The following is a 56,862-nucleotide window of genomic DNA, read 5'->3' on the forward strand; positions in this document are numbered from 1 at the left end:
TGCTTCAACAAGCTGAAGAACGCCCGCCGCGTCGCCACCCGCTACGACAAAACCGCCGAAAGCTACCTGGCATTCATCGACGTTACCTCCATCCGCCTCTGGCTCCGCCATTTGTCAACATGACCTAGTGTTAAGGACCGCAAGCGCTATTCGCGCCCAGCGGCACCGGGTCGGGATCGGCATGATCGCCATCATCTCGCCTCCATTGCACGACGTGGTCACAGCGTACCACGCCAGGTTGAATCCCGCGCCCCTTGTAGAGAGGGTGAAGTTAGGTAACATAAGTCCGGACATTAGACGAACGGAGTCACAATGTCCGGACTAGACCTACTTCGCGAAGGGGAATTTGACCCCTCAACTAGCGATCTAGTTCATAAGTTTCAGGCTCGCGAGAGGAAGTACCTTCACTTCGACAATCGGTTAACTGAACGTCGAAGAGAGATTAGTTATGACTTCGAGATTGAGGAAACCCCTCACCGGTTTTATCCTTTGCTCGGGTATACCAAGCTTGTTCGCCGGGTAACGTTGAGCGCATCAGGCGAACCGCAGGTCGTTCCTAAGCCTAGGGAAATAAAGTACGCCTCCCATCGAGACTCTGCCTATCTCGAGGCATATTCCTCTTGGCTGTCGCTCGCATATGAAGCTGAGCTAAAGAAATCCAACCTTGATAGGTGCGTGCTTGCGTACCGCAAAGGAAATGCTACCAATATCCATCATGCAAAGGCGTTGTTCGATGAGGTCGCCCATCGCGCCGACTGCGTTGTGACGGCCTTGGACATCAAAGGGTTCTTCGACTCTCTTCTCCATCAGCACCTTAAACACGAGTTACTTGAACTATTGGATGCTGGGCGCTTGGAGGGACATCATTGGACGATATTTAAGAACGTCACTCGCTATTCATGGGTGGAGCAAGAGGCACTAGAAGTTGCCCTTGGACCCAAAAGGAAAAAGAAAGGACGCATTTGCACTGCGGAAGAGTACGTCACAAAGGTCCGCGGAAAAGAAAATAACTTGATAAGAGTAAATAAAAACCCTTGGGGGATTCCACAAGGCACCCCTATATCGGGCCTTTACGCCAACATCTACCTTCTTTCATTTGACCGGCGTATGCTCCGGTATGCCAATTCAATCGGCGGAACCTATCGAAGGTACTCGGATGACATAGCCGTTGTAGCACCACCCCACATCAGACCAGAGGACGTGGTACAAGAAATCGAACGTGCTATTTCCAGCTATGGCCTTCAACTATCAACTCATAAGACTGAGCTTTCAGTGTTTTCCCGAGGCCTATGCCAAAACGAAAACCGGCCACTTCAGTACCTCGGATTCACGTACGATGGCAGAAAATTCTTTATTCGCACCGCGTCAATGCTTCGCTATCAAAAAAAGATGCGGCAGGGCATAAGAGCAAAGCTGATTGCAGCGAAGGCCCAAGGAATACCTTCGAGAAACGTCTACCAGAGACAGCTACTGAGTCGATACACTCACCTTGGAAAAGGCCGAAACTTTGTGAAGTATGCTTATAGAGCAGCAGAGATCATGAACGCCCCCAGCATACGTCATCAGATCAAGAACCATCCCCGGTGGTTTCAGCGAGCTTGGCACAAAGAGGTGATAAGAGCTTACGGCGACTTGGTTACTTCCGCATGAAGTCCTTGCGGTAGTGCCTTTATGCACTGCAACACCGCCCGCTACCTCCCCCTCAGCCACGCCATCGTATCCGCCCGAGCCGAGCGCTTCTCCTCGTCCAGCGGCACCCCCGGCTCCTCGCTCATCAGCCGGGCGGCGTCAGGGCCGAGGTCCTCAAAGTCCTTCTGCGCCTCGCCCCAGCCCGGCTTGCGGCCGTCCAGCCCCTCGCCCTCGCGCCGCGACAGGTAGTCCATCGTCTCGCCCCCGCGCAGCAACCCCGCCAGCCGCGCGTGCATGAAGGCGCGCAGCACCGCGTTCATGCGCGGGCCATAGCCCTCGCCCATGCCGCGGAAGAAGCGGACCACGTCCTCCTCCAGCGCGATCGTCACCCGGATGCGCTTGGCCTCGCCGCGCTCCCGCGCGATCTCGTGCCAGGCCTCGGGGATGCGCCCCTCGGTCAGGACCTTCTGGTGCAGGTCCCATTCCAGCCGCCGCATCGCGTCGGCCATGTAGTGATAGTTGATCCGCCTTGCCGTTTCGGCCTTCGTCTCGCCCATGCGCGCCTCCTGCCCTTTGGCCGCAGTCTGGCGGAACGGGGTTAACGCCCCCTCAACGGGGCGTTCGCACGGGTTGTGCATGGATCGTGCATCCCCCGTGCATCGGATGTGCAGGGCGTTCTCCGGGGAAATCCCGCCCCGGACAGGCAGGGGCCGGAGTTCCGAAAGCGCGCCCCGTTGCGCCCCGCACGCGGCCCCCGTATGCCGTCGCAAAGGGGTTTTCCGCATGAGCGTCAACAGCTTCGGCCGCATCTTCACCGTCACCACCTGGGGCGAAAGCCACGGCCCCGCGCTCGGCGCCACCGTGGACGGCTGCCCCCCCGGCATTCCCCTGAATGAGGCCGCGATCCAGCCCTTCCTCGACCGCCGCCGCCCCGGCCAGTCGAAGATGACCACGCAGCGGCAAGAGCCTGATTCCGTTCGAATTCTTTCGGGCGTTTTCGAGGGCCGCACCACCGGCACCCCCATCCAGCTGACCATCGAGAACACCGACCAGCGCAGCCGCGATTACGGTGAGATTGCCCATGCCTTCCGCCCCGGCCATGCCGACATCACCTATCACCTGAAATACGGCCACCGCGACTATCGCGGCGGCGGCCGCTCCAGCGCCCGCGAAACCGCCGCCCGCGTCGCCGCCGGGGGGGTCGCCCGTGCGGTCCTGCGCGAATTGGCGCAACACCTGACCATTACAGGTTATATGGTGCAGATGGGCGATCTCACGGTCGACCGCGCGCGCCTTGACCTGAACGAAATCGACCGCAATGACTTCTTCCTTCCCGATCCTGCGGCAGTCCCCGAATGGACCGACTACCTGTCCCGCATCCGCAAGGAACAGGACAGCGTCGGCGCGGTCGTCGAAGTGCTGATCCAAGGCTGCCCGCCGGGCCTCGGCGCGCCGGTCTATGGCAAGCTCGACACCGACCTTGCGGCGGCGATGATGTCGATCAACGCGGTGAAGGCGGTCGAGATCGGCGAGGGCATGGGTGCCGCCCGCCTGAAGGGAACCGAAAACGCCGACGAGATCCGCATGGGTCCGAACGGGCCCGAGTTCCTGTCGAACCACGCCGGCGGCATCTTGGGCGGCATTTCCACGGGGCAGGACATCGTGCTGCGCTTTGCGGTCAAGCCCACAAGTTCGATCCTGACCCCGCGCCGGACGATCAACCGGGCGGGCGAGGAGATCGAGCTTGTCACCAAAGGCCGCCACGATCCCTGCGTCGGCATCCGCGCGGTGCCGGTGGCCGAGGCGATGGCGGCCTGCGTGATCCTCGACCACCTGCTGCTGGACCGTGCCCAGACAGGCAGCAAGCGAGGGGTGATCGGCTGAACGCCCGCCGCATGGCGCCGCCTAAGCGGCCTCGCGCAGCGGCTCGACGACAAAGGGCGTGATGGTCACGGCCTCGCCCTCGAAGACGCAGAAGGAGCCGGGCGGCACTTCCAGCCAATCCGCCTCATCCGCCTCCAGCGGTTCGGAGACAATGGCCCGACCCTGCCGCGTATCCGACCATCGATGATACAGGGTCGGCGCGAGGTCATCGGTCGCGTAGCGCACCGCATAAAGCCGCTCGCCATCCGAAAAGGCGCAAGTGAGCCGCACATGAGGAGTCGTGCCCCGCTGGCGCGCAAGATCCTGGAATCGCGCCGTGGCGCGAGCCAGCGCGGCATTCGGATCATGATCGAGCCCCTCGCCCAGGGCGCAGAGAAACAGCGCCTCGCTGTCGGTCGCGCCCTTTCGATGCGGGTAAAGCTCGTCGGGAATCAGCACCTCGGCCGCGCGGCGCCATGTGTTGTAGCCGCCGAACTGGCCGTTGTGCATGAAGGACCAGGGGCCGACCGCAAAGGGGTGGCAGTTGTTGCGGCTGGTCGCGGTGCCGGTCGAGGCGCGGACATGGGCCATGAACAGATGCGAGCGCACCGTGGCGGTCAGGCTGCGCAGGTTCGGGTCGGACCACGCGGGCATCACGTCGCGATAAAGCCCCGGCTCGTCCCGCTCACCATACCAGGCGAGGCCGAAGCCGTCGGCGTTGACCGGATTCTGGCAGCGGATGGCGCCATGGCTTTGCCGGACCAGCGAATGGCCGGGAAGGCTGACGATATCCTCAAGATAGATCGGCCTGCCGAGATAGGCCGCCCAGCGACACATTCTTGTCCCCCGCATTGGTGTTTGCGGGGAAACTAGCAGCAGCCGGGCGGAATATCAGCAGATTCCTTTGGCCTCGCGCGAGGCAGTTGATCACAATCCGCGCCAGGCTGTCGGTTAAGCAGCGTCGGCGATCACCTTCTCAACCGCCGCAATGGCCTGATCGAGCGCATCGAGCGAAGGTGCCCCGCCCTGCGCCCGGTCGGGACGGCCGCCGCCGCCCTTGCCGCCAAGGGCCGCGACCGCCGCCTGCACCAGCGAGACCGCGCTGACCCGCTCCGCCAGATCGGGCGTCACCGTTGCCGCCACCGTGGCCTTGCCGTTGTCCTCGGTCATGACGACCACAGCCCCGGTCGAAAGGCCCGAGCGCATCTGGTCGGCCAGCGCGCCCAGTTCCTTGCCCGAGACGCCCTCGACCCGCCGCGCGATCACCTGCACGCCGCCGATGTCCTTCGGCGCGGCCTCGGACCCGCCGCCCATCGCCAGTTGGCGCTTGAGTTGCGCGATCTCGTTCTGCATCGCCTTGCGGTCGTCAGCCAGCGCCTTGACCCGGCCCACCACGTCGCCCGACTGCGCCTTGAGCAGCCCCGCGATCTCGGACAACTGCCGCTCGGCCTCGCGCAGATGCGCCAGCGCCGCCTGGCCGGTCAGCGCCTCGACCCGCCGCACTCCGGCAGACGACGCGCTGTCCCCCAGCAGAACGAAAGCACCGATGTCGCCGGTGCGGCTGACATGGGTGCCGCCGCAAAGCTCGATCGAGTAGATGTCGCGGCTCAACCCCTTGCCCGAGCCCTCGCGCCGGCCCATCGAGACCACGCGCACCTCGTCGCCGTATTTCTCGCCGAACAGCGCCTGCGCGCCCATGTCGCGCGCGTCGTCGGGCGCCATCACCCGCGTCTCGACAGGCGAGTTCTGGCGGATGACCGCGTTCACCTCGGCCTCGATCCGCGCCAGTTCCTCGGGCGTCAACGCCTTCCCGTGGCTGAAGTCGAAGCGCAGCCGGTCCTCGGCATTCAGGCTGCCCTTTTGCGCGACATGCTCGCCCAAGGCATTCCGCAGCGCCTCGTTCAGCAGGTGCGTGGCCGAGTGGTTGGCCTGGATCGCCCCCCGCCGGTCGATGTCCACCGACAGCGTGGCCCCCTGCCCGCGTGAAATCTGGCCCAGTGTGACTTCCGCGAAGTGGACGAACAGGCTGCCGGATTTCTTCGTGTCCGTCACCTGCGCCGCGCCGGTCTCGGTCTTGATGAGGCCGGTGTCGCCCACCTGACCGCCGCTCTCGGCATAGAAGGGCGACTGGTTGACGACGATCTGGACCTGCTGGCCCTCGCCCGCCGTCTCGACCTCGGAACCGTCCTGCACCAGCGCCAGAAGCGCGCCCTCGGCAGCTTGGGTGTCATAGCCCAGGAACTCGGTCGCGCCGTGACGTTCGGCCAGGTCGAACCAGATCGCGGCGTCCCTGGTCTCGCCCGAGCCAGCCCAGGCGGCGCGGGCCTTGGCCTTCTGCTCGGCCATGGCGGCGTCGAAGCCCGCGACCTCGACGCCCCGGCCCTGCTCGCGCAGCGCGTCCTGCGTCAGGTCCAGCGGGAAGCCGTAGGTGTCGTAAAGCTTGAAGGCCGTCTCGCCCGGAAGGTTCGCCCCTTCGGGCAGGCGGCCGACCTCGTCCGACAGCAGCCGCAACCCTCGGTCGAGCGTCTGCTTGAAGCGCATCTCCTCGCCCCGCAGCGTTTCCTCGATCATCGCCTGACCGCGGCTCAGTTCCGGGTAGGCCGCGCCCATCTGTTGCACCAGCGCGGGCACCAGCCGGTGCATGACCGGATCCTGCGCGCCCAGCATATGCGCATGGCGCATGGCACGGCGCATGATGCGGCGCAGGACATAGCCGCGCCCCTCGTTCGAGGGCATCACGCCATCCGCGATCAGGAAGCTGGTGGACCGCAGGTGGTCGGCGATCACCCGGTGATGCACCTTGCCCGGCCCGTCGGGGTCCGAATTGGTGACATTGGCCGAGGCCTCGATCAGCGCCCGCATCAGGTCGGTGTCGTAGTTGTCGTGCTTGCCCTGCAGCAGCGCGCCGACCCGTTCCAGCCCCATGCCGGTGTCGATCGAGGGGTTCGGCAGCGGCTTCATCGAGCCGTCCTCGAACTGCTCGAACTGCATGAAGACAAGGTTCCAGATCTCGACGAAGCGGTCGCCGTCCTCCTCGGCGGAACCGGGCGGGCCACCCCAGATTTCCGGCCCGTGGTCGTAGAAGATTTCCGTGCAGGGGCCGCAGGGTCCGGTCGGGCCCATGCGCCAGAAGTTGTCGTCGGTCGGAATGCGGATGATGCGGTCGTCGGTCAGGCCCGCCACATTCTTCCAGATCTCCGCCGCCTCGTCGTCGGTGTGATAGACGGTGACCAGCAGCTTGTCCTTGGGCAGGCCGAAGTCCCTGGTCAGCAACTCCCAGGCATAGGGGATCGCGTCTTCCTTGAAATAATCGCCGAAGCTGAAATTCCCCAGCATTTCGAAGAATGTATGATGCCGCGCCGTGTAGCCCACGTTGTCGAGGTCGTTGTGCTTGCCCCCCGCCCGCACGCATTTCTGCGCGGTGGTCGCGCGGGTGTAGTCGCGCGTCTCAAGGCCCGTGAACAGGTTCTTGAACTGGACCATCCCCGAGTTCGTAAACATCAGCGTGGGGTCGTTGCGGGGCACGAGGGGCGAACTGTCCACGCGCCGGTGGCCGTTCCGTTCGAAGAAGTCGAGGAAGGTCGAGCGGATGTCGTTCAGGCTGGCCATGGCGTCTATCCTGGGGAAATGCTGCCGCGCAGAGATAGCGATGCCCCCGCCCGCTGTCCAGAATGACACAAGACGCGCGGCGCGCCCCTGAACAAGCAAACGGCCGCCTTGCGGGGCGGCCGTCCTGTCAATTGACGCTTACTCCTCGGTCAGCGCGTCGTCGCCATCCTCGGTCGCGGTGAACTCCAGCCCATGACTGGCGCGGATTCGGTCCTCGATGGCCAGCGCCACCTGCGGGTTGTCGCGCAGGAACTGCTTGGCGTTCTCGCGCCCCTGCCCGATCCGCTCGTCGCCATGGGAATACCAGGCGCCTGACTTTTCCACCACGCCGGCCTTGACGCCCAGATCGATCAGCTCACCGACCTTGGAAATCCCCTCGCCATACATGATGTCGAACTCGACCTGCTTGAAGGGCGGCGCGACCTTGTTCTTGACGACCTTCACCTTGGTCGAGTTGCCCACTACTTCGTCGCGGTCCTTGATCGAGCCGGTGCGGCGGATGTCCAGGCGCACCGAGGCGTAGAACTTGAGGGCATTGCCGCCCGTCGTCGTCTCGGGGTTCCCGAACATGACCCCGATCTTCATGCGGATCTGGTTGATGAAGATCACCATGCAGTTCGACCGGCCAATCGAGGCGGTCAGCTTCCGCATCGCCTGGCTCATCAGGCGGGCCTGGCTGCCCATCTGCATGTCGCCCATGTCACCCTCGATCTCGGACTTGGGCGTCAGCGCCGCGACCGAGTCGATCACAACCAGGCTGACCGCGCCGGACCGGACCAGCGTGTCCACGATCTCCAGCGCCTGCTCGCCCGTGTCGGGCTGCGAGATCAGCAGCTCGTCCAGGTTCACGCCCAGCTTGCGGGCGTAAAGCGGGTCCAGCGCGTGTTCCGCGTCCACGAAGGCGCAGACGCCGCCCTTCTTCTGTTCCTCGGCCACGACATGCAGCGTCAGCGTGGTCTTCCCCGAGCTTTCCGGCCCGAAGATTTCGATGATGCGGCCCTTGGGCAGGCCGCCAATCCCCAGCGCGATGTCCAGCCCCAGCGAGCCGGTCGAGGTCGACTCGATCTCGGCCACCGGATTGTCCGCGCCGAGCTTCATGATCGAGCCCTTGCCGAACTGGCGTTCGATCTGCGCAAGGGCGCTGTCGAGCGCCTTCTGCCGGTCCGCGCTGCGTTTGTCGTCCATCTTCAGGATGCTCGCCCCAGACATTTTCACCTACTCTATTGCAGCGCGGGACCGTGCACAACGATGCAGCGCAGCCATTCTTTGTTCACCTGATGTTCTGCACGCCATCTGGTGATTTTGGTGCCTGACCACAAGGACATGCCGCCCTCGAATCGCACTCTGCAGAAAGAATCTTAACAAACCGTTGAGTGGCTTCTGCAGGCCCGCTTGTGGCCGGATTTCGGCGCGGTATTCTCGCGCCATGCACCTTCCACCGCCCCTGCCCGCCGGGTTCCGGCGATGACCCCCGCCGCCCGCGCCGCCGCGGCCATCCAGATCCTCGACGCGATCCTGCAGGGAGAGCCTTCCGAGGCGCAACTGACCCGCTGGGCCCGTGCCAGTCGCTTCGCCGGATCGGGCGACCGCGCCGCGGTGCGCGACATCGTCTATGACACGCTGCGGCGCCGGCGCAGCCGTGCTGCCTTGGGAGGCGCGGACAGCGGACGTGGCTTGGTCCTCGGCGCCCTGCGCGAGACCGGCACCAATCCCGACACGATCTTCACCGGCGAAGGCCACGCGCCCGCACCCCTGACGGTGGCGGAACGGGCGGGCGGGCGGGCGCCGACGGAAGCAGAGGTGACTGACCTGCCCGACTGGATCGCCGAGACAATGAAAGCCGATCTCGGCAGCGGGTTCGTTCCGGTCGCGGCGGCGCTGCGCGACCGCGCGCCCGTGTGGCTGCGCGCGAACCTTGCCCGGACGACCGCGGCCGAGGCCCGGCAAGCACTCGCAGCCGACGGCATCGCCGCCGAACCCGATCCCCGCTGCGGCACGGCCCTGCGGGCGACGGAGGGCGAGCGGCGCATCCAGGGCTCGGCCGCCTACAGGGAGGGGCTGGTCGAGCTGCAGGACCTGTCGCCCCAGATGGCCTGCGCCGCGCTGCCGATCGCACCAGGGACCACCGCGCTTGATTTCTGCGCCGGGGGCGGGGGCAAGGCGCTGGCGCTGGCGGCGCGCGGCGCGCGGGTGACGGCATGGGACGCCGCGCTGGGACGGATGCGCGACCTTCCGGCCCGCGCGGCCCGCGCCGGGGTGAGAGTCAGGATCGCGGAGGTGCCGGATGGCCTTCATGATCTCGTGCTGACGGACGTGCCCTGTTCCGGCTCGGGAACGTGGCGGCGGACGCCGGAGGCGAAATGGCGGCTGACGCCCGCGGATCTGGACAGGCTGGCCGAGACGCAGGCCGCGATTCTCGACCGCGCCGCGCGTCATGTGCGGCCGGGCGGGATGCTGGCCTACATGACCTGCTCGCTTTTCGCCCGCGAGAACGAGGATCAAGTCGCGCGTTTCCTTGAAACGCATCCTGATTTCACGCTCAGGCGCGCGGCGACCCTGACGCCGATTTCCGCAAGCGACGGTTTCTTCCACGCGCTGCTTGTCTGTTAAACGACGGTTAACCTCCGGCCCGCTATGGTCGGGCGCGAATCGGGTGACGAGGCGGGAATGAAGCAGGGCGGGCTTTTGTCCTCGGGCAGGCTGGCGGCGGTGCCGGTCCTGATGCTGCCGGTGGTGCTCGGGGCGCTGTGGCTGGCGCTGGCGCCGGCGGCGGTGCCCCCGCGCGTTCTCGTGATTGCAGGCACGGTGGCAGTCGCCTGGTATCTTCTGGGCGGGATGATCGCGGGGCGGCGGCTGCTGGATCAGCTTTCGGTCGCCCGGCAGGTCCGGGCGGCGCGTGTCACCCTTGCGGACGAGCCGGGCTGCGCTTGGATCGTCGATTCCGAGGGCGCGATCCGGGGCCAGTCAGCACCGGCCGGACGGCTGCGGGACCTGACGGGGCGCGATGCGGCGGCGCTGCTGGCCGGCCACCGCGCGAACCCCGCGGCGGCTGCGGCGGCGCTGCTGGCGCGCGTCGCCGACGGCAGGCCCGTGCAACTGCCACTTGGCGATGGCTTGATCCTGGACGCGCGGCGCATTCCCGACAGCACGCTGCAGTTCTGGCGCATCGAGACGCCGCAACCCGAACCTGCCGCGACGGCTGCGGGCATCGGCCTCGATTACCGCACGGTGCCCATTGCCCTCCTCGACCTCGACCCGGATGGCCATGTGCTGACCACCAATCTGGCGGCCGAGGCGCTGCTGGGTCCGATCGCCCCCGGAACCTTTCTCGGGGACCTGCTGGAGGGGCCCGGCCGTCCCTTGGGGGACTGGCTGGCCGAGGTCCGCGAGGGCCGCGACACCGGGCGCGGCGAGGTGCTGCAGACCCGCACCGGCGATGTCGAACGCGCGCTGCAGGTGACGCTTGCCTCCAGCCCCGGCATCGACCGGATCGTCGCGGTGCTGACGGACGTGAGCGCGCTCAAGACGCTGGAAGCGCAGTTCGTGCAAAGCCAGAAGATGCAGGCCATCGGCCAGCTTGCCGGCGGCATCGCGCATGACTTCAACAACCTTCTGACCGCGATCACCGGCCATTGCGACCTGTTGATGCTGCGGCGCGACAACACCGATCCCGATTACGCCGACCTGCACCAGATCTCGCAGAACGCCAACCGCGCGGCGGCGCTGGTGCGGCAGTTGCTCGCCTTCTCGCGCAAGCAGACGCTCAGCCCCGAGATCATCGACCTGCGCCATGTCCTGTCGGACCTCAGCCACCTGCTCAACCGCCTGGTCGGAGAGCGGATCATCGTCACCGTCACCAACGACCCCTCGCTGCGGCCGATCCGGGCCGACGGGCGGCAGTTCGAACAGGTGCTGATCAACCTCGCCGTGAACGCCCGGGATGCCATGCCGAAGGGCGGCGAGATCGCGATCCGCAGCGAGAACGTCAGGCTCCGCACCGGGCTGACGCTGGAAGGGGCCAGCATCCCCCAGGGCGAGTATGTCCGCATCACCGTCTCGGACCAGGGCTGCGGCATCCCGCCCGAGACGCTGGACAAGATCTTCGACCCCTTCTTCACGACCAAGAAACAGGGCGAGGGCACTGGCCTTGGCCTTTCGACCGTCTATGGCATCGTCAAGCAGACCGGCGGATACATCTTCTGCACAAGCACTCCGGGCGAAGGCACGATCTTTGCGCTGTATTTCCCGGCCCAGCGGCCGCGTCCGGCGGAAAGGCCCGCGCCGGCCGCGGCAAGCCCGGCGTCCCCGCGCAGCGGCGAGGACCACCGCCGCACCGTGCTGCTGGTCGAGGACGAGGCCCCGGTGCGCGCCTTCGCGGCGCGCGCCCTGCGGCTGCACGGCTTTGACGTGATCGAGGCGGACAGCGGAGAACGGGCGCTTCAGATCCTGTCGGATGCGGCGCTGCGGGTGGACATCTTCCTCACCGACGTGGTCATGCCGGGCCTTGACGGCCCCGGCTGGGTCCGTATGGCCCTGCAGGCGCGCGAGGGCACGCGGGTGATCTTCATGTCGGGCTACATGGACGCGACCCTGTCGGACAACAACATGGCCATTCCCAACGCCCTGTTCCTGCCGAAGCCCTTTTCGCTGTCAGAACTCGTCGCAACCGTGGAAAGTCATCTCGCCGGCAGCATGGCCCCGGCCCGGCCCACCGATGGCGCCCCTCCCGACGCCTAGGGAGCCAGCCGGTTCAATGCGCGGCTGCGATCACTGCGGCCAGCCGGGACGGCTGCCAGCCGGGAACGGCGCGGCCGCTCAGAAGCCGCTGGACAGGTTCCCCGCCCCATCGTAGGGAAGGGCAAAGCCGCCGCTGGCTTATCCGCGTGGCCCTCTCGCATTCCTGGATAGGCCTTCGCGTTCTGAACATACCATGACAACCACGCGCCAGACCTTGCTGATGTTGTGCGCGGTTTTCGTGACTCTGACGCTTGGCATCGGCCTGACCGCCTTTACTGTCCGGCTGGAAAACCGGGCGGCCGTGCTTCGCTTTGAACGGCTTGCCGATCTGGTGTCGGGCCGGATCGAGCAGCGGATGATCCAGCATGTCGCCCTGTTGCGGGGCACGCGCAGCTACTTCGACGCGCAGGACCAGCCGGTTTCCGTGGAAGAATTCCGCCGCTATGTCGAAGGGCTGGAACTGCAAAGCGATTATCGCGGCATCCAGGGGATCGGCTTTGCCGCGCTGCTGCCGGCGGACCTCCAGAGCCCGGCCCTTGAGCGGATCTCTGCCAACCACGGCTGGCAGGCGGTTGCGCGTCCGGGCAGCGACCAGCCGCTTGTCGGCCCCATCACCATGCTCGAACCCATGGACGCGCGGAACCGGCAGGCAATTGGCTACGACATGTTCGCCGAATCCGTGCGCCGCGAGGCAATGATCGCCGCCCTTGAAAGCGGCGAGGCGCAGGCGACCGGGCCGGTGGAACTGGTGCAGGAGATCACCGCCGAAAAGCAGGCGGGTTTCCTGATCTACATCCCCACCCGGATCGGGCTGTTCGGGATGCGCGAGGGCCGGGACGGCGGCTGGGTCTATGCGCCCTATCGCGCCGGCGACCTGCATCACGCGGTTCTGGCCGAACTGCCGGACCTGCCCTTGTCGCTGCGGACGATGGACCGGCAGGCGCCCGGCCAGCCGCTGTTCGACAACATCCCCGAGGATGCGCCCGCCCGCCTGCTGAACCGCGCCGCCACGCGCGAGATCGCCATCGCCGGGCGGAACTGGCAGTTGACGATGGTTCCCGCCCCCGGCTTTCTGGGGCTGGACGATCGCACGGCCAGCCTGATGGTCGGGGCATTGTCGCTGCTGCTGCTGATCGCGGTGACCGGCGCCACGCGCAACTTCATGCGCGCGCTGCGCGAGGCAGAGTTGCGCGCCGTTCAGTCCGCCCGCGAGGCCGATGAGCGCACGCTGCTGCTGCGCGAGATGCAGCACCGGATCAAGAACCACCTGGCCCGCATCCAGGCGATTGCCCGGCAGACGATGCGCTCGGCCCCGGACCTGCAGGAATTCGGGCGCGTGTTCGGGGCGCGGCTGGCGGCGATGGCCAAGGCGCAGGATGCCGTGAACCGCACCGATCAGGGATCTGCGGAACTTGCCGGACTGCTGCGGGCCGAGGTCGGCGGCGTCGTTGCCGCCGCGCAGGCCGAAGGGATGCTGAACGGCCCGCCGGTGCGGCTGAACGGGCGCGAGGCGCAGGCCTTGGGGCTGGTCGCCTATGAGCTCAGCACCAACGCGATGAAATACGGTGAAAACTCGGACGACCTGACGATCCGCATCGACTGGACGGTTGAACCACGCGCCGGCGCCGACTGGCTGGTGCTGAGGTGGAACGAACCGGACGCCAGCCCGGCGCCCGGCCGTGAGGACCAGAACGGAAATGGCGGCTTCGGGTCGCAACTGATCCATGCGCTGATCGAGGGCGACCTGAACGGCGCGTTCGCCCGCGCCTTCGGGTCCGACGGCATGGTCGTCACCATCGCCTTTCCCTTGGCGCTGGCCGATCACAGCGGCTCGGATGGCGCCTCGGCCTTGGGTTCCTTTGGCCCCTGACCCATGGCCAGCAGGCTGCCCCGGCTGCTGCCGATCAGCGGGCCGCGCCCCTGCCCCACCACCGCCAGCGACCCCGGCGAGCCAGTCCGTTCCGACCCCACCGGCGCACCCAGCAGCGTCAGCCGCTGCCGCGCCCGCGCCACCTTTTCCGGCGCGACCGGCGCAGCCATGGCGAAGCTGTTGTAGGTTTCCGGCGCGCCGGTCATCCCTTGGAACCCCTGCGCCTTGAATGTCGCCCGCAACTCATCGAAGCGGGCGAGATAGCGGTTCGCATGGACCGCCGTGCGCGAATGGAACGCGCCCGCCGCCCGCCGCCAGTCGCCCGTCTCGGCATGAAGGTCGCGGACAAAGCGGGCGGCGTAGCGGGCGTTTTCCAGCGGGTCGAACATCTCGACCACGGACGGGAAGTTCTCGCCGTGCCAGCGGTAGTTCAACTGGAAGCAGCCGATGTCGAGGTTCACCCGCCCCTGCTCGATGCGGTCCTGCGCGAAGGCCAGCGCCTCGGCCGGATCGTCGAACCAGCTTCCCGCGCCTTCGGCATTCACGCTCCAGGCCCAGGGGCGGACGAGGTCGCCGCGCCGCCGCCCCGTTTCGGTCAGGGTCAGCGCGCCGAGGATGTCGGGCGGCACCCCCATCTCGGCCGCCGCCGTCATCGCCGCCCATTCGCAGACCGCCGCCGGCTGATCTGCCGGGCCGGGCGCGGCAAGCGCCGGCGCTGGCAGGAACAGCAGCGCAAGAACCCAACCCAACCGCATCAGCCACCCCCGAATATGAGGAGGGGATAGCAGGGCAGGCTTAAGAAACCGTTGTCAGGCGAACAGCTCGCGGCAGAATTCCAGCCCCGAAACGAGGGCGTCCACGTCCTCGCGGGTGTTGTACATGGCAAAGCTGGCGCGCGCCGAGGCGGCAAGGCCGTAGTGCTGCATCAGCGGCATGGCGCAATGCGTCCCCGCCCGCACCGCGATGCCGCGCTGGTCGAGGATCGTGGCGATGTCATGGGCATGCGCCCCTTCCATGGTCATGGAAAAGATCGCGCCCTTGCCCGGCGCTGTTCCCTGAATCTGCAGCCAGTTCAGCCCGCCCAGACGTTCCACCGCATAGTCGCGCAAACCTGCCTCATGCGCGGAGATGTTGTCCATCCCCAGGCCCATCAAGTATTCCAACGCCGCGCCAAGGCCGATCTGGTTGACGATGCCGGGGGTGCCGGCCTCGAAGCGCAACGGCGGGTCGGCGTAGCTGACCGCATCGCGCGACACCTCGCGGATCATGTCGCCACCGCCGAAGAAGGGGCGCATCTCGGCCTGCCGCTCGGCCCGTATCCAGATCGCGCCGGAACCCGAGGGGCCGTAAAGCTTGTGCCCGGTGATGCAGTAGAAATCGCAGCCGAGCGCATCCACGTCCACCGGCATATGCACCGCCGCCTGACTGCCATCGACCAGCACCGGCACGTCCGTCCCCCGCGCGATGGCGCCCACGTCCACCACCGTGCCGGTCACGTTGGACATATGGGTGACGGCGATCAGCCGCGTCTTCGGTCCCACCGCCGCCAGCACCTTTTCGGGCGGAAGGCTGCCGTCGGGCTCGGGTTCGACCCAGCGCAGGACGACGCCCTGGCGTTCGCGCAGGAAATGCCAGGGGACGATATTGGCGTGGTGTTCCAGCACCGACAGCAGGATCTCGTCGCCGGGCTGCAGGCGCGGCGCGGCCCAGCCGTAGCTGACGAGGTTGATCCCCTCGGTCGAGCCGCTGGTGAAGACGACCTCGCTTTCATCCCGCGCGTTCAGGAAGCGGGCGATGATCCCGCGCACCCGTTCATAGTTGTCAGTCGCGAGGTTCGACAGGAAATGCAGGCCACGGTGGACGTTGGCGTATTCGCCCGCATAGGCCGCCGAGATCGCGTCGATCACCACCTGCGGCTTCTGCGCGCTGGCGCCGCTGTCCAGGTAGACCAGAGGCCGCCCGTTCACCTGCCGCGACAGGATCGGGAAATCGGCGCGGACGCGGGTGATGTCAAAGCTCATGTGGGCGCTCCCGGCAGGACCCCGAGGGTGGCGGCGAGGATGGACAGAAGAAAGCTGGTCAGCATGATCGTGCCAAGAATGCCCATCACCACCATCAGCGCATTGCGGAAGCCGTGCACCGCCATCGTCAGGGCCACCATCAGATAGGCGGCCAGCAGCAGCGTCGCAATGCCGACCAGCGCGCCCAGCGGCGGCAGGATCAGGGTGACGGCAAGCTGGATGGTCTGCAGGGCGACCATGATCGCCTCGATCCAGCCGACGGCCAGCAGCGCGTCGGCGAACTTGCCGGTGCCGCCGAAGATGCGGCCGACCTCGGCCAGCAGATAGGCGCCGAAGGCGGCCGAGACGACCTGCACCGAGGCCATCGAGATCGGCGAGGCCGTGAGCATCCCCAGCACCCCCGCCCCGCCCTCGGGTCCCGACATCAGGGCCGCGCCCATCCAGGACAGCACGGCCGAGGCCGCGGCGGTCGCGAAGACCAGCGCCCAGCGGTCGCCCGGCCCCCAGGGCCTGGCTTGCAGCATCCGGAATCCCGTCTGCGGGTCGCGGACGGTCAGCCTCATCAGTTCTATCATGCAGGGTGCCTTTTGCGGGACAGGGCGCGAAGCCCGGCGATCCAGAACACCAGAAACGCCGCGCCCGCCAGCAGGTTCACCACCGTCAGGGCGGGCCCCGGCCCCACGAACCCCTGCGTCAACCCTTGCAGCAGCATGACGGGCGAGGCCGCGGCCAGCGCCCAGACCAGCGCAAGGCGGGATTCGAAGCCCTCGATCCGCGTGCCGAAGGCGCGGAGGAGAAGCTGCACCACCAGCGCCGCCGTCATGACGACCAGCGGCATCAGGAACAGCGTCGCCAGCAACGCACCGCCCAGCCGCGCCTGCAGCGGCACCGATGGGTCCAGCGCCGCCGCCCGCGCGTGCGCCGGCCATTGCGCGACGAAATAGACCGCCATCGTGCCCAGCAGCAGCGCCAGCAGGCCCGCTTCGGAAATGCCGGCCATCCCGCGCACCGCCGCGCCGGGCCTGCGCCAAGTCTGCAGGATGCGCGGGACCAGCGCCACCTCAGCGCGCCTTCGCGGTCAGCCAGTCTTCGAGCCTGCCGGAGATCTCGGCGCGCAGCTCGTCGTTCTCGACCTCTTCCAGCGCGTCGGCAAGGAAGCTGAGGACCAGCAGCACCACCGCCCGTTCCTGCGGAATCCCGCGCGAGCGCAGGTAGAACAGCGCGGTTTCGTCAAGCGCCCCGGTGGTCGAGCCGTGCGAGCACTTCACGTCGTCTGCGTAGATTTCCAGTTCGGGCTTGGCGAGGAACTGGCTGGTTTCATCCAGCAGCAGGGCCTGGCTGATCTGGTAGCCATCGGTCTTCTGCGCCCCCGGCTTCACGAGGATCTTGCCTTGGAAGACGCCGGTCGCGCCGTTCTTCAGCACCTTCTTGAAGACCTGCCGGCTTTCGCCGCGCAGACCCCCGTGGGTGATGAACACGGTGTCGTCATGGCGCAGGTTGTCACCATCGCCCAGCACGGCGGCGGCGACATGGGCCACGGCATCGTCGCCCGCAAGCTCGATCACCGATTCCGACCGCATGTGGCGGCCGTCGACCGACAGCTCGAAGCTTTTCAGCGAGGCGCCCTCGGCCACGCGCGAGAACAGGTGGCTGTTGAAGACGCGGGCGATCCCGGCGCGGTGGGCCGAGATGTGGTGCAGCTTCGCGCCAGGGGCGAGGTCAGCCTCGATCACCACGTTGCCGCGCGCGCCGACAAGGCCATTTTCCAGCAGCGTCAGGTCCGCGCCTTCCTCCACCCGCAGGATGTGATGCACGATCACATCCGCCGCCGGGTCCGAAACGCGGTAAAGGACCTGCACCGGCCGCGCAGCCTGTCCGGTGACGCGGATCACCACACCATCAGTAGCCACAGCCGTGTTCAGCGCGGCGAAGGCACGCGCGACGGGCTTTTGCCCCTGCGCTTCCAGCTTGCCGTAAGCCTCGCCAACCCAGTGGCCGGGCTGCGCGTCGGCCTGGGCCAGCGTGGCGATCTCGATTCCCGACAGCTTCAGGTCGTCCGAGGCGGCGGCGTCGAAGCGGCCATCGGTGAAGACCAGCCGCAGCTTGTCCACATCGGCGAACAGCGTCGGCTCGCCGCCGATGGCCTCGGCCGGCAGAGGCTCGGGGAGGGCAGCGTTGAAGAGCGCGGGGTCGGTATAGCGCCAGTATTCATGGCGCGGGCCGGGCAGGCCCTGCGCCTTCAGTCGCGCCAAGGCATCGGCGCGGGCAGCGGCAGTGGTGCCGGTCATCGGCGCAGGCGCGGCGTCAAGCCGGGCGGCGAGTTGAACGTCGGCGGGCGCGGAACGCGGCGCGCCCTCGATCACGGGGGTCTGGATGGTCATGGTCGCGGCCTCAGGCATCCGCCACCTCGGCGAGGATGTCCCCGTAGCCGTTGCGTTCCACTTCCAGCGCCAGTTCGGGGCCGCCCGACTTCACGATCCGCCCGTCATTCATGATATGCACCACGTCCGGCACGATATGGTCCAGGAGCCGCTGGTAGTGGGTGATGACAAGGAAGCTGCGCTCGGGCGAGCGCAGCGCGTTCACGCCATCCGCCACCAGCCGCATCGCGTCCACGTCGAGACCCGAGTCCGTCTCGTCCAGGATACACATGCGGGGTTCCAGCATGGCCATCTGCAGGATCTCGTTGCGCTTCTTCTCGCCACCCGAAAAACCCACGTTGACCGGGCGCTTCAGCATCTCGGCGTCGATGTCCAGCGCCTTGGCTTTCTCGCGCACCAGCTTGAGGAACTCGCCCGCCGACAGCTCCTCCTCGCCGCGCGCCTTGCGCTGGGCGTTCACCGCCGTCCGCAGAAAGGTCATGTTGCCGACGCCGGGGATTTCCACCGGATACTGGAAGGCCAGGAACAGGCCGGCAGCGGCGCGTTCTTCCGGCTCCATCTCCAGCAGGTCCTTGCCGTCCAGCGTGGCAGTGCCACCCGTGACCTCATAGCCTTCGCGGCCCGCAAGCACATAGGAGGTCGTGGACTTGCCCGAGCCGTTGGGGCCCATGATCGCATGAACCTCGCCCGCAGGCACGGTCAGCGTGACGCCCTTGAGGATCGGCTTGCCCTCTTCCTCAAGCTGCACGTGAAGGTTTTCGATTTCCAGCATGTTCATCTCCTTTATTCTTGTTGGGCCAGACTAGAGCTGGACGGCACTGCTGACAGCTTCTGGCAAGGTGTGACTGGCAGTTGCTTGACGGAGTTGAGTAATGGCGCTCTGCAAAGCCTGGTTCTGTGCATCGCTGACCCCGAAAATCGCCATGAGACGCTCGATTTCCGCCGAGACAGCAGCCTCGTGCTTGAGGATGCTTTGATCCTCGCAGTCATTCCGGTTCATCTGCTGGTAGAACTCGGCATTGTGCCGCTTGTTGGCCTCCCCAGTCTGCGACGCCGCCCATCCGCGACCTCTGATACGCTTCATAGCGAAGTATTCCGGGGTTCTGACGCAATAATGGTTGATCTGTGCAACTTCATAGCTCAGTTCATTTGCCGGAATTCTGGATGCCCGTGATCGATCCAGACCTTCGACCCACTTTCGGTGAACCCTGTTATGCACCGGCAGGCTCTGTCCATCGCATCCGGCGAAACTCTGGATAGGCAGAGATCCTGCCAGAAGCGGCCGATGGACAGAGTGACCTGACAAACCAACGACAGCATCACTCATTCTGAAGAATGTCTTGACCTTCAGATTGACTTCCGAGTCTTGGCTTGCCGCCAGCATGAAGCTTTCAGAAATGAAACGTCCGGGAAAAGTTTCATTTCCTCCATCCCCAAAAATGCGCCACGGAATGATGATCGCTTGGCGTGGGCCGAGATGATTGACCAGATCAGCGACGGTGCCGTCGCCGATATGGATGTTCAGGAACTCGTCCGCATCCAGCCAGATTGCCCAATCTCCGGAGCGGATATAATTTTCCGCATTTGCGATTTCGGCAGCGGCAGCCTGCGGAGCTACGCCATCCGAAACCGCAGTCACGGTGTGAATGATCTCGCCGGCAGCAGCGAGGCAGTCCAACAGCTCATTCGTCATGTCGTTCGAAGGATTGGAGACTATAGCAATCCTGTCAAAGCCGATGACCTTGTGGTAGGCAATCCATTCCAGAAGGAACGGTGCCTCATTCTTTACGGCCGTGAACAGCGTAGCGTGCAGCTTATCATCCGCATCGACTTCCTGCGTCACCCCACCGAACCTTCCAGCGAGATCGCGACCAGGCTCTGCGCCTCCATCGCGAATTCCATCGGCAGGGCCTGCAGCACGTCGCGGCAGAAGCCGTTGACGACCAGGGCTACCGCTTCTTCCTCGTCCATGCCGCGGGCGCGGCAGTAGAACAACTGGTCCTCGTCCACCTTGGAGGTGGTGGCCTCGTGTTCCACGCGCGAGGAGCTGTTCTTGACCTCGATATAGGGCACGGTATGCGCCCCGCACTGGTCGCCGATCAGCAGGCTGTCGCACTGGGTATAGTTGCGGCTGTTGGTGGCGCGCGGGTGCATCGTCACCAGACCCCGATAGGTATTCTGGGCCTGACCGGCGGAGATCCCCTTGGACACGATCCGCGAGCGGGTGTTCTTGCCAAGATGGATCATCTTGGTCCCTGTGTCGGCCTGCTGGGCGTTGTTGGTGATGGCGATCGAGTAGAACTCGCCCTGCGATTCATCGCCGCGCAGGATGCACGAGGGATATTTCCAGGTGATCGCGCTTCCGGTTTCCACCTGCGTCCACATCACCTTGGCGCGGGCCTCTCGGCAGTCGGCGCGCTTGGTGACGAAGTTGTAGATGCCGCCCTTTCCTTCCTCGTCGCCCGGATACCAGTTCTGGACGGTCGAGTATTTCACCTCGGCATCCTCCAGCACGACGATTTCCACCACCGCCGCGTGAAGCTGGGCCACGTCGCGCTTGGGCGCGGTGCAGCCTTCAAGGTAGCTGACATGGCTGCCCTTGTCGGCGATGATCAGCGTGCGCTCGAACTGACCGGTGTTTTCCGCGTTGATGCGGAAATAGGTGGACAGTTCCATCGGGCAGCGGACGCCCGGCGGGATATAGACGAAGGACCCGTCCGAGAAGACGGCCGAGTTCAGCGTGGCGAAATAGTTGTCCGACGGCGGCACGACCGAGCCGAGGTATTTCTTCACCAGTTCGGGATGCTCGCGGATCGCTTCCGAGATCGAGCAGAAGATCACCCCGGCCTTCGCCAGCTCGTCCTTGAAGGTGGTCCCCACGCTGACCGAATCGAACACGGCATCCACCGCGACCCGGCGCGCGTCGGCAGGCGTGGCGTCGGCGCCCTCGACCCCGGCCAGAATCGCCTGTTCCCTCAGCGGGATGCCCAGCTTCTCATAGGTGGCCAGCAGCGCCGGATCGACATCGTCCAGCGACTTGGGCTTGACCGCCATGCTTTTCGGGCGGGCGTAGTAATACTGGTCCTGATAGTCGATCTCGGGATAGTTCAGCATCGCCCAGCGCGGCTCGGCCATGCCCTGCCAGCGGCGGAAGGCGGCCAGACGCCACTCGGTCATCCACTCGGGCTCGTCGTTCTTCTGGCTGATCAGCCGGACGATGTCCTCGTTGACGCCCTTGGGGGCGTATTCCATCTCGATCTCGGTTTCCCACCCGTATTTGTAGGACCCCATGTTGGCGACGGTCTCGACCGTCTCACGGTCGACGCCTTCGCGGACTTCGATCTCGGGCATGTCCAGAGCGGCCATCGGTTACCTTCTTCCCTGCTTGCTTCGCCATCGGTCGCGGGCGGCAAGCCACGCTTCGGCAAAGCGGTCCAATTCCTCAACCGTCGTCGTTCCCCCGAACGAGACGCGCAACGCGCAGCCGGCATCCGCCTCGGCCACGCCCATCGCGCGCAGCACCCCGCTGGACCGGACCTTGCCGGAACTGCAGGCCGACCCGGCAGAGACGGCAAAGCCGGCCAGGTCCATCTGCATCACCTGCGTCTCGCCCTTCCACCCCGGCGTGAGGATGGACAGCGTCTGCGGCAGGCATCGGGATACGCGCCCCGGAAACATAGTGTTTCCCTCGGCATCTTCCAACCTCCCGCGCAGATGTTCTCGCATCCCGGCAAGTCTTTCGGGGATTCCGGCGGCAAGATCACGCTGTGCGGCCTTCGCGGCGGCAGCAAAACCGGCGATGGCGGCAAGGTTTTCCGTGCCTGCCCGGCGTCCGCTTTCCTGCCCGCCACCGCGCAGACGCGCGGGCCGATCCTCTCCCTCGGCAAGGATCAGCGCGCCGATACCGCGCGGACCGCCCAGCTTGTGGGCGGTGACGAAACCCGCCCGCACCCCCAGCCAGTCGAAGGCCATCGGGATCTTCCCAAAGCCCTGCGTCAGGTCGCTGACCGCGAGCCCCTGCGGCAGGTCCTGGATCACCCCCGTCTCACTGTTGGCTAACTGCAGCGTCGTGCGGGCCGGATCGTGCACGGTCACGCGGCCACTTGCGTCAACCGCCAGCTCCTCCTCGCCCCATGCCCGCACACAGTCATGCTCGACGCCTGCGCAGGCAAGCCCCTGCCCTTCCAGCGCCAGCGCGGCGGCCTCGGTCGAGCCCGAGGTGAAGACGATATCGGCGCGGGACGCGCCCAGCGTCTCGGCCAGTTCCTCGCGCGACCGTTCCAGCAGCATCTTGGCGGCCCGCCCCTCGGCATGGACGCTCGACGGGTTGCCGATGATGTCGAAGGCCCCGGCCATTGCCGCCCGCGCGTCGGGCCGCAGCGGCGCGGTGGCGTTCCAGTCCAGATAAACGCGGCTCATTCGCTGCCCGCGCCGCTGCCCAGCCGGTCGGCGATGCGGGCGGCCAGACGGCGGCCGACCTCCTCCTTGGGCAGTTGCGGCCAATGCTCGGTGTTCGTCTCGGTGACGAGGATCACGCTGTTCTCGGTCCCGCCCATCACCCCGGTCGCGGGGCTCACGTCATTCGCCACGATCCAGTCGCAGCCCTTGCGGCGGCGCTTGGCGGTGGCATTCGCGACCACGTCATCCGTTTCCGCCGCGAAACCCACGACCAGCCGCGGACGCGCCTGGGCCCGGCTGATCCAGGCGAGGATATCGGGGTTCTCGGCCATCTCAAGCGCCGGCGGACGGCCCGAGCCGTCCTTCTTGATCTTGCGGTCCGAGGGGCTGGTCACCCGCCAGTCGGCCACCGCCGCCGCCATCACCGCCGCATCGGCGGGCAGAGCCGCCTCGACCGCGGCGCGCATCTCTGCCGCGGTTTCCACCCGCACCACCTGCACCCCCGCAGGCGGCGGCACGCTCGCCGGTCCCGTCACAAAGGTCACGCGCGCGCCCAGATCGCGCAAACCCGCCGCAACGGCTGTGCCCTGTGCCCCCGAGGATCGGTTCGCGATATAGCGCACCGGGTCGATCGGCTCATGCGTCGGCCCCGAGGTGACGACGACATGCCGCCCCGTCAGCGGCCCCGCCGTCAGACCCGGCACCACGACCGCCTCGGGCGGAAGCCGCAGCACCCCCGTCAGCCGCAGCGGCCGCTCGGCATCCGCATCCTCCAGCGCATTGCGGATCGCATCGAAAATCGCCTCCGGCTCGGCCATCCGGCCCTCGCCCCATTCGCCGCAGGCCATGTCGCCCTCGTCGGGACCGACGAACAGCACCCCGTCGCCGTCCAGCGCCACGCGGTTGCGCTGCGTCGCCGGATGCTCCCACATCCGCACGTTCATGGCGGGCGCGATCAGCACCCGCTTGTCGGTCGCCATCAGCAGGGTCGAGGCAAGGTCGTCCGCGTGCCCCCCCGCCATCTTCGCCATCAGGTCGGCGGTCGCCGGCGCCACCACCACCAGATCGGCGGATCGCGACAACTGGATATGCCCCATCTCGGCCTCGCGGGTCAGGTCCCATAGGGCGGTGTGGCAGACCTCGTTCGACAAGGCCGACAGCGTCAGGGGCGTCACGAACTGCGCGCCTCCTTCAGTCAGAACCGTGGCGACGCCCATGCCTGCGCCTTTCAGCAGCCGCACAAGCTCGGGGATCTTGAAGGCGGCGATGCCGCCCCCCACGATCAGCAGAACGCGCTTTCCCTGCATCCCTTGTTCCTCGTCCCTGACTTGGCTGGCAGTTGCGACGAGACTTAGAAGACCGGGCCCCACGGGGCAAGGAAGCCCGCAACATACGACCTTCCAGAAAGCAGCCTCCGGCAGCTTCTTTCTGGTTCAAATACCTATGCGGCAGCGACGCTCGCGTGATCCCGCCGGTTACGGCACAGCCGCAAAGCCGGCACCTGATGGGTCCTGCGACCCGGAACCATGCCCATCCGACCCTTGGCGGGATCTTTCCTCACACCCCTGCCGCAAACGGCAGCCGATACCCGATCGCCTCGGCTATGTGCGGCGCGCGCACATCCCCGGAATGGTCGAGATCCGCGATGGTGCGGGCCGTCCGCAACACGCGGTGATAGCCGCGGGCGCTCAGGCCCAGCCGCTCGGCTGCACGATGCAGCAGGCTGCGCCCCTCGCCGTCGGGCGCGGCGATCTCCTCCAGCACCGGGCCCGAGGCATCCGCGTTCACCCGCATTCCGGGATGCCGGGCAAAGCGATGCGCCTGCCGCTCGCGCGCCGCTTCGATCCGCGCCGCGACCGTGGCCGAGGTCTCGCCTCCGGGCTGCCCTTCAAGATCGCTGACGGCCACCGCGGGCACCTCGATCCGCAGATCGAAGCGGTCCATCAGCGGCCCCGAGAGTTTGCCCATGTAATCCGCCCCGCATTGCGGCGCCCGCGCGCAGGCCCGCGCCGCATCCGCCAGATGCCCGCAGCGGCAGGGGTTCGCCGCCGCGATCAGCAGGAAGCGACAGGGATAGCGCACATGGGCATTGGCCCGCGCCACCACGACCTCGCCCGTTTCCAGCGGCTGGCGCAGGGTTTCCAGCACCTGCCGGGGAAATTCGGGCAGTTCGTCCATGAACAGCACGCCGTTATGGGCAAGGCTGATCTCTCCGGGCTTTGCCCCCCGCCCGCCGCCGACGATGGCGGCCATCGAGGCGGTGTGATGCGGATCACGGAACGGCGCCTCGCGCGAAATCCCGCCTTCGGTCAGCATCCCCGCCAGCGACTGGATCATCGAGGTTTCCAGCGCCTCGACCGGCGTCAGTTCCGGCATCAATCCCGGCAGCCGGGCAGCGAGCATCGACTTGCCCGACCCCGGCGGGCCGACCATCAGCAGATGGTGCCTTCCGGCAGCGGCGATCTCCAGCGCCCGCTTGGCGCGTTCCTGTCCCTTGACGTCGGCCATGTCGGCCAGCCGGGGCGTGCGCACCACCCGCCCCGGCTCGGAGGGCGCCACCGGCGCGCGGCCGGTCAGGTGATCGACGACCTGCCGCAGCCCCTTGGGCGCGATCACCGGCACCGCGCCGACCCATGCCGCCTCGGGTCCGCAGGCGGGCGGGCAGATCAGCACCCGCTGCTCTTCGGCGGCAGCCATCGCGGCCGGCAAGGCGCCCGCGACCGAAACCAGCCGCCCGTCCAGCGCAAGTTCCCCCAGAGAGACAACGCCCTCAAGCTCATCCGCCGGCAGCACCTCCAGCACCGCCAGCACCGCAAGCGCGATGGGCAGGTCGAAATGCGAGCCTTCCTTGGGCAGGTCGGCAGGCGACAGGTTCACCGTCACCCGCTTGTTCGGCATCGCCACCGACATGGCGCCGAAGGCTGCGCGGATACGTTCCCGCGCCTCGCTGACCGCCTTGTCGGGCAGGCCCACGATGGTGAAGGAGGGCAGGCCGGGCGAGACCGCCGCCTGCACCTCGACCAGTCGCGCCTCGATCCCGTCGAAAGCGACGGTATAGGCGATCGCGACCATTTTCCCTCCGTCCGGTTCGGAACCGGCTTAGGGACAAAGCCTTTCAAAATCGTTAAAGGCCGGCGTTGATCGGCAAGAATCCCCTGAAAATCATCGAGGCTCGTCAGCGTCGGCCCGGTCACGATCTGCCCGCTGGGCCGGAAAGCAGAGATGCCGCCGCGGCAATTCCGATGTCGCGTGGGGACGGACACGGATGTGGCGGGTGATGACCCGCCCTTCGCACGAAGCTCACGTTGGCCTCCATGGGTTCTGCCATCCACGCGCTGACCTTGTGCCCACCACGATAACGCGGCCGGGCGGGCAGAAAGGCGTCAAGGCGCGGTGTCGGGCCGGTGGCGGCAACCATCCGCTTGAACAGTGCGGAGCAATGGCGCCGCGACCTTTGTTACCTTTCAGATCAGGCGGCGTCATCGCCGGAGCGCCGGGATCCCCCGATGCTGGCGGCTGTCGTCGCGCTGATCCCGGTCAGCCGGCCCGGACGCAGTGCCTATCACGGCGCGGCTGGGTCTGCACCACCCCGCATCCTCGTCCGGCGAGTCGTCAGGCTTGCCGCGCAGAGGCGCGGCGGCGCTCGATCGCCTCCCAGATCAGGGCGGCGGCGTTGATGCCATCGAAACGCTCAAGCTCCTGGATGCCGGTGGGCGAGGTCACGTTGATCTCGGTCAGCCAGCCGTCGATCACGTCGATGCCGACGAAGATCAGCCCCTTCTCGCGCAGGACCGGGCCGATGGCGGCGCAGATCTCGCGTTCGCGCTGTGTCAGGCCCACCTTCTCGGGGCGGCCGCCGACATGCATGTTGGACCGCGCCTCGCCCTCGGCCGGGATGCGGTTGATCGCGCCGACCGGTTCCCCGTCCACGAGGATCACGCGCTTGTCGCCCTTGACCACGGCGGGCAGGTATTTCTGCACGATCACCGGCTCGCGGCTGAGGCCGCCGAAAAGTTCGAGCAGCGCTGACAGGTTCGCGTCGGCCTGCGGCAGGTGGAAGACCCCCGCCCCGCCGTTGCCGTAAAGCGGCTTGATGATGATCTCGTCATGGCGCTGGCGGAAGGCGCGGATCGCCTCAACGTCGCGGGCGATCATGGTGGGGGGCGTCAGGTCGGGGAAATCCAGCACGAACAGCTTTTCCGGCGAGTTCCTGACCCAGAAGGGATCGTTCACCACCAGCACGTCAGGGTGGATGCGGTCCAGCAGATGCGTGGTGGTGACATAGCCCATGTCGAAGGGCGGGTCCTGGCGCAGCCAGACGACGTCGAACTCGGTCAGGTCGGCCGTGCGCCATTCGCCGAAGGTGACGTGGTTGCCCTGTTCCCGCCGCAGGGTCACGTCGCGGCCGCGCGCGGACAGCCGCCCTTCGTCGAAGATCAGCGCGTCGGGCGTGTACTGGAACAGGCTGTGGCCCCGCGCTTCGGCTTCCAGCCCGATCCGGAACGTCGAGTCGGCCGAAATCGAGACATTCTCGATCGGGTCCATCTGCAGGGCGACCTTGAGGGGCATCGTCGGCTCCGGGGCTGGGGTTGAACTCGCCCGGTTCTGGCGCGGGCGTCCGGGCGATGCAAGCACAGGGTCAGTTCAGGCCGAAGGCGTTCTCGACGATCTCGACCCGGCCGGAGGCATCCACCAGGGCCGCGTCGAAGCGCATCTCGGTCAGCGATCCGCCGGGCAAGCGGTCGGAATACAGCAGCGCAGCCCGGCAGATCCGGTCCATCTGCCGGCGCGAGATGCGCTGGGCGGCGATGTCATGGGTTCCGGATTTCTTGACCTCGACGAAGACAATGGTTTCCCCATCCCGCAGGATCAGGTCAACCTCTCCCGCGGGGCTGCGCCAGCAGTGTTCCAGGATCGCGCAGCCGCGCTCGGCGTAGCGCGCGGCCACCAGCCGCTCGGCCGCATGTCCGCTTGCATGGGCAGCAATCCCCCGCGCGACACGGCCCTGAGAGGAACGACGCGGCCTTGCAGTATCAATCCATGGCATCAGTGTCGTCATTGTCCCGTTCCTCCTGCATGGCCAAGGCCATGCGATACACATCCTTGCGCGGGCGACCGGCCGCCGCCGCCACCTCGGCGGCAGCGTCCCGCATGGTCATCCGTCCCAGCCGGTCAGCAAGCGCGGCACGAACCGCCTCGTCATCCGCCGCCACCTCGCCGCCCGGCGCCATGACCACCACGACCTCGCCTCGCAGCCCCTCCTCGGGGATCATCTCCATCACGGAACGGGCCGGGCCGCGCAGCACTTCCTCGAACTTCTTGGTCAGTTCCCTGCAGACGGCGATATCACGGTCACCGTCGATCTCGCACAGATCTCTCAACATATCCTTAACGCGCCGGGGGCTTTCGAAGATCACCACCGTCGCGTCCAGCCTTGCCTGCCGTTCCAGCCAGCGCCGCCGCGCGCCCTTCTGCGACGGCGCGAAGCCCGCGAAGAGGAAGCGGTCCGTCGGCAGCCCCGCCACCGTCAGCGCCGCCAGCAAGGCCGAGGCGCCGGGGACCGCATGGACCCGCCCGCCTGCCCCGGCCACGTCGCGCGACAGCCGGAACCCCGGATCGGCCACCAGCGGCGTGCCCGCGTCCGAGCAATAGGCCACCGACTGCCCCCCGGCGATCGCCGCAAGGATCGCGGGGCGGGCGCGGTCGGCATTGTGGTCGTGATAGGCAAGGATGCGCCGCCCGCGCAGCGGAACCCCGTGAATCGACATCAGGTGGCGCAGGGTGCGGGTGTCCTCGGCCGCCAGCAGGTCGGCGGCGTTCAGCACATCGAGCGCCCGCAGGGTGATGTCCCGCGCAGCCCCGATGGGCGTCGCGACAAGGTAAAGCCCCGGATCAAGCCGGGCGGCGAGGACCGAGGCCGCAAGTGCGCGCGCAGGCTCGGCCCCGGGGGGGGCCGCCTCGTGGCGGCCGGATCGTTCGTCTTCGCGCATCAACGGCCTTTCGTCGGTCGGGGCGTCAGGTTGCCACGCCGCGCCGTCTGTGGCTACCCTTCCGCCCGAACCGGCACCCCAGAACGAGGGAATCACGATGGTCTCAATCCCCCTTCGGCTCGACCCGGCGTCCTGGCGCCGCCCCTTGATGCGCCTGGCGGCGCTGGTCTCGGCACTGGCGCTGGCGGCCTGCGAACCCCCCCAGCAGCAGGCGAGCGGCCCGCAGACGGGGCCGGTCATCGACCCGTCGCAGCCGGTGCAGGTCGCGCTGCTGGTGCCGGGCGGCTCGGGCGATCCGAACTACGACTACATGGCGCGGTCGATGGCGAATGCGGCGCGGATGGCGGTGGCCGACGCGCAGGGCGCCCGCATTGACCTGCGGGTGTATGAAAGCGGCGATGACGCGGCCCGCGCGGTGCAGGAAGCGAACCGCGCGGTCGGCGAAGGCGCCAAGGTCATCGTCGGCCCGCTGCACGCGGAATCGGCCAATGCAGTCGGCAATGCGGTGCGCGGGCGGGTGAACGTCCTGTCATTCTCGAACAACGCCGACATCGCCGGCGGCAACCTGTTCGTGCTGGGCAACACCTTCGCCAACACCGCAAACCGGCTGGTGTCCTATGGCGTGGACCGGGGCCTCAGCCGCTTCCTCATCGTCCACGAGACGGATGTCGCAGGCCAGATCGGCGGCAATGCCATCGAGGGCGCCATCGCCCGCAACCGCGCGACCACCGTCGGCAAGACCGGCCACGGGCCGACGCGGGCCGAGATGGACCGCATCGCCCCTACCATCGCCCGGGCGGCGGCCGCCAACCAGGCGCAGGCGATCTTTCTGACCGGCAACAACGTGGCCGTCCTGCCCGAGATCACCGGCGCGCTGGCGGATGTGGGCCTCAGCGGGCAGTCGATCCAGTTGATGGGCCTGACCCGCTGGGACGTGCCCGGCGACCGCGCCCGCCTGCCGCAGTTGCAGAACGGCTGGTTCGCGGTCCCCGACCTGCCTCGCATCGCCGAGTTCAACGCCCGCTACCGCGCCGCCTTCGGCGAGCAGCCGCATGAATTCGCGACGCTGGCCTATGACGGGGTTTCGGCCATCGCGGCGCAGGTCCGCGCCGGGCGGCGCGATGCCGTGACCACCGCCGGGCTGACCCGCGGCAGCGGATTCGCCGGCATCCAGGGCGCCTTCCGCCTGCTGCCCGACGGCGGCAACCAGCGCCAGCTTGCGGTCGCCACCCTGCGGAACGGGCAGCTTGTCATCATCGACCCGCCCAGCCGCAGCTTCCGCGGCGCCGGTTTCTGATCTTGATCCGATCCGCAGAGGACGGCGCCGCCGTTCAGCCGATCCAGAGCGCCCCGGCCCTGCCCGGGGCGCATCCGTTGTTCGACAGCGAATCCGCGATCATCGGGCTGGACGCCGCGCTGCAGGGGTTGACCGACCCGCGCGAGATCCGTGCCCGCACCGTGGCGCTGCTGTCCACCGCCCGCGCCGAGGCGATGGCCGACATCGTCGCGGGCCTTGCCAGCCACCCCCGCAAGGGGCGAGAGACGGTCCGCGCCATCGCGCAGCTGACCGATGCCACCGTCCGCGCCATCCACCATGTCGCCACCGTGCGCCTGCATCCGAACCTCGCGCCGACCGAGGGCGAGCGGCTGGCGGTGCTGGCCGTCGGCGGCTATGGGCGTGGCGAGATGGCGCCCCATTCCGACGTGGACCTGCTGTTCCTGCTGCCCTGGAAACCCACCGGCTGGATCGAAAGCGTCATCGAATCGATGCTCTACATGCTGTGGGATCTCAAGCTGAAGGTCGGGCAGGCCACGCGGTCCATCGACGAATGCATCCGGCTGGCCGAGGCCGACATGACCATCCGCACCAGCCTGCTGGAACACCGGCTGGTCTGCGGCGACGCCCTGCTGGGGCAGACCCTGCGCGAACGCCTGTGGCCGGAACTCTTCGAGCGCACGGTGCCCCAGTTCATCGAGGCCAAGCTGGAGGAGCGGAAGGAGCGCCACCGCCGGCAGGGCGGCCGACGCTATGTGCTGGAACCCAACGTCAAGGAAGGCAAGGGCGGGCTGCGCGACCTGCAGACGCTTTACTGGATCGCCAAATACATCCACCAAGTGGACCGCGCGATCGAGCTGGTGGACGCCGGCCATTTCACCCGCGCCGAGCACACGACCTTCTGGGCGGCCGAGGATTTCCTGTGGGCCGTCCGCTGCCACATGCATCTGGTCGCCGGCCGCGCAGTCGAAAAGCTCAGCTTCGACATGCAGGTCGAAGTGGCGGGCCGCATGGGCTACCGCGACGCGGGCGGGCGGCGGGGGGTCGAGATCTTCATGCAGGATTATTTCCGTCAGGCCACCCGCGTGGGCGAGTTGACCCGCGTCTTCCTGACCGGGCTGGAACAGCGCCACCTGTATCGCGCAACCCTTCTGGAACGGTTCCGCAAGCCAAGGGTCGCCGCAGGCTTCAGGGTGGAAACCGGGCGCCTTGCCATCGCCGATCCTGACAGCTTCTTCGCCGATCCCCTGAACATCCTGCGCGTCTTCGAGGAAGCCCTGCGCAGCGGCATCCTGATCCACCCCGAGGCGATGCGGCTGGTGGCGCAGAACCTTTACCGCATCGACGAGCCCATGCGCGCCGACCCCGAGGCCGCGCGCATCTTCCTCGACCTGCTGCTGAAGCACGGCAACCCGGAACGCGCCCTGCGCCGGATGAACGAACTGGGCGTGCTGGGCGCCTATATTCCCGAATTCGAGCGCATCGTCGCGATGATGCAGTTCAACGTCTATCACCACTACACGGTGGACGAGCACCTGATCCAATGCGTGGCGGCGCTGGCGCAGATCGAGCGGGGCGAACTGGTCGAGGACCTGCCCATCGTCAGCGCCGTCATGGCCGAGGGCAAGCTGGACCGGACGGTGATCTACCTCGCCACCCTGCTGCACGACATCGGCAAGGGACGCCCCGAGGATCACTCGATCATCGGGGCGCAGATCGCCCGGCGGGTGTGCCAGCGCCTGGGGCTGGACCCCGCGCGGATCGAACTGGTCGAATGGCTGATCCGCAACCACCTGCTCATGTCGGACGTGGCGCAGAAGCGCGACATCTCGGACCCGCGCACGCTGCGCGATTTCGCCAAAGCGGTGCGCTCGCGCCAGAGGCTGGACCTGCTGGCGGTGCTGACCGTCTGCGACATCCGGGGCGTGGGGCCGACCACCTGGAACAACTGGAAGGCCGAGCTTCTGCGCAAGCTGCACCGGCTGACGGCGGACGTGCTGGAAAACGGGCTTGAGGATGTCAACCGCGAGCAGCGCGTGGACGAGGCGCGCCGCAGCCTGCGCCACCTGCTGACCGCCCAAGGCTGGGCGCCCGCCGACATCCGCGCCGAGGTCAGGCGGCATTACGACAGCTACTGGCAGGGGCTGCCCACGGACACGCAGCAGGTCTTCGCCCGGCTGCTGAAAGGCATCTCGGCCGACGAGATCCGCATGGACCTGGACCCCGACCTGCGGCGGGACGCGACGCGGGCGGCCTTTGTCATGGCGGACCATCCAGGGCTGTTCTCGCGTCTGGCAGGGGCGCTGGCGCTGGTCGGCGCCAACGTGGTGGACGCGCGGACCTATACCACGCGCGACGGCTATGCGACCGCCGTGTTCTGGGTGCAGGATGCCGAAGGGCGGCCCTATGCGTCCGACCGCCTGCCCCAGCTCAAGCGCATGATCTTCCGCACGCTGGCCGGAGAGGTCGTGCCCCGCGACGCCCTGACCGAGCGCGACAAGCCGAAAAAGCGCGACCGCGCCTTCCGCTTCCCGACCCATGTCACCTTCGACAACGAGGGGTCCGAGATCCACACGATCATCCAGGTGGACACCCGCGACCGGCCCGGGCTGCTTTACGACCTGACGCGGACGCTGGCCGCGAACCACATCCAGATCGTCAGCGCCGTGATCGCCACCTACGGCGCGCAGGTGGTGGACAGCTTCTACGTCAAGGACGCCTTCGGGCTGAAGCTGACCCAGCCCGCGAAACGAGAGGCCCTTGAACGCAGGTTGCATCAGGCGATACGCGAAGGCGCGGAACGAGCGGAGGCCTGAATTCATGCGTGGCGGACTGGTGCGGGGGTTCATCTCCGTGGGCCTCTGGACCTTCATGTCCCGGCTGACGGGTTTTGTGCGCGACATCCTGATGGCCGCCTGGCTGGGCACCGGCGCCCAGGCTGAGGCCTTTCTGGTGGCCCTGTCGCTGCCCAACATGTTCCGCCGCTTCTTCGCGGAAGGGGCCTTCAACACCGCCTTCGTGCCGATGTTTTCCAAGAAGCTGGAATCGGGCGAGGACCCCCGGCGCTTCGCCGCCGACGCCTTTGCCGGGCTGGGCTTCGTGGTCGCGGTGTTCTCGGCGCTCGCGATGATCCTGATGCCGGGGCTGGTCTGGCTGATGGCGGCGGGCTTCGCGGGCGATGAACGCTTCGGCCTTGCGGTGGAATACGGGCGGATCACATTTCCCTATATCCTGCTGATCTCGCTGGCCTCGATGATCTCGGGCGTGCTGAACGCCCATGGCCGTTTCGGGGTCGCGGCCGCCGCACCCGTGCTGCTGAACCTGCTGTTCATCCTGGCCATGCTGCTGGGGCGCTGGCAGGGATGGGATCTGGGGCTGACGCTTTCCTGGGCGACGCCGCTCACCGGGGTGGCGCAACTGGCGCTGGTCTGGTGGGACGCTTCGCGCACCGGCTGGCGCTTTGTGCCCGGCAGGCCGAGGCTGACCCCCGACATGCGCCGGCTTCTGTCGATCGCGCTGCCGGCGATCTTCGCGGGCGGCGTCGTGCAGGTGAACCTGCTGGTGGGGCGGCAGGTCGGGTCCTTCTTCGAGGGCGCGATCGGCTGGCTCAGCTATTCCGACCGGCTGTATCAACTGCCGCTGGGCGTGGTCGGGGCGGCGGTGGCGGTGGTGCTGCTGCCGGAACTGTCCCGCCGCCTGCGGGCGGGCGACGAGACGGGCGGCCAGTCGGCCCTGTCGCGGGCGACCGAGTTCGGGATGTTCCTGACCCTGCCCGCCGCCTTCGCCATCGCCGTGATCGCGGTGCCCATGGTGGCAACGCTGTTCGAGCGCGGCGCCTTCGACGCCCATGACACGGCAATGACCGCGCGGGCGCTGGTCGTCTATGCCTTGGGCCTGCCCGCCTTCGTCCTGCAGAAGATCCTGCAGCCCCTATATTTCGCGCGCGAGGATACGCGGACACCCTTCCGCTATGCGGTTCATTCGATGATCGTGAACGCGGTTGTCGCGGTGGGGCTGATGCCGCTGATCGGCTTCGTGGCGGCCGCGCTGGGCACGACCGTGGCCGCCTGGGTCATGGTCGGACAGCTCTGGTGGGGCACGCGCGGCATGGGCCTTTCGGCGCGGCTGGACCAGCGGCTGCGCGCCCGGCTGCCGCGGATCATCCTGTCCTCGGCGTTGATGGCGGCAGGGCTGTGGGTGGTGCGAGGGTGGCTGGCGCAGGACGGCGAGGGCGACATACCCGACCTCGCCATCCTCGTTTTCGGGGGTGCTGCGGGTTATTTCGCGCTGAGCTTCCTGACCGGCGCAATCAGCCCGGCCGAGTTGCGCGCCAATGTCCGGCGGCGGCGCTGAGGATCAGTGTCGGGCCGGGGTTCTGCCCCATCGTCGTATAAGACGATCCCAAGATAGCCGGACGAAGAAGAACCAGCGCGAACAATCTCCGCAAGTTCTTCTTCGTCGAAATATCCCACGGGGGCGCGGGGGTGTGAAACCCCCGCTGGCGACGGTGCAGCCGCAGCAGCGCGACATGATCTACCGCTGGCGGATGCGCCGACGCACTCGCCCCACGCCGCCAGGGATCAGCACAAAGGACAGCCCGAAGCCGATCACGAAGCCCGAGACCTCGGCGATCCAGTTCTTGCCCGCGCCGCCAAAGGCGATGCCGAACACAAGCTGGAACAGCAACAGCACCCCGATCAGGGTGAAGGCGCGAAGCTGGTTGGCGTTCTCCTGACCCAGCCGGGTCCACAAAAGGAAGGTGAAGGCGCCGAGCAGTCCGTAGACCGGCGCATAGCCCCCCACCAGGGGGTCGAAGCGGAACAGCGGCAGCATCCCCGCGGCAACCGAATAGACCGCCGCGCCGCCGATGGCCGAGGCGAAGAACAGCGCCAGCACCGCCCAAGGCCGGAACGACCGCGCCACCATGTTGCCCAGCGCCAGCAGGAACACCACGACGAAGATCGCGTGGGTCAGAGAGTAATGGACGAAGGGATAGGTGAGCAGCCGGTAAAGCTCGGCCCCCGCGACCGAGGAGCGGCCGAAGGCGCGGACCAGGAACTCGGGGGCGAAGGCGGTCTGCTCGACCATGATCTGGCGCGCGGCCTGGCCGGCGTTGACGCCGCCCGCAAGGAAGCCCAGGCGGCCAAGCCCGAAATACGCCTCGGCGGCGGCGATGGGGGCCACCAGCATCCACAGCACGGCGGGCAGGCTGTTCACCGGGCTTTCGTTCATTCCGACGCGCATCGCGGTCCTTTCCGGCGCGGTTGCGCCTGTCAGGGGCAAGGGGTATCCCGACGCCGACGGATTTTCCAGCAGGCAGCAGCATGGCACGCGTTCACACTCCGCGCATCTTCTCGGGCATCCAGCCGTCGGGCGGTCTGACGCTGGGCAACTACCTCGGCGCCCTGCGCCGCTTTGCCGAAAAGCAGGGGCAGGTCGAGACGATCTACTGCCTCGTGGACCTGCACGCGATCACCGTCTGGCAGGAGCCCGAGCGGCTGCGCCAGCAGACGCGCGAGGCGGCGGCGGCCTTCCTTGCCGCGGGGATCGACCCGGCGCAGTCGGTGCTGTTCGTGCAAAGCCATGTCCCCGCCCATGCCGAGCTTGGCTGGATGCTGTCCTGCGTGGCCCGCTTGGGCTGGATGAACCGCATGACCCAGTTCAAGGACAAGGCGGGCAAGAACGCCGAGGCCGTCAGCCTTGGCCTTTATGCCTATCCCGCGCTGATGGCGGCGGACATCCTTGCCTATCACGCGACCCATGTGCCGGTGGGCGAGGACCAGAAGCAGCACGTGGAACTGACCCGCGACATCGCGGCCAAGTTCAACCACGACTACGGCACTGATTTCTTTCCCGCACCCGAGCCGGTGATCGAGGGCGCTGCGACCCGCGTCATGTCCCTGCGCGACGGGACGAAGAAGATGTCCAAGTCCGACCCCTCGGACGCCAGCCGCATCAACCTGACCGACGACGCCGACGCCATCGCCCAGAAGATCCGCAAGGCCCGCACCGATGCCGAGCCGCTGCCCGGCGCGATGGAGGGGCTGAAGGACCGGCCCGAGGCGCGGAACCTCGTCAACATCCACGCCGCCCTGTCGGACGAGACGCCCGACGCGGTGCTGGCACGCTTCGAGGGCCAAGGCTTCGGCGCCTTTAAGCCGGCGCTGGCCGACCTTGCGGTGTCGGTGCTGGCGCCGATCACCCGGCGGATGAACCAGTTGATGGGCGATCCTTCCGAGATCGACCGCATCCTGCTGGAAGGGGCCGAAAGGGCAAATGCCATCGCCTCGCCCATCGTGGCGGAAGCGCGCGAGATCATGGGAATGATCCGCGGGGCGCGCTGAGGCCGGGGCTGCCGCCCCCGCTGCGTTCCGCAGCTCCCCCGCGGATATTTGAGCGAAGAAGAACGGGCAGCCAAGCGCCCTGCAGCGTCAGGCGGGCGACCCGCCATCCTGCGTCGAAGGCGCGGGCGGGTTGGCCATGATCTCGAAGACGCGCTCGGGTGGACGGCAGAGGCGGGTGCCGAGCGATGTCCGCACGAAGGGACGTTCCAGCAGGATCGGATGCGCCACGATCGAATCGAGAAGCTGGTCGTCGGTCAGTTCGGGATCGCCCAGGCCGAGGTCGTGATAGGGGGTGTTGCGCTGCCGCAGCCCCTGCCGGACCGTCAGCCCGGCGTTGGCTGTCCATTGCCGGATCGTCTCGCGGTCGGGCGGGGTCTTGAGATATTCGATCACCTCGGGATCGTCGCCGCTTTCGCGCAGCGCGGCCAGCACCTTGCGCGAGGTCGAACAGTTCGGGTTGTGCCAGATCACCGTCATGTCTTCAGCCTGCCCTGACTGTCAGAACAGCGCAAGCTGGTCGCCGGGGCGCGGCGGCGGGGCGAAGCGGCTGGCGTCCAGCGGCGGGCTTTCGCCGTCATAGCCCAGGCGCCTGCGGGCAAGGCGGAAACGCTGGTGCATCAGGTCGGCCTCGGGTCCTTGGCCGCGCATCCGGTGGCCGAAGCGGGGATCGTTGTCGCGCCCGCCGCGCATGGCCCGGATGCGGGACATGACATGGGCGGCGCGCCCCGGATGGTGGCGGTCCAGCCAGTCGCGGAACAGGGGCGCGACCTCGTGCGGCAGGCGGATCGGGATCATGCTGGCGGTGGCCGCACCCGCAGCCCGCGCGGCGGCAAGGAGCGATTCGATCTCGTGATCCGTCAGGGCGGGGATCATCGGCGCCAGCATCACCCGCACCCGCACGCCCGCCTCCGCCAGCGCCCGGATCATCTTCAGGCGCGTTGCGGGGGCAGGCGCGCGCGGCTCCATCAAACGGGCAAGCGCGGGGTCGAGTGTGGTCAGCGAGACGCCCACGAAGACCTGCCCCCGCGCCGCCATCGCCCCGATCAGGTCAAGGTCGCGCAGGATGGTACGCCCGCGCGTTACGATGCTGAGCGGGTGGTTCCAGTCGTGCAGCACCTGCAGGCAGCCGCGCATGATCCCCAGGCCCGCCTCCGCCGGCTGATAGGGGTCGGTGTTGGTACCGAAGGCGATGGGGGCCACGGCATAGCCGGGCCGGGCGATCTCGGCTTCCAGCAGCCTCGGCGCGTCCGGCTTGGCGATGATGCGGGTTTCGAAATCGAGGCCCGGCGACAGACCCAGCCAGGCGTGACTGGGCCGGGCGAAGCAGTAGATGCAGCCATGCTCGCAGCCCCGGTACGGGTTCACCGAACGGTCGAAGGGCACGTCTGGCGAATCGTTGCGGGTGATGATCCGGCGCGGCACCTCGGTCGTGACCTCGGTCCGCAGCAGGTTTTCGTCAGAGGTCGTGTTCCAGCCGTCATCCTCGTGCACAAGCCGGTACGGCTCGAACCGGGCGGCGGGGCGATGCGCGGCGCCACGGGCCTTGAGGATCTCGTCCGGGTTGCGGGGCGGCAGCATGGGCGAAGATTGGAACACAACAGGAACATTGGCAAGCCCGCGCATGGGAACAATTCGCGCCATTCGCGGCTTTCCATTTCAGGCAGCGCGCCACATATTCAGGCCGTGAAGGAGAAAGCGATGCCCCTGCCCCATTTCCTGATGCTGGTCCTGGCCGTGATCGTGGCGGCGGGCGTCACGCTGGTCGTGGCCGTGTCGCTGGGGATTCCTCTGCCGGTGCTGGCGCTTGGCACGGTGATCGCGGCGGCGGTCGCGCATCTGTCGGCGCGCATCGGCAACGGGCCGCGCCATACGCCGGACGCCTGAGCTTCAGCTTTCCAGCTCGGCGTCCCAGTAAAGATAGTCCATCCAACTGACATGCAGGTGGTTCGGCGGAAAGCGCCGGCCCATGGCGTGCATTTCCTCGGAGGTAGGGCGGCGGGGCGCACGGGCCAGCCGCAGGCCCGAGGCGCGCAGGCTCTTGTTCGCCTTTCGCAGGTTGCAGGGCGAACAGGCGGCGACGACGTTTTCCCAGCTTGTCACGCCGCCGCGCGACCGGGGCACCACGTGGTCGAAGGTCAGGTCGCCTCTGGACCCGCAATATTGGCAACAGAAACTGTCCCGCATGAAAAGATTGAAGCGCGTGAATGCCACGCGCTTCCTGGGTCTGACATAATCCCTCAGCACCACGACCGAGGGGATGCGTATCGCTTCCCTCTGGCTTCGCACGACCTCCTCGTATTCGGCGAGGATGGTGACGCGGTCCAGGAACACCGCCTTGATGGTTTCCTGCCAGGGCCACAGCGACAGGGGATAGTAGCTGAGGGGCCGGTAGTCCGCGTTCAGGACCAGCGCCGGGTTGCGCCGCAATGACGCAGGGTCGCGCACGAACTGGGTGCGGAAGTCAGTCTCGACATGTGGGTCGTCAAGCATCCGGGTGTCCCCGCCATCACGCCTCAGGACTCGCCGCCGACTATATTGGGCGGCGCGACCATGACAAGGCTCTACATGTGGCGGGGTATCGGGGATGCGCGTAAATGCGGCATGACGGCAAGGCGACGGTTCAGCGACGCCGCGGATTTCACTTCGCGCCCAGTACCTTGCGGATAAAGCTCAGCGCCGCGCCAAGGCCATCGGGCGAGATGCCATGGCCGGTGCCAGGCATCACATGGGTGGCAATGTCGAAGCCGGCCCCCGCCAGCGCCCGTTCCGCCAGCCCCATGTCGGCAAAGGGCACCATCGGATCCTGGTCGCCGTGCAGCAGCAGGACCGGGGGGCGAACCCTTGCCTCGCCCACCAGTTCCGGCGCCAGAAGCCGGCCCGAGAAGCCGACGATCCCCGCCACGGCCTTGTCCCGGCGCGGCAGGACATGCAGCGCCATCATCGTCCCCTGCGAGAAGCCGACGACCACCATGCGGTCGGCCTGCAGCCCCTCACGCGCCAGCACGTTGTCAAGGAAGGCGTTCACATCGTCTATGGACTTCTCCATCGAGGCGCGGGCCTGCGCCTCGGTCGAGCCGTCCAGCCAAGGAATCGGAAACCACTGGAAGCCGAAGGGATTGTTGACGCAGGGCTCGGAGGCGTTCGGGGCATAGAAGACGGTGTCGGGCAGGTAGCGGCCCAATGGCTCGGCCAGACCCAGCAGGTCGGCGCCATCCGCGCCGTAGCCGTGCAGGAAGACGATGACGGAACCGGCTTTCTCAGGCCCCCGGCGATCCGATTGCAACTCGCGCGTCATGTCACCCCCTCGCGTCCCTTGGCGTGGTGGTAATAGGCCCAGAGCCCGCGCGCGGCAACCGCGCGCCACGGTGCCCAGGGCCGCGCGAGTTCGGCCAGCGCCTTGCCACGCGGGCGTTCCGGCAGCCCATACATGATCCGCGCCGATTCCTGCAACGCAAGGTCGTCGGGGGCAAAGGCATCGGCGCGGCCGAGGGCGAAGATCAGATACATCTCGGCCGTCCAGCGGCCGATGCCGGGCAGCGCGGTCAGGGTGGCGCTGACCTCCTCGTCGGGCATCTGCCGCAGGGCGGCGAAGTCGATATCGGCCCCGGTCAGCGCCCGCAGGTAGCGGACCTTCTGGCCCGACAGCCCGCAGGCGCGCAGGGCCGCGTCCTCGGCCGCCGCGATGGCATCCGGCCGATCCAGCCCCGCCGCAGCCAGCCGGGCCGAGATGGAGGCAGCCGCCGCGACCGAGATCTGCTGCGAGACGATGGCCGACATGAGCGCGCCGAAGCCGTCCTCGCGCCGGCGCAGCGGCAGGGGACCAAGCTCGGGCAGGACACGCGCCCAGACGGGGCAGACCGCCGCCAGATGCGCCGCGCCCTCGGCGATGTCGCCCTCGGCCTCGATCAGGCGCAGGCTCACTTGCGGCCCTGCTCGATGGTGCTGGCCCAGGCGCGGGCGGATTCCATCAGCCGCGTCTCGAAGGCGGTCGAGATGTGGTTGCGCAGCGCGTTTTCCGCCGCGTCCCCGTCGCCCGAGGCGATGGCCTCGACGATCTCGCGATGCTCGGTCAGCGACCGCTGGCCCCGCCCTTCGGCGGCCAGCGAGGTCCGCGCCATCAGCGCCATGGTCCGGTGCACGATGTCGAGTTGCTGCACGAGATAGCGGTTGTGGGATGCGAGGTGGATCTGGTGGTGGAAGCGCCGGTTCGCGCGGCTGAGCGCCTGCGGGTCGTCCACGATGCGCAGGTCGTCGTCCACCATCTGGCCCAGCACCCGCACCTCCTCGCGCGTGGCATGGCGGGCGGCAAGGCGGGCCGCCAGCGCCTCAAGCTCGGTGCGGACGGTGTAAAGCTCGGCCAGCTGGTTGTGGTCCAGCGTCGCCACGATCAGGCTGCGGCCGTCGCGGGTCAGCATCGACTGGGTTTCCAGTCGCTGCAGCGCCTCGCGCACGGGGGTGCGGCTGACGCCGAAGCGTTCGGCCAGTTCCGATTCGACCAGCCGGTCGCCGGGACGGTAGGTGCCGTCGTCGATCGCCGACAGGATCAGGCTGTATGCGTCTTTCATCGGGGCAGAGTTGGACGGGCCTCCCCGCGATTGCAAGGCCGCGCCGCCCGCGCTACCCGTCGCTCATGGATATGCCCCCACGCCCCCTGCGCGACATCGACACGGTGGCCCTGCAAGCGGAGTTTGCGGACGTCGACGCCTGGATCTTCGATCTGGACAACACGCTCTATTCCGCCGACCTGCGGCTGTTCTCGCAGATCGAGGCGCGGATGACGGGTTATGTCCAGCGCCTGCTGGGCGTTGACGCGCCCGAGGCCGACCGGCTGCGCGCCCATTACTGGCGCGAACACGGCACCACGCTGGCGGGCCTCATGGCCCATCACGGCATCGACCCCGAAACCTATCTGGCCGAGGTCCATGACATCGACTTCACCACCCTGACGCCCGAGCCTGCCTTGGCGGAGGCGATCCGGGCGCTGCCGGGGCTGAAGATCATCCATACCAACGCCGATTCCGCCTATGCGGGGCAGGTGCTGGCGCGGCGCGAACTGGCGGTCTTCGACGCGATCCACGGCATCGGAGAGGTCGGCTACCACCCCAAACCCGACCCGCGATCCTTTGCCGCAGTCCTTGAGGCGCACCGCCTCGACCCCGCCCGCTGCGCCATGTTCGAGGACGACCCGCGCAACCTGGAAGTGCCGTTTTCCTTGGGAATGCGGACGGTTCTGGTCGGCGCGGGCCGCCATGGCCCCGACGAGCTGGCCGAGGACCACAGCCACGGCAGCCATATCCTGTGGCACACCCGCGACATCGCGTCCTTCGTCGCCGCGCTTGCCGCGGCCCTTGCGGACGTGGCAGACTCGGGGCCGACCCTGACAACAGCCGAGGCCCGATCATGAGCCGCACCGACACCTCTGCCGACGACGGCATCGCCAGCGCACTCAGCGGCGATGCCGAACTGCAGACCCGGAAGGAACGCATCCTCGCCGCCCGCATCCTTGTCATCCTCGCCATGGTGGTGGTGCTGGTGATCGTGGTGGTGGCGCTGTTCGGCCTGCCCGCGCTGACCATGGTCGCGCTGCTGGCGACGGTGGTCGTCATGGGCCTGCTGATCGCCTACGCGGCCGGGTTCTAGGTCCCTGATGCCGGATCGCGTGGATGTGCTGGTCTCCGGTGGCGGCGTCGCCGGGCTGACGGCGGCGGCGGGTTTCGGCGCCCGCGGCTTCAGCGTCCTCTGCGTGGACCCTGCGCCTCCGGTGACAGAGGAGGGCGGCGCGGGCGCCGACCTGCGGACCACGGCCTTCCTTCAGCCCTCGGTCGATCTGCTGGCCCGGATCGGGCTGTGGGACCGGCTTGCGCCCCATGCAACGCCCCTGCAGGTCATGCGGATCGTCGATGCGGGCGGGGCCGGGCCGGTGGCGCGGCTGACGCGTGCCTTCGACGCCTCGGAAATCTCGGACAAGCCCTTCGGCTACAACCTGCCCAACTGGCTGCTGCGGCGCGAAATATCGGCCCGTCTGGCGGAACTGCCGAATGTCGAGTTCCGCCCCGGCACCGGCACCGCCGGCCTGACCGTCCGCGACGACGCAGCACTTGTGGACCTGTCGGACGGCGGCCGCATCCGTGCCCAGCTGGTCGTGGCGGCGGACGGGCGCAACTCGCCCGTGCGCGAGGCTCTGGGGATCGGCACCCGCACCATCCGCTATGGTCAGAAGGCGCTGGCCTTCGCCGTCACCCACGAGATCCCGCACGGGAACGTCTCGACCGAGATCCACCGCTGGGGCGGCCCCTTCACGCTGGTCCCCCTGCCGGACCGTGAGGGCAAGCCGTCCTCGGCGGTCGTCTGGCTGGAACGCGGGGCCGAGATCGCCCGCCTGCGCGCGCTGCCCCGCGAGGCTTTCGAGGTCGAACTGAACGCCCGTTCCGCCGGCATCCTCGGGCACCTGACCCAAGCCACAGGCCTGACCGAATGGCCGATCATCAGCCAGATCGCCGACCGCTACACTGGTCCCCGCACGGCGCTCATCGCCGAGGCCGCCCATGTCGTCCCGCCCATCGGCGCGCAAGGGCTGAACATGAGCCTCGCGGACCTCTCGGCGCTGCTGGACCTGATGGGCACCGATCCCGGCGATGCAACGGCGCTGGAACGTTACGCCCGCGCCCGCCGCCCCGAGGCGCTGGTCCGCCTGATGGGCATCGACGCGCTGAACCGCGCCAGCATGTTGACGCCGCGCCCCCTGCGCGACCTGCGGGCGATGGCGCTGGGGGGGCTTTACGCGCTCGCCCCCGTGCGGCGGACAATGATGCGCGCCGGGCTGGGGATGCGCTGAGCGGCTGATCCCGCCCGGCGGAAAGCCCCGGTTTTCCCGAGATTGCGCGGGCCGGCGTTCTGGACACCCAAAGATGCGCGGTGTAGGCCCTTGCGCGAAACATCGGGAACCACGAGGGCAGAAAAGATGCGCGTGTATTATGATCGCGATTGCGACGTCAATCTGATCAAGGACAAGAAGATCGCGATCCTCGGCTATGGCAGCCAGGGCCACGCGCATGCGCTGAACCTGCGCGATTCCGGCGCGAAGAACCTCGTCGTCGCGCTGCGCGAGGGCTCGCCGTCGGCGGCCAAGGCCGAAGGCGAGGGCCTGAAGGTCATGGGCATCGCCGAGGCCGCCGCCTGGGCCGACCTCATCATGTTCACCATGCCCGACGAACTGCAGGCCGAGACCTACAGGAAGTATGTCCACGACAACCTGCGCGACGGCGCGGCGATCGCCTTTGCCCACGGCCTGAACGTCCATTTCGGCCTGATCGAGCCGAAAAAGGGCGTCGATGTCATCATGATGGCGCCGAAAGGCCCCGGCCACACCGTGCGCGGCGAATATGTCAAGGGCGGCGGCGTGCCCTGCCTTGTCGCGGTCCACAACGACGCTTCCGGCAAGGCGCTGGACCTCGGGCTGTCCTACTGCTCGGCCATCGGTGGCGGCCGTTCCGGCATCATCGAGACCGACTTCCGCGAGGAATGCGAGACCGACCTGTTCGGCGAGCAGGCGGTCCTGTGCGGCGGTCTGGTGGAACTGATCCGCATGGGCTTCGAAACGCTGGTCGAGGCGGGCTACGAGCCCGAGATGGCCTATTTCGAATGCCTGCACGAGGTGAAGCTGATCGTGGACCTGATCTACGAAGGCGGCATCGCCAACATGAACTACTCGATCTCGAACACCGCCGAATATGGCGAGTATGTCTCGGGTCCGCGCATCCTGCCTTATGACGAGACGAAGGCCCGGATGAAGGAAGTCCTGCGCGACATCCAGACCGGCAAGTTCGTCCGCGACTTCATGCAGGAGAACGCCGTCGGCCAGCCGTCCTTCAAGGCGACCCGCCGCATCAACGACGAGCACCAGATCGAGCAGGTCGGCGCGAAGCTGCGCGAGATGATGCCCTGGATCTCCAAGGGCAAGATGGTGGACCGCGCGCGGAACTGATCGCGCTTGCGGCGCGGTTGCGCCGGGGGCTTCGCGCCCCCGGCCACTGCCGTGGCCTTCCTCGCTGAAAACAGTCCCCCGGACTGTTTTCCGGGCGCTCGGAAGCCCGCGGGATATTTCGACGAAGAAGAACGAGGGGCGCCCTGCTGCAGCGCCCCTTTCCCGTTACAGGTCGTTGTGGCTGTTCAGCAGATCGGCGGCGCGGACGGTGCGGCCGTCCGGCATCCGGCACAGATCGGCGCGCCGCCCGCCTGCGGTCGCGGGGATGACCGTTCCTCCGGTGCCCGCGCAATAAAGCGCCGCCGGGTCCACCAGCGTCGCGGCGGGCTGCCCACCACCTGCCTGCCGAGCGGGCGGAGGGCTGCCGCAGGCGGCCAGCAGCAGAAGGCTCGTCGGCAGGGCAATGGCCAAAGCGGGGGACAGGCATCGGATCATGCGCGGCGCTCCTGTTGCGGAATGGGCAAGGTTCCGCCTACCCTGCCAAGCGCGCGTCGCCGGGGCAACCATGCAGCGCTATTCCTCGGTCACGTCGATCACGCCCTCGACCGCCCGCAGGGCCTGCCGCATCTTCGGCGTCACGGGAACATCCGGCGCAACCTCGACGTCATAGACGGTGTTGCCCTCGCGCACCCGCATCAGCAGGGGACCGCGGCCCTTGGCCGAGACCGCGATCTCAGCCGAAACCGTCCGCAGCCGGTCCAGCACCGCAACGGCCGTGCGCGCATCCGCGACCTCGACCGCCAGCAGGCCCGAGCCTGCGTCGGCCACGGCGTTTTCCAGCGCCTCGACGGAACGCGCGAGCATCTTGACCTGATCGCCCGAGGGTTCCGCGTTGACCGTCAGCAGGACGTTCATGCCGGGTTCCAGAAGCGGACGGTGGGCGTCCAGCACGTCGGAAAACACCGTGGCCTCGTAAAGCCCGGTGGGGTCGGACAGGGTAACAAAGGCATAGCGCGTGCCCTTGGCCGATTTCTTTTCCGCCCGCGCCGCGACCGTGCCCGCGATCTGCGCGACCATGGGCCCGTCTGCGCAGGCAGCCTGCACCTCGGCCAGCGTCATCGCGCCCTTGCGCTTCAGCGCGGGCACATAGTCGTCCAGCGGATGGCCCGAGAGGTAGAAGCCGATGGCTACGCGCTCCTCGGCCAGCTTCTCGGCGGGCATCCAGACGGATGCGAGGGCGGGACGCGGCGGCGGCAGGTCCTCGCCGCCCCCGAACAGCGAGGACTGACTGGACTGCGCGGCCTCCTGCACGGCGGTGGACCATGCCACCAGCGCGTCGAGCGATTTCAGCACCCGCGCGCGGTTCGGGTCGAGTTCATCAAAGGCCCCTGCCCGTGCCAGCATCTCCAAGGCCCGCTTGCCGATCTGGCGCATGGGCACCCGGCGGGCGAAGTCGGTGAGGTCGCGGAAAGGCTGGTCGCCACGCGCGGCCACCAGCGTCCTCATCGCCTCGACGCCCACGTTCTTCAGCGCGCCCAGCGCATAGGAAATGCGGCCATTGTCCACGCTGAAGCGGGGCTGGCTGCGGTTGACGCAAGGCGGGATCACCTCGATCCCCATGCGGTCCACCTCGCGCCGGTAGATCGCCAGCTTGTCGGTCAGGTGGATGTCGCAGTTCATCACCGCGGCCATGAATTCGACCGGGTGATTCGCCTTCAGCCATGCCGTCTGGTAGCTGACCACCGCATAGGCCGCCGCGTGGGACTTGTTGAAGCCGTAGTTGGCGAATTTTTCCAGCAGGTCGAAGACCTCGCCTGCCTTCTTGTCGTCCACGCCATTGGCCTTGCAGCCCTCGACGAACTTGGGGCGTTCCTTCGCCATTTCCTCGGCGATCTTCTTGCCCATCGCCCGGCGCAGCAGGTCGGCGCCGCCCAGCGAATAGCCCGCCATGACCTGCGCGATCTCCATCACCTGTTCCTGGTAGACGATGATGCCCTGCGTTTCGGCAAGGATATGGTCGATGGTCGGGTGGATGGATTCCAGCGGCCGGACCTTGTTCTTCACGTCGCAATAGACCGGGATGTTCTCCATCGGCCCCGGACGATACAGCGCGACCAGCGCCACGATGTCCTCGATGCAGGTCGGACGCATCCGCCGCAGCGCGTCCATCATCCCCGAGCTTTCGACCTGGAACACCGCGACCGTGCGGGCACTGGCGAACAGGCGATAGGTTGCCTCGTCGTCCAACGGGATCAGGTTTATCTCGTCCACTGCCCCTGCAGGCGGGTCGTAAAGCTGGCGGCCGTCGGCGGCGATATGCAGGTGTCGCCCGCCCGCGCGGATCAGGTCCACGGCGTTCTGGATCACCGTCAGGGTCTTGAGGCCGAGGAAGTCGAACTTCACCAGCCCGGCCTGTTCCACCCATTTCATGTTGTATTGCGTGGCCGGCATGTCCGAGGCCGGGTCGCGGTAAAGCGGCACCAGTTGGTCCAGCGGCCGATCCCCGATCACCACGCCCGCCGCGTGGGTGGATGCGTTGCGGTAAAGCCCCTCGACCTGAGCCGCATAATCGAGCATCCGGGCCACGTTTTCCTCGGCGTCGCGGGCTTCGCGCAGGCGGGGTTCGTCGGCCAGTGCCTTGGTAATCGAGACGGGCTTCACGCCTTCGACCGGGATCATCTTCGACAACCGGTCGCGCTGCGGGAAGCCCATGCCCAGCACCCGGCCCACGTCATGGACGGCGGCCTTGGACAGCAGCGCGCCGAAGGTGATGATCTGGCCCACCTTCTCGCGCCCGTATTTCTGGCAGACGTAGTCGATGACCTCCTCGCGCCGGTCCATGCAGAAGTCGATGTCGAAGTCGGGCATCGAGACGCGTTCCGGGTTCAGGAATCGCTCGAACAGCAGCGAATAGCGCAGCGGGTCGAGGTCGGTGATCGTCAGCGCATAGGCCACGAGGCTGCCAGCACCCGAGCCCCGGCCCGGCCCTACCGGGATGCCGTTCTGCTTGGCCCATTTGATGAAGTCGGCCACGATCAGGAAGTAGCCGGGAAAACCCATCTGCTCGATGATCCCCAACTCGAAGTCGAGCCGGGCATTGTAGTCCTCGACGCTGACCGCATGGGGGATGACGGCGAGGCGCGCGGCAAGCCCCTCGCGGGCCTGGCGACGCAGTTCCTCGACCTCGTCATCGGCGAAGCGGGGCAGGATCGGCTTGTGCTTGCTGACGGCAAAGGCGCAGCGCTGGGCGATCTCGACCGTGTTGGCGGTGGCTTCCGGCAGGTCGGCGAAGAGGACCAGCATGTCCTTCGCCGACTTGAAGTCGTGGTTCGCCGTCAGGCGGCGGCGCGGCGTGGACTGGTCCACCATCGCGCGCTCGCGGATGCAGATCAGCGCGTCATGGGCGCCGAACATTTCGGGTTTCGGGAAATAGACGTCGCTCGTCGCCACCAGCGGCAGGTTCAGCGCATAGGCGAGGTCGATCATCCCGCCCTCGCTGGCGATCTCGGCGGGCATCAACTGGCCATTGTCCTGCATATGGCGCTGCAGTTCCACATACAGCCGGTCGCCGAAGATCCCCGCCAAGTCGCGCAGGTGCGATTCGGCATCCGCCATCTTGCCCGCCGCCAGCATCAGCCCCAGAGGCCCGCAGGCACCGCCGGTCAGGCAGATCAGCCCGTCGGCGTGCTTGCCGAGTTCCGCCATCGTCACATGAGGAAACTCGCGCGGCGGCGTCACGTAAAGGCAGGTGGAGAGCGCCATCAGGTTCATCCAGCCTTGGCTGTTCTGCACCAGCAGCACCACGGGGCCGCACATCGGGCCTGCGTCCAGCGTCATCTGGCAGCCGACGATAGGCTGCACGCCCTCGTCCATGGCACGCACGGAAAACTCCAGCGCCGCGAACAGCGCGTTGGTGTCGGTCAGCGCGACGGCGGGCATCCCCTGCTTGGCCGCAAGGCCCGGCAGCTTCTTGACGGGGATCGCGCCTTCCAGAAGCGAGTGTTCCGAATGGCAGCGCAGGTGGATGAATCGGGGCTGGTCTTGGGGCATGCCGACGAACTAACGAAGTCGGCGCCACGCCGAAAGGCCCAAGAACTTTATAGCCTCAACTACAATCTCGACAACGATAGTCTTGAAGAGTTCAGTAAGCATATCGCGGATCATGGCTCGCCTCAGAAGCTGAAGTTTGAGCCGCATCCTGCGGGTCGGTTGTTAACTACTGATATCCTAAGTGTGCGTTGGTGACTAGACACCTTGTGCAGTACTCCCGCACAGAGATTGCCGTCGGGTTCGCGAAGACAGTCTCAAGCCGGGCCGCTATAATCCGCGACCGGAAGGATGATTGTGTGAGCGCCGAAACCGGCTAACGTGCGAAAAAGACAACGGGGATGGCGTGACGCAAGCCGAATTGTTCCGGGCCGATGGCCTGTCGAAATCCTATCCGGGCGTGCGCGCCAATGACGATGTGTCCTTCTCCGTCGCACCGGGGGAAATCCACGCGCTGCTGGGGGAAAACGGCGCGGGCAAGTCCACACTGGTCAAGATGATCTACGGGCTGGTGCGCCCCGATCAAGGGCGGATGGCCTTGGGCGGCCAGCCCCATGCGCCGGCGGACCCTCGGGCCGCGCGGGCGGCGGGCGTGGGCATGGTGTTCCAGCATTTCAGCCTGTTCGACGCGCTGACGGTGGCGGAAAACATTGCGCTGGGGATGGACGCGCCCCCGCCCCGCGCGGACCTGTCGCGCCGCATCACCGAGGTGAGCAGCGCCTATGGCCTGCCGCTGAACCCCGCCCGCCGTATTGCCTCCCTTTCAGCGGGCGAGCGCCAGCGGGTCGAGATCGTGCGCTGCCTTCTGGGCAATCCGCGCCTTCTCATCATGGACGAGCCCACCAGCGTCCTGACCCCGCAGGAGGCGGAAATCCTCTTCGCCACCCTGCGCCAGCTGGCCGCGCAGGGCACCGCGATCCTGTATATCAGCCACAAGCTGGACGAGATCCGCACCCATTGCGACCGCGCCACGATCCTGCGGCAAGGGCGGGTGGTGGGCACCGTGAACCCGCGCGACCATTCCGCCCGCGAACTCGCTGCGATGATGGTCGGGGCCGAGATGCGTCTCGTGGACCGTTCCGGCCGGCAGGCGGGCGAGGTCGTGCTGACGGTCGCCGGGCTGACCTCGGCTGCGGGGCTGGAGGGGACGGAACTGAAGGACGTGGGCTTCCAGGTCCGCGCGGGCGAGATCCTCGGGATCGGCGGCGTCGCCGGCAACGGGCAGGAGGAACTGATCGCCGCGTTGTCCGGCGAAACCACTGGCAAGCCCGGCACCGTGGTGATGGACGGCCGCGACCTTTCAGCGCAAGGCCCCGAGGCGCGCAGGCGGGCGGGCCTGCTCGCCGCGCCCGAGGACCGGCTGGGCCATGCCGCCGTCCCCGAGATGAGCCTGACCGAGAACGCCATCCTGACCGGCGCGACAAGGCAGAGGCTGGAGAAGAACGGCGTCATCGACCACCGCGCCGCCCGCAGCTTTGCCGAAAGGATCATCGCGGCCTTCGATGTCCGCACCCCCGGTCCGGGGACGGCGGCAGGGGCGCTGTCGGGCGGCAACCTGCAGAAATTCGTGATCGGCCGGGAAATCCTGCAGGAGCCCCGCGCGCTGGTCGTGAACCAGCCGACCTGGGGCGTCGATGCGGGCGCGGCCACGGCGATCCGGCAGGCGCTGCTGGACCTCGCCGGCCGGGGTGCTGCGGTCATCGTCATCAGCCAGGACCTCGACGAGCTGCTGGAACTCTCCGACCGCTTCGCCGCGCTGAACAACGGCGTGCTGTCGCCGCCGGTCCCGACCGAGGGGCTGACCCTGGAGCAGGTCGGCCTGATGCTGGGCGGCGCCCACGGGATGGAGGTCGCCCATGTTGCGGCTTGAGCCTCGTCCCAGCGCCCCCTGGTGGCTGGGCATCGCCTCGCCCGTCTTGGCGGTGGTCGCCACGATGATCGCGGGCGGCGCGCTGTTCGCACTGATGGGCTTCGATCCCGTGGCCGCGATCCGCACCATCTTCTGGGACCCGCTGTTCGGGCCGGCCTCGGGCTATTCGCGCCCGCAACTGCTGGTCAAGGCCGGGCCGCTGATCCTGATCGCCTCGGGTCTCGCCATCGGCTTCCGGGCGGGCATCTGGAACATCGGGGCCGAGGGGCAATACATCATCGGCGGCATCTGCGGCGCGGCCGTGGCGCTGGCCGCCTATCCCGCCGAGGGCTTCTGGATCTTCCCCGCAATGGTGCTGGCGGGCGCGGCCGGGGGCTGGGCCTGGGGGATGATCCCGGCCACCCTGCGGAACTGGACAGGCGCCTCGGAAATCCTTGTCTCGCTGATGCTGGTCTATGTGGCGCAGCGGGTCGCGGCGTGGATGGCCTTCGGCCCGATGCGGAACCCCGAGGGCTTCGGGATGCCCGGCTCGCGCAACCTGCAGCAATATCCCGCCGCCTCGAACCCGGAACTGATCGCGGGGACCGGCATCCACTGGGGGGTGTTCGCGGCGGTGGTGGCGGTCGTGGCGACGTGGTTCCTGATGAGCCGCCATATCCGCGGCTTCCGCATCCGCGTGGCGGGCCTTGCCCCCCGCGCCGCGCGCTTCGCGGGCGTCAGGCCCGAGGCATTGGTGGCCTTCTGCCTCGGCCTTTCCGGCGCGCTCGCGGGCATGGCCGGGCTGTTCGAGGCCGCGGGGCCGGGTGGGCAGATCACCGACAGCTTCGGCTCGGGCTACGGCTTCACGGCGATCATCGTGGCCTTTCTGGGCCGCCTGCATCCGCTGGGAATCCTGCTCGCGGGGCTGCTGCTGGCGCTGACCTATATCGGCGGGGAACTGGCGCAGCTTATGCTGTCCCTGCCCGTCGCGACGGTGCAGGTGTTCCAGGGGATGCTGCTGTTCTTCCTGTTGGCCTTCGACACGCTGACCCGATACCGCCTGCGCTGGGGGACCAAGCGATGATCGAATGGACGACCTTCCTGCTGCTTCTCTCCGCCGCGACCCCTATCCTCTTTGCGGCACTGGGAGAGGCCATTGCCGAAGGATCTGGCGTGCTGAACCTCGGCGTCGAGGGGATGATGATCACCGGCGCGCTGGCGGGCTTTGCCGCCGCCCATGCGACCGGCTCGCCCACCGTGGGCTTCGTCGCGGGCGCGCTGGCGGGGGCGGCGATCTCGCTGATCTTTGGGGCGCTGACGCAATACCTGCTGACCAATCAGGTCGCCACCGGCCTTGCCCTGACCATGTTCGGGCTGGGCCTGACGGCGATGTTCGGCAAGCCCTATGAAGGGGTCAAGGCCCCGTCCATGCCCGCAGGCCCCTTCGGCATCAACTGGGTGATCTGGTTCGGCCTGATCCTCGTCCCCGTCATCTGGCTGGTCCTGAACCGCACCCGCCCCGGCCTGATCCTGCGGGGTGTGGGGGAAAACCACGACGCCGCCCATGCGCTCGGCTACAAGGTGCGCGGTGTCCGCATGGCGGCCATCGCCATCGGCGGCGCCATGGCCGGAATCGGCGGGGCTTACATCTCGATCGCCACCGTTCTGCAATGGACCGAAGGCATGACCGCCGGCGCGGGCTGGATCGCGCTGGCCATCGTCGTCTTCGCGGGGTGGAGCCCCTGGGGCGTCTTGGCAGGTGCATGGCTGTTCGGCGGCGTGACCGTTCTGCAACTGCGCCTGCAGGCGGCGGGGGTGGCGGTGCCGGTGCAACTTCTCAGCATGGCCCCCTACCTTGCCACGATCATCGTTCTGGTGATCATATCGGCGCGCCACAAATACGCAGGCGGCGGCGGCACCGCGCCCGGTTCGCTGGGCCGGTCCTTCCACGCGCTGCGATAACAAGAACCCGACAGAGGAGAGACACATGAACCGCAGAACCCTTCTGGCCTCGGCCGCCGCACTGGCGCTGGTCGCCATGCTGCCCAGCTTTCCGGCGATGGCACAGACCCCGATCCCCGAAGGCGAAAAACTGAAGGTCGGCTTCATCTACGTCGGTCCGGTGGGCGACGGCGGCTGGACCTACCAGCACGACCTCGGGCGGCAGGCGATCGAGGCCGAATACGGCGACCGGATCGAGACAACCTTCATCGAAAGCGTCCCCGAGGGCGCCGACGCCGAACGCGCCCTGACCCAGCTTGCCCTGTCCGGCTGCAAGCTGATCTTCGCCACCAGCTTCGGCTTCATGGATGCGGTCATCAACGTGGCCGCCAAGTTCCCCGACATCAGGTTCGAGCACGCGACCGGCTACAAGCGCGCCGAGAACGTGGCGACCTATGATGCCCGCTTCTACGAAGGCCGCGCGGTCCTGGGCACCATCGCGGGCCGCATGACCAAGTCGAATAAGATCGGCTACATCGGCTCCTTCCCGATCCCCGAGGTGATCCAGGGGATGAACTCGACCTTCATCCACGCCCGCAAGGTCAACCCGGATGTCGAGCTGCGCGTCGTCTGGGCCTACACCTGGTTCGACCCCGCGAAAGAGGCCGACGCCGCATCCGCCCTGCTGGCCGAGGGCGTGGACGTGATCCTGCAGCATACCGACTCCACCGCGCCGCTGGCCAAGCTGCAGGAACGCGGCGGCATCGGCTTCGGGCAGGCGTCCGACATGGCGGCCTTCAAGCCCACGCCGCGCGTCAGTTCGATCATCGACAACTGGAACCCCTATTACATCCGCCGCGTGGGCGAGGTGCTGGACGGCACTTGGCAATCGCACGGCGTCTGGCTGGGGATCGGCGACGGCGAGGTCGAGATCGGCGAGATCACCGAGGCCGTCCCCGCCGAGGTCAAGGCCGAGGCCGAAGCCCTGCGCGACCAGATCGGCTCGGGTGCCCACCACCCCTTCACCGGCCCGCTGAACAAGCAGGACGGCTCGGCATGGCTGGCCGAAGGGCAGACGGCCACGGACGAGGAACTGGCGTCGATGGACTTCTTCGTGGAAGGAATCGCCGCGCAGATCCCGCGCTGAGCGGTTCCAGACACCACAAAGGGCGGGCCACAGGGTCCGCCCTTTCCTTTTGGCGCGCGCCCTGCACGCACCCTTTGCTTCTGCATCACCTGTGAATGATGCGTGCATCGGATGCACGCTGCGGACCGGCCGGACGCGGAAGCCCGGCGCTGGTCCCTGCGCCCGCGTCAGCCGCGATGCGCCTCGATGAACCACAGGTCCTTGTCGGCCTGCTTCGAGGCTTCGGTCAGGATGTCGGCGCTGTCGGCATCGCCCGCCTCGTCCACCGTGTCGATCCCCTTCCGCACCCGCTCGCCATAGGCACGCAGCCGGTCGGCGACCTCCCGCAGATGATCCTCGGTGGCGGTCAGGTCGGTAGGATAGGGCGGCAGCGCGGTCGCGCGGGCCACTTCCTCGACCGTGCCGACGGCCATGCCGTCGAGTTGCTGGATGCGCTCGGCCATGTCGTCGATGTTGGGGTCGAGCCGCGCCTTGATCCCGTCCAGCAATTCGTGGACGGCAATGAAGTTCGGTCCCTTGAGGTTCCAATGCGCCTGCTTCAGTGCCAGCGACAGCGACAGCCCGTCGCTCATGCAGGCTTGCAGTTCCGAGATCGCGGTCTTCCGGGCGTTATCCTCCAGCCCCTGCAGGTTCACAGGCATGGTGTTCTCCTGATGTTGTTGATTTGCAGATCAACGAACCGCCACGGGCCGGGGTTCCAGCCCGCGTCCTTCCGCCGCAGCCGCAAAAGGAAACGGCGCCCCGCAAGGGACGCCGTTTACAAAATGTCGAACCAGCCGAAGGTCAGGCGGCGGTGGCCTGGTCGATGAACTTGACCGCGTCGCCGAAGGTCTGGATCGTCTCGGCGGCGTCGTCGGGGATCTCGATGCCGAATTCTTCCTCGAAAGCCATGACCAGCTCGACGGTGTCCAGCGAATCCGCGCCCAGGTCGTCGATGAACGAGGCGGTCTCGGTGACCTTGTCCTCTTCGACGCCCAGATGCTCGACGACGATCTTCTTCACGCGATCAGCAGTGTCGCTCATGTCTCGTTCCTTAGTTACGGGCACTCCGCCCGGATGCAACCGGGGCGCACCCGGCAACAAGCCGCGGGCGGGTCCCTGCGGCCTTGATGCCGGGATATAGCAACGCCAACGTGATCCGCAACCGCTTTCGCCGCCTTCAAATCATGGCCATGCCGCCGTTGACATGCAGGGTCGCGCCGGTGACATAGCCTGCCTCGGGGCTGGCCAGATACAGGACCGCGGCCGCGATCTCGTCCGCCTTGCCCATGCGCCCGGCCGGGATCTGGGTGAGAATGCGCGTCTTCTGGTCCTCCGTCAGCTTGTCGGTCATCGCCGTCTCGATGAAGCCGGGCGCGACGCAGTTGACCGTGATCCCGCGCGAGGCGACCTCAGAGGCAAGGCTTTTCGACATCCCCACCAGCCCGGCCTTGGCGGCGGCATAGTTCCCCTGCCCCGGATTGCCCGTGGTTCCCACGACCGAGGTGATCGACACGATCCGCCCCCAGCGGGCCTTCATCATGCCGCGCAGCACCCCGCGGGCCAGCCGGAAGGACGAGGTCAGGTTCACGTCCAGCACCTGCGCCCATTCCTCGTCCGACATCCGCATGAACAGGTTGTCCCGCGTGATCCCCGCATTGTTGACGAGGATGTCCACGGACCCCATCGCCTCGACCGCCTGTTTCGGCAGCGCCTCGACCGCGGACGGATCCCCTAGGTTCGCCGTCACCACATGCGCCCGCTCGCCCAGGCTGGCGGCGAGTTCCTGCAAGGGCGCCTCGCGCGTCCCCGACAGGGTCACGGTTGCGCCCGCCGTGTGCAGCGCCGCCGCCACGGCTCCACCGATGCCGCCCGAAGCGCCGGTGATCAGAGCGTTCTTTCCGGTCAGGTCGAACATCGCTGTGTCTTTCTTCTTTGCAAGAATATCCTGGGCTTTTGAGCGCCCGGAAAACAGTCCGGTGAACTGTTTTCAGCGAAAAAGGCCGCAGCAGCGGCGAGCGGGGCAGCGCCCCGGTCCGGCCTCAGCCACGCAGCGCCGCAATATCCTCGGGCATCCCGACCGCACGGGTTTCCACCCCCGGCGCGATGCGCTTGATCATCCCCGACAGGGCCTTGCCCGCGCCGATCTCCCAGAACTCCGTCACGCCCTGTTCGGCCATGAACTGCACGGATTCACGCCAGCGAACCGGGCCTGTGACCTGCTCGACCAGGAACTGCCGGATCGCGCCGGGCATCGTCACCGGCTCGGCGCGGACATTGGCGATCAGCGGCACGACTGGCTCGTGGATGTCCACGCCCGCCACCGCGTCGGCCATCACGCTTGCCGCAGGCTGCATCAGCGCGCAATGGAACGGGGCCGAGACCGGCAGCATCAGCGCCCGCTTGGCGCCGTGTGCCTTCGCCAGTGCCGCCGCCCGCTCCACCGCCGGTTTGTGGCCCGAGATCACCACCTGCGCCGGGTCGTTGTCATTCGCCGCCTGGCAGACCTCATCCTCGGCGGCCTCACGCGCGATCTCGTCCACCGTCGCAAAGTCCAGCCCCAGGATCGCGGCCATGGCGCCGACGCCGAGCGGCACCGCCTCCTGCATGGCCGTGCCGCGGATGCACAAAAGCCGCGCCGTGTCCGACAGGCTGATCGCCCCCGCCGCGCAGAGCGCCGAATATTCCCCCAGCGAATGCCCCGCGACGAAAGCCGCGTCCGTCACGGCGAAGCCTTCCGCCTCAAGCGCCCGCATGGTCGCGACCGAGGTCGCCATCAGCGCGGGCTGGGCGTTGCGGGTCAGGGTCAGGGTCTCGATGTCGCCCTCCCAGATCAGCGCAGACAGGTTCTCGCCCAGCGCCTCGTCCACTTCCTGAAAGACCGCGCGCGCGGCGGGATAGGCATCCGCCAGCGCGCGGCCCATGCCGATGGTCTGGGCGCCCTGGCCGGGAAAGACGAATGCGCGCATCTTGAGCTTCCTCCATGCTTTGGGTTGGGATAGCCCGAGGACAGCGATCCCGCAACGGCAGGAGAGAGCCATGCCCGCAGCCAACACCACCCGCGCCTATGGCAGCGTCCACCGCTTCCTGCATTGGACCATCGCCGTCCTGATCCTGGCGGCCATCGGCCTCGGCCTTTATGCCGAAAGTTTCCGCGCAGGCGGCGCGGCAACACTAGCCCGGATGGTCGAGGTCTTCTCGATCCACAAGACCGTGGGCATCACAGTGCTGTTCCTCGCGCTGGCCCGCATCCTCTGGGTGCTGGTGCAAGGCCATCCGAGGCCCCTGCACCCGGAATGCAGGCTGGAAACCTTTGTCGCCTCGGCCGTCCACTGGGCGCTTTACGGCGGCATGGTGCTGATGCCGCTGGCGGGCTGGCTGCTGCATACGGCGGCACCCGGGGCAGGTTTTGCCGACATCCTCTGGCCATTCGGCCAGCGCCTGCCGGGCGTGCCGCAAGATACGGAATTGTCCGAACGCTTCACCGCCTTCCACGTCAACGGCTGGTGGCTTCTGGCGGTGCTGATCCTGCTGCATGTCGGCGGCGCGTTGAAGCACACGGTCATCGACCGCGACGCGACGCTGGCCCGCATGGCGGGGAACGCCGCAAAATTGCCCGAGCCGCCACGCGACCCGCGCCCGAACCGCTGGGCGCCGCCGCTGGTGGCGCTGGCGCTGTGGGGCGGGCTGGCCGTTTGGGCCGCCACGGCCGAGCGCCCGCAGGACGCGGCCCCGCAGGAAATTGCCGGCCAGTCTGCCGCGCCTGCTGCGACAGCGGCGCAGCCCGGTTCCACCTGGACGGTGCAATCCGGCACCCTCGGCCTGTCGGTCACGCAGGCAGGCGCCCCGGTCGAGGG

Annotated in this window: 50 protein-coding genes and 1 pseudogene (1 of these 51 only partly in view); 20 read left to right on the forward strand and 31 right to left on the reverse strand. The window is 67.5% G+C overall.

The annotated features are described in order from the left end of the window. A pseudogene (locus H5395_RS02025) lies at positions 1-123 on the forward strand (IS5/IS1182 family transposase); the annotation flags it as partial. 189 nt (positions 124-312) lie between these two features. Further along, entirely contained in the window at positions 313-1,650 is a 1,338-nt protein-coding gene (gene drt2, locus H5395_RS02030; RefSeq protein ID WP_182790873.1) for an antiviral reverse transcriptase Drt2, read from the forward strand. A 41-nt stretch (positions 1,651-1,691) separates the two neighbouring features. Here drt2 and H5395_RS02035 read toward each other — a convergent pair whose 3' ends face one another. Next, entirely contained in the window at positions 1,692-2,186 is a 495-nt protein-coding gene (locus tag H5395_RS02035) for a BrnA antitoxin family protein (RefSeq protein ID WP_182790874.1), read from the reverse strand. A gap of 226 nt (positions 2,187-2,412) precedes the next feature. Between H5395_RS02035 and aroC the strand changes: the two genes are divergently transcribed. Beyond that, positions 2,413-3,513, forward strand: a complete 1,101-nt coding sequence (aroC, locus tag H5395_RS02040) for a chorismate synthase (protein WP_182790875.1) — start codon at positions 2,413-2,415, stop codon at positions 3,511-3,513. A 21-nt stretch (positions 3,514-3,534) separates the two neighbouring features. Here aroC and H5395_RS02045 read toward each other — a convergent pair whose 3' ends face one another. The 3 genes from H5395_RS02045 to recA form a co-directional block, all read right to left on the reverse strand. Further along, positions 3,535-4,329: a class II glutamine amidotransferase gene (locus tag H5395_RS02045; RefSeq protein WP_182790876.1), complete on the reverse strand. Its 795-nt coding sequence runs from the start codon at positions 4,327-4,329 to the stop codon at positions 3,535-3,537. A gap of 114 nt (positions 4,330-4,443) precedes the next feature. Next, entirely contained in the window at positions 4,444-7,101 is a 2,658-nt protein-coding gene (alaS, locus tag H5395_RS02050) for an alanine--tRNA ligase (protein ID WP_182790877.1), read from the reverse strand. A 138-nt stretch (positions 7,102-7,239) separates the two neighbouring features. Then, positions 7,240-8,310, reverse strand: coding sequence for a recombinase RecA (gene recA, locus H5395_RS02055; protein ID WP_182790878.1), 1,071 nt, complete (start codon positions 8,308-8,310; stop codon positions 7,240-7,242). Positions 8,311-8,565: 255 nt separating this feature from the next. On the opposite strand from recA, the gene H5395_RS02060 reads away from it, so the two are divergent. From H5395_RS02060 to H5395_RS02070, 3 genes are all read left to right on the forward strand, one after another. Further along, positions 8,566-9,711, forward strand: coding sequence for an RsmB/NOP family class I SAM-dependent RNA methyltransferase (locus H5395_RS02060; RefSeq protein ID WP_182790879.1), 1,146 nt, complete (start codon positions 8,566-8,568; stop codon positions 9,709-9,711). Between the two features lie 24 nt (positions 9,712-9,735). Beyond that, entirely contained in the window at positions 9,736-11,838 is a 2,103-nt protein-coding gene (locus H5395_RS02065; RefSeq protein ID WP_182790880.1) for a PAS domain-containing sensor histidine kinase, read from the forward strand. Between the two features lie 238 nt (positions 11,839-12,076). Continuing rightward, positions 12,077-13,708 carry a CHASE domain-containing protein gene (locus H5395_RS02070; RefSeq protein WP_182790881.1) on the forward strand — a complete coding sequence of 544 codons (1,632 nt, stop codon included), beginning with the start codon at positions 12,077-12,079 and terminating at the stop codon, positions 13,706-13,708. Here H5395_RS02070 and H5395_RS02075 read toward each other — a convergent pair. From H5395_RS02075 to rsmI, 14 genes are all read right to left on the reverse strand, one after another. Next, the gene (locus H5395_RS02075) at positions 13,660-14,463 is read right to left on the reverse strand and encodes a hypothetical protein (protein WP_220494765.1); all 804 of its coding nucleotides are present in this window, start codon (positions 14,461-14,463) and stop codon (positions 13,660-13,662) included. The genes H5395_RS02070 and H5395_RS02075 overlap by 49 nt on opposite strands. 54 nt (positions 14,464-14,517) lie before the next feature. Beyond that, positions 14,518-15,729, reverse strand: a complete 1,212-nt coding sequence (locus H5395_RS02080) for a cysteine desulfurase (protein WP_182790882.1) — start codon at positions 15,727-15,729, stop codon at positions 14,518-14,520. Beyond that, positions 15,726-16,304, reverse strand: a complete 579-nt coding sequence (locus H5395_RS02085) for a YIP1 family protein (RefSeq protein ID WP_182790883.1) — start codon at positions 16,302-16,304, stop codon at positions 15,726-15,728. The genes H5395_RS02080 and H5395_RS02085 overlap by 4 nt, the downstream gene beginning before the upstream one ends. Next, positions 16,301-16,789 (reverse strand): hypothetical protein, encoded by a 489-nt coding sequence (locus H5395_RS02090; protein WP_182790884.1) that lies wholly within the window; start codon positions 16,787-16,789, stop codon positions 16,301-16,303. Before H5395_RS02090 ends, H5395_RS02085 begins: the two co-directional genes overlap by 4 nt. 1 nt (position 16,790) lies before the next feature. Next, a complete protein-coding gene (locus tag H5395_RS02095; protein ID WP_370576348.1) occupies positions 16,791-18,110 on the reverse strand; it encodes a SufD family Fe-S cluster assembly protein in 1,320 nt (439 codons plus the stop codon). 10 nt (positions 18,111-18,120) lie between these two features. Beyond that, a complete protein-coding gene (gene sufC / locus H5395_RS02100; protein ID WP_182790886.1) occupies positions 18,121-18,882 on the reverse strand; it encodes a Fe-S cluster assembly ATPase SufC in 762 nt (253 codons plus the stop codon). 30 nt (positions 18,883-18,912) lie between these two features. Beyond that, on the reverse strand, positions 18,913-19,953 hold the full coding sequence (locus H5395_RS02105) for a glycosyltransferase family 2 protein (RefSeq protein ID WP_182790887.1): 1,041 nt from the start codon (positions 19,951-19,953) through the stop codon (positions 18,913-18,915). Then, complete coding sequence (sufB, locus tag H5395_RS02110; RefSeq protein ID WP_182790888.1) at positions 19,950-21,476, reverse strand: Fe-S cluster assembly protein SufB; 1,527 nt, start codon at positions 21,474-21,476, stop codon at positions 19,950-19,952. The genes H5395_RS02105 and sufB overlap by 4 nt, the downstream gene beginning before the upstream one ends. 3 nt (positions 21,477-21,479) lie before the next feature. Beyond that, positions 21,480-22,529 carry a cysteine desulfurase family protein gene (locus H5395_RS02115; RefSeq protein ID WP_182790889.1) on the reverse strand — a complete coding sequence of 350 codons (1,050 nt, stop codon included), beginning with the start codon at positions 22,527-22,529 and terminating at the stop codon, positions 21,480-21,482. After that, positions 22,526-23,815 carry a phosphopantothenate--cysteine ligase family flavoprotein gene (locus H5395_RS02120; protein ID WP_182790890.1) on the reverse strand — a complete coding sequence of 430 codons (1,290 nt, stop codon included), beginning with the start codon at positions 23,813-23,815 and terminating at the stop codon, positions 22,526-22,528. Before H5395_RS02120 ends, H5395_RS02115 begins: the two co-directional genes overlap by 4 nt. A gap of 250 nt (positions 23,816-24,065) precedes the next feature. Beyond that, positions 24,066-25,580 carry a YifB family Mg chelatase-like AAA ATPase gene (locus H5395_RS02125; protein ID WP_182790891.1) on the reverse strand — a complete coding sequence of 505 codons (1,515 nt, stop codon included), beginning with the start codon at positions 25,578-25,580 and terminating at the stop codon, positions 24,066-24,068. A 540-nt stretch (positions 25,581-26,120) separates the two neighbouring features. Then, positions 26,121-27,077 (reverse strand): glutathione synthase, encoded by a 957-nt coding sequence (gshB, locus tag H5395_RS02130; protein ID WP_182790892.1) that lies wholly within the window; start codon positions 27,075-27,077, stop codon positions 26,121-26,123. A gap of 70 nt (positions 27,078-27,147) precedes the next feature. After that, entirely contained in the window at positions 27,148-27,555 is a 408-nt protein-coding gene (locus tag H5395_RS02135; protein ID WP_182790893.1) for a YraN family protein, read from the reverse strand. After that, on the reverse strand, positions 27,542-28,498 hold the full coding sequence (rsmI, locus tag H5395_RS02140; RefSeq protein WP_182790894.1) for a 16S rRNA (cytidine(1402)-2'-O)-methyltransferase: 957 nt from the start codon (positions 28,496-28,498) through the stop codon (positions 27,542-27,544). The genes H5395_RS02135 and rsmI overlap by 14 nt, the downstream gene beginning before the upstream one ends. Positions 28,499-28,595: 97 nt before the next feature. On the opposite strand from rsmI, the gene H5395_RS02145 reads away from it, so the two are divergent. Genes H5395_RS02145 through murJ form a run of 3 tightly spaced genes read left to right on the forward strand, consistent with a single transcriptional unit; the run spans position 28,596 to position 34,127 of the window. After that, the gene (locus H5395_RS02145; protein ID WP_182790895.1) at positions 28,596-29,795 is read left to right on the forward strand and encodes a penicillin-binding protein activator; all 1,200 of its coding nucleotides are present in this window, start codon (positions 28,596-28,598) and stop codon (positions 29,793-29,795) included. A gap of 2 nt (positions 29,796-29,797) precedes the next feature. Then, positions 29,798-32,590, forward strand: a complete 2,793-nt coding sequence (locus tag H5395_RS02150; protein ID WP_182790896.1) for a [protein-PII] uridylyltransferase — start codon at positions 29,798-29,800, stop codon at positions 32,588-32,590. Positions 32,591-32,594: 4 nt separating this feature from the next. Then, positions 32,595-34,127: a murein biosynthesis integral membrane protein MurJ gene (murJ, locus tag H5395_RS02155; RefSeq protein ID WP_182790897.1), complete on the forward strand. Its 1,533-nt coding sequence runs from the start codon at positions 32,595-32,597 to the stop codon at positions 34,125-34,127. Between the two features lie 180 nt (positions 34,128-34,307). On the opposite strand, the gene H5395_RS02160 is transcribed toward murJ, so the two are convergent. Next, complete coding sequence (locus H5395_RS02160; RefSeq protein WP_182790898.1) at positions 34,308-35,018, reverse strand: rhomboid family intramembrane serine protease; 711 nt, start codon at positions 35,016-35,018, stop codon at positions 34,308-34,310. Positions 35,019-35,098: 80 nt separating this feature from the next. On the opposite strand from H5395_RS02160, the gene trpS reads away from it, so the two are divergent. Further along, positions 35,099-36,118, forward strand: coding sequence for a tryptophan--tRNA ligase (trpS, locus tag H5395_RS02165; protein ID WP_182790899.1), 1,020 nt, complete (start codon positions 35,099-35,101; stop codon positions 36,116-36,118). An 87-nt stretch (positions 36,119-36,205) separates the two neighbouring features. On the opposite strand, the gene arsC is transcribed toward trpS, so the two are convergent. After that, positions 36,206-36,595 (reverse strand): arsenate reductase (glutaredoxin), encoded by a 390-nt coding sequence (gene arsC, locus H5395_RS02170; protein ID WP_182790900.1) that lies wholly within the window; start codon positions 36,593-36,595, stop codon positions 36,206-36,208. Positions 36,596-36,616: 21 nt separating this feature from the next. Beyond that, a complete protein-coding gene (locus H5395_RS02175) occupies positions 36,617-37,696 on the reverse strand; it encodes a PA0069 family radical SAM protein (protein WP_182791098.1) in 1,080 nt (359 codons plus the stop codon). A 120-nt stretch (positions 37,697-37,816) separates the two neighbouring features. Between H5395_RS02175 and H5395_RS02180 the strand changes: the two genes are divergently transcribed. Further along, a complete protein-coding gene (locus H5395_RS02180; RefSeq protein WP_182790901.1) occupies positions 37,817-38,002 on the forward strand; it encodes a hypothetical protein in 186 nt (61 codons plus the stop codon). Between the two features lie 3 nt (positions 38,003-38,005). Here the strand turns inward: H5395_RS02180 and H5395_RS02185 are convergent, their stop codons facing one another. From H5395_RS02185 to H5395_RS02200, 4 genes are all read right to left on the reverse strand, one after another. Beyond that, positions 38,006-38,608 carry an HNH endonuclease gene (locus tag H5395_RS02185; RefSeq protein ID WP_182790902.1) on the reverse strand — a complete coding sequence of 201 codons (603 nt, stop codon included), beginning with the start codon at positions 38,606-38,608 and terminating at the stop codon, positions 38,006-38,008. Positions 38,609-38,756: 148 nt separating this feature from the next. Beyond that, on the reverse strand, positions 38,757-39,413 hold the full coding sequence (locus H5395_RS02190) for an alpha/beta hydrolase (protein ID WP_182790903.1): 657 nt from the start codon (positions 39,411-39,413) through the stop codon (positions 38,757-38,759). Continuing rightward, positions 39,410-40,033, reverse strand: coding sequence for a DNA-3-methyladenine glycosylase (locus H5395_RS02195; RefSeq protein WP_220494775.1), 624 nt, complete (start codon positions 40,031-40,033; stop codon positions 39,410-39,412). The genes H5395_RS02190 and H5395_RS02195 overlap by 4 nt, the downstream gene beginning before the upstream one ends. Positions 40,034-40,035: 2 nt before the next feature. Beyond that, positions 40,036-40,683 (reverse strand): GntR family transcriptional regulator, encoded by a 648-nt coding sequence (locus H5395_RS02200; RefSeq protein ID WP_182790905.1) that lies wholly within the window; start codon positions 40,681-40,683, stop codon positions 40,036-40,038. Positions 40,684-40,754: 71 nt separating this feature from the next. On the opposite strand from H5395_RS02200, the gene H5395_RS02205 reads away from it, so the two are divergent. From H5395_RS02205 to ilvC, 4 genes are all read left to right on the forward strand, one after another. Continuing rightward, entirely contained in the window at positions 40,755-41,522 is a 768-nt protein-coding gene (locus H5395_RS02205; protein ID WP_182790906.1) for a pyrimidine 5'-nucleotidase, read from the forward strand. Beyond that, the gene (locus tag H5395_RS02210) at positions 41,519-41,758 is read left to right on the forward strand and encodes a hypothetical protein (RefSeq protein ID WP_182790907.1); all 240 of its coding nucleotides are present in this window, start codon (positions 41,519-41,521) and stop codon (positions 41,756-41,758) included. The genes H5395_RS02205 and H5395_RS02210 overlap by 4 nt, the downstream gene beginning before the upstream one ends. A gap of 7 nt (positions 41,759-41,765) precedes the next feature. Continuing rightward, positions 41,766-42,953 carry a UbiH/UbiF family hydroxylase gene (locus H5395_RS02215; protein WP_182790908.1) on the forward strand — a complete coding sequence of 396 codons (1,188 nt, stop codon included), beginning with the start codon at positions 41,766-41,768 and terminating at the stop codon, positions 42,951-42,953. Between the two features lie 126 nt (positions 42,954-43,079). Then, on the forward strand, positions 43,080-44,102 hold the full coding sequence (gene ilvC / locus H5395_RS02220; protein ID WP_182790909.1) for a ketol-acid reductoisomerase: 1,023 nt from the start codon (positions 43,080-43,082) through the stop codon (positions 44,100-44,102). Between the two features lie 165 nt (positions 44,103-44,267). Here ilvC and H5395_RS02225 read toward each other — a convergent pair whose 3' ends face one another. Both H5395_RS02225 and dnaE read right to left on the reverse strand, forming a co-directional pair. Beyond that, positions 44,268-44,537, reverse strand: a complete 270-nt coding sequence (locus H5395_RS02225; RefSeq protein ID WP_182790910.1) for a DUF333 domain-containing protein — start codon at positions 44,535-44,537, stop codon at positions 44,268-44,270. 78 nt (positions 44,538-44,615) lie between these two features. Then, entirely contained in the window at positions 44,616-48,092 is a 3,477-nt protein-coding gene (gene dnaE, locus H5395_RS02230; protein WP_182790911.1) for a DNA polymerase III subunit alpha, read from the reverse strand. A gap of 343 nt (positions 48,093-48,435) precedes the next feature. On the opposite strand from dnaE, the gene H5395_RS02235 reads away from it, so the two are divergent. The 4 genes from H5395_RS02235 to H5395_RS02250 are packed head-to-tail and all read left to right on the forward strand — an operon-like array spanning position 48,436 to position 53,026. Continuing rightward, entirely contained in the window at positions 48,436-49,959 is a 1,524-nt protein-coding gene (locus tag H5395_RS02235) for an ABC transporter ATP-binding protein (RefSeq protein ID WP_234450789.1), read from the forward strand. Further along, entirely contained in the window at positions 49,946-51,022 is a 1,077-nt protein-coding gene (locus tag H5395_RS02240) for an ABC transporter permease (RefSeq protein WP_182790912.1), read from the forward strand. Before H5395_RS02235 ends, H5395_RS02240 begins: the two co-directional genes overlap by 14 nt. Continuing rightward, on the forward strand, positions 51,019-51,900 hold the full coding sequence (locus tag H5395_RS02245; protein WP_182790913.1) for an ABC transporter permease: 882 nt from the start codon (positions 51,019-51,021) through the stop codon (positions 51,898-51,900). Before H5395_RS02240 ends, H5395_RS02245 begins: the two co-directional genes overlap by 4 nt. A gap of 25 nt (positions 51,901-51,925) precedes the next feature. Then, entirely contained in the window at positions 51,926-53,026 is a 1,101-nt protein-coding gene (locus H5395_RS02250) for a BMP family ABC transporter substrate-binding protein (RefSeq protein WP_182790914.1), read from the forward strand. 167 nt (positions 53,027-53,193) lie between these two features. On the opposite strand, the gene dps is transcribed toward H5395_RS02250, so the two are convergent. From dps to fabD, 4 genes are all read right to left on the reverse strand, one after another. Then, positions 53,194-53,667 (reverse strand): DNA starvation/stationary phase protection protein Dps, encoded by a 474-nt coding sequence (gene dps, locus H5395_RS02255; protein ID WP_182790915.1) that lies wholly within the window; start codon positions 53,665-53,667, stop codon positions 53,194-53,196. A gap of 142 nt (positions 53,668-53,809) precedes the next feature. Beyond that, on the reverse strand, positions 53,810-54,049 hold the full coding sequence (locus H5395_RS02260) for an acyl carrier protein (RefSeq protein ID WP_182790916.1): 240 nt from the start codon (positions 54,047-54,049) through the stop codon (positions 53,810-53,812). Between the two features lie 136 nt (positions 54,050-54,185). Further along, positions 54,186-54,923, reverse strand: coding sequence for a 3-oxoacyl-ACP reductase FabG (gene fabG / locus H5395_RS02265; protein ID WP_182790917.1), 738 nt, complete (start codon positions 54,921-54,923; stop codon positions 54,186-54,188). 124 nt (positions 54,924-55,047) lie between these two features. Continuing rightward, a complete protein-coding gene (gene fabD / locus H5395_RS02270) occupies positions 55,048-55,974 on the reverse strand; it encodes an ACP S-malonyltransferase (RefSeq protein WP_182790918.1) in 927 nt (308 codons plus the stop codon). 70 nt (positions 55,975-56,044) lie between these two features. Here fabD and H5395_RS02275 point away from each other — a divergent pair, with 70 nt between their 5' ends. Continuing rightward, positions 56,045-56,862 carry the 5' portion of a cytochrome b/b6 domain-containing protein gene (locus H5395_RS02275; protein WP_182790919.1) on the forward strand. 412 nt of this gene lie beyond the right edge of the window, so the window shows 818 of its 1,230 coding nt (coding positions 1-818); its start codon is at positions 56,045-56,047; the stop codon falls past the right edge of the window.

The sequence above is a fragment of the Paracoccus sp. MC1854 genome, assembly GCF_014164635.1.
Taxonomy (GTDB): domain Bacteria; phylum Pseudomonadota; class Alphaproteobacteria; order Rhodobacterales; family Rhodobacteraceae; genus Paracoccus.

Excerpts from the sequence above, each read along its gene's own strand:
- drt2 (WP_182790873.1), top strand. The coding sequence starts at position 313 with ATGTCCGGACTAGACCTACTTCGCGAAGGGGAATTTGACCCCTCAACT.
- H5395_RS02035 (WP_182790874.1), bottom strand. The coding sequence starts at position 2,186 with ATGGGCGAGACGAAGGCCGAAACGGCAAGGCGGATCAACTATCACTAC.
- aroC (WP_182790875.1), top strand. The coding sequence starts at position 2,413 with ATGAGCGTCAACAGCTTCGGCCGCATCTTCACCGTCACCACCTGGGGC.
- H5395_RS02045 (WP_182790876.1), bottom strand. The coding sequence starts at position 4,329 with ATGTGTCGCTGGGCGGCCTATCTCGGCAGGCCGATCTATCTTGAGGAT.
- alaS (WP_182790877.1), bottom strand. The coding sequence starts at position 7,101 with ATGGCCAGCCTGAACGACATCCGCTCGACCTTCCTCGACTTCTTCGAA.
- recA (WP_182790878.1), bottom strand. The coding sequence starts at position 8,310 with ATGTCTGGGGCGAGCATCCTGAAGATGGACGACAAACGCAGCGCGGAC.
- H5395_RS02060 (WP_182790879.1), top strand. The coding sequence starts at position 8,566 with ATGACCCCCGCCGCCCGCGCCGCCGCGGCCATCCAGATCCTCGACGCG.
- H5395_RS02065 (WP_182790880.1), top strand. The coding sequence starts at position 9,736 with ATGGTCGGGCGCGAATCGGGTGACGAGGCGGGAATGAAGCAGGGCGGG.
- H5395_RS02075 (WP_220494765.1), bottom strand. The coding sequence starts at position 14,463 with ATGCGGTTGGGTTGGGTTCTTGCGCTGCTGTTCCTGCCAGCGCCGGCG.
- H5395_RS02080 (WP_182790882.1), bottom strand. The coding sequence starts at position 15,729 with ATGAGCTTTGACATCACCCGCGTCCGCGCCGATTTCCCGATCCTGTCG.
- H5395_RS02085 (WP_182790883.1), bottom strand. The coding sequence starts at position 16,304 with ATGATAGAACTGATGAGGCTGACCGTCCGCGACCCGCAGACGGGATTC.
- H5395_RS02095 (WP_370576348.1), bottom strand. The coding sequence starts at position 18,110 with ATGACCATCCAGACCCCCGTGATCGAGGGCGCGCCGCGTTCCGCGCCC.
- sufC (WP_182790886.1), bottom strand. The coding sequence starts at position 18,882 with ATGCTGGAAATCGAAAACCTTCACGTGCAGCTTGAGGAAGAGGGCAAG.
- sufB (WP_182790888.1), bottom strand. The coding sequence starts at position 21,476 with ATGGCCGCTCTGGACATGCCCGAGATCGAAGTCCGCGAAGGCGTCGAC.
- H5395_RS02115 (WP_182790889.1), bottom strand. The coding sequence starts at position 22,529 with ATGAGCCGCGTTTATCTGGACTGGAACGCCACCGCGCCGCTGCGGCCC.
- H5395_RS02120 (WP_182790890.1), bottom strand. The coding sequence starts at position 23,815 with ATGCAGGGAAAGCGCGTTCTGCTGATCGTGGGGGGCGGCATCGCCGCC.
- H5395_RS02125 (WP_182790891.1), bottom strand. The coding sequence starts at position 25,580 with ATGGTCGCGATCGCCTATACCGTCGCTTTCGACGGGATCGAGGCGCGA.
- gshB (WP_182790892.1), bottom strand. The coding sequence starts at position 27,077 with ATGCCCCTCAAGGTCGCCCTGCAGATGGACCCGATCGAGAATGTCTCG.
- H5395_RS02135 (WP_182790893.1), bottom strand. The coding sequence starts at position 27,555 with ATGCCATGGATTGATACTGCAAGGCCGCGTCGTTCCTCTCAGGGCCGT.
- rsmI (WP_182790894.1), bottom strand. The coding sequence starts at position 28,498 with ATGCGCGAAGACGAACGATCCGGCCGCCACGAGGCGGCCCCCCCCGGG.
- H5395_RS02145 (WP_182790895.1), top strand. The coding sequence starts at position 28,596 with ATGGTCTCAATCCCCCTTCGGCTCGACCCGGCGTCCTGGCGCCGCCCC.
- murJ (WP_182790897.1), top strand. The coding sequence starts at position 32,595 with ATGCGTGGCGGACTGGTGCGGGGGTTCATCTCCGTGGGCCTCTGGACC.
- H5395_RS02160 (WP_182790898.1), bottom strand. The coding sequence starts at position 35,018 with ATGCGCGTCGGAATGAACGAAAGCCCGGTGAACAGCCTGCCCGCCGTG.
- trpS (WP_182790899.1), top strand. The coding sequence starts at position 35,099 with ATGGCACGCGTTCACACTCCGCGCATCTTCTCGGGCATCCAGCCGTCG.
- arsC (WP_182790900.1), bottom strand. The coding sequence starts at position 36,595 with ATGACGGTGATCTGGCACAACCCGAACTGTTCGACCTCGCGCAAGGTG.
- H5395_RS02175 (WP_182791098.1), bottom strand. The coding sequence starts at position 37,696 with ATGCTGCCGCCCCGCAACCCGGACGAGATCCTCAAGGCCCGTGGCGCC.
- H5395_RS02180 (WP_182790901.1), top strand. The coding sequence starts at position 37,817 with ATGCCCCTGCCCCATTTCCTGATGCTGGTCCTGGCCGTGATCGTGGCG.
- H5395_RS02185 (WP_182790902.1), bottom strand. The coding sequence starts at position 38,608 with ATGCTTGACGACCCACATGTCGAGACTGACTTCCGCACCCAGTTCGTG.
- H5395_RS02190 (WP_182790903.1), bottom strand. The coding sequence starts at position 39,413 with ATGACGCGCGAGTTGCAATCGGATCGCCGGGGGCCTGAGAAAGCCGGT.
- H5395_RS02200 (WP_182790905.1), bottom strand. The coding sequence starts at position 40,683 with ATGAAAGACGCATACAGCCTGATCCTGTCGGCGATCGACGACGGCACC.
- H5395_RS02205 (WP_182790906.1), top strand. The coding sequence starts at position 40,755 with ATGCCCCCACGCCCCCTGCGCGACATCGACACGGTGGCCCTGCAAGCG.
- H5395_RS02210 (WP_182790907.1), top strand. The coding sequence starts at position 41,519 with ATGAGCCGCACCGACACCTCTGCCGACGACGGCATCGCCAGCGCACTC.
- H5395_RS02215 (WP_182790908.1), top strand. The coding sequence starts at position 41,766 with ATGCCGGATCGCGTGGATGTGCTGGTCTCCGGTGGCGGCGTCGCCGGG.
- ilvC (WP_182790909.1), top strand. The coding sequence starts at position 43,080 with ATGCGCGTGTATTATGATCGCGATTGCGACGTCAATCTGATCAAGGAC.
- H5395_RS02225 (WP_182790910.1), bottom strand. The coding sequence starts at position 44,537 with ATGATCCGATGCCTGTCCCCCGCTTTGGCCATTGCCCTGCCGACGAGC.
- dnaE (WP_182790911.1), bottom strand. The coding sequence starts at position 48,092 with ATGCCCCAAGACCAGCCCCGATTCATCCACCTGCGCTGCCATTCGGAA.
- H5395_RS02240 (WP_182790912.1), top strand. The coding sequence starts at position 49,946 with ATGTTGCGGCTTGAGCCTCGTCCCAGCGCCCCCTGGTGGCTGGGCATC.
- H5395_RS02245 (WP_182790913.1), top strand. The coding sequence starts at position 51,019 with ATGATCGAATGGACGACCTTCCTGCTGCTTCTCTCCGCCGCGACCCCT.
- H5395_RS02250 (WP_182790914.1), top strand. The coding sequence starts at position 51,926 with ATGAACCGCAGAACCCTTCTGGCCTCGGCCGCCGCACTGGCGCTGGTC.
- dps (WP_182790915.1), bottom strand. The coding sequence starts at position 53,667 with ATGCCTGTGAACCTGCAGGGGCTGGAGGATAACGCCCGGAAGACCGCG.
- H5395_RS02260 (WP_182790916.1), bottom strand. The coding sequence starts at position 54,049 with ATGAGCGACACTGCTGATCGCGTGAAGAAGATCGTCGTCGAGCATCTG.
- fabG (WP_182790917.1), bottom strand. The coding sequence starts at position 54,923 with ATGTTCGACCTGACCGGAAAGAACGCTCTGATCACCGGCGCTTCGGGC.
- fabD (WP_182790918.1), bottom strand. The coding sequence starts at position 55,974 with ATGCGCGCATTCGTCTTTCCCGGCCAGGGCGCCCAGACCATCGGCATG.